At 45.5% G+C, this 57,671-nt stretch carries 48 protein-coding genes (2 of these 48 cut by a window edge); 27 read left to right on the top strand and 21 right to left on the bottom strand.

Annotated features, from left to right (window positions below):
• The 3 genes from SCB77_RS22005 to SCB77_RS22015 all read left to right on the top strand — a co-directional run.
• Positions 1-771: the 3' portion of a FecR domain-containing protein gene (locus SCB77_RS22005; protein ID WP_320184160.1), read on the top strand. The gene continues 138 nt to the left of window position 1, outside the view; 771 of the gene's 909 nt are visible here — the last part of the coding sequence; its start codon lies off the left edge, out of view; it ends in the stop codon at positions 769-771.
• A gap of 1 nt (position 772) precedes the next feature.
• Positions 773-3,268 carry a TonB-dependent receptor gene (locus SCB77_RS22010; RefSeq protein WP_320184161.1) on the top strand — a complete coding sequence of 832 codons (2,496 nt, stop codon included), beginning with the start codon at positions 773-775 and terminating at the stop codon, positions 3,266-3,268.
• A gap of 71 nt (positions 3,269-3,339) precedes the next feature.
• Complete coding sequence (locus SCB77_RS22015; RefSeq protein WP_320184162.1) at positions 3,340-3,567, top strand: hypothetical protein; 228 nt, start codon at positions 3,340-3,342, stop codon at positions 3,565-3,567.
• An 87-nt stretch (positions 3,568-3,654) separates the two neighbouring features.
• Here the strand turns inward: SCB77_RS22015 and SCB77_RS22020 are convergent, their stop codons facing one another.
• The 10 genes from SCB77_RS22020 to SCB77_RS22065 all read right to left on the bottom strand — a co-directional run bounded on the left by SCB77_RS22020 (position 3,655) and on the right by SCB77_RS22065 (position 16,590).
• The gene (locus SCB77_RS22020; RefSeq protein ID WP_320184163.1) at positions 3,655-4,593 is read right to left on the bottom strand and encodes an RraA family protein; all 939 of its coding nucleotides are present in this window, start codon (positions 4,591-4,593) and stop codon (positions 3,655-3,657) included.
• On the bottom strand, positions 4,586-5,056 hold the full coding sequence (locus SCB77_RS22025; protein WP_320184164.1) for a RidA family protein: 471 nt from the start codon (positions 5,054-5,056) through the stop codon (positions 4,586-4,588). Before SCB77_RS22025 ends, SCB77_RS22020 begins: the two co-directional genes overlap by 8 nt.
• A 52-nt stretch (positions 5,057-5,108) precedes the next feature.
• Positions 5,109-6,362, bottom strand: a complete 1,254-nt coding sequence (locus tag SCB77_RS22030; protein WP_320184165.1) for an MFS transporter — start codon at positions 6,360-6,362, stop codon at positions 5,109-5,111.
• Positions 6,363-6,379: 17 nt separating this feature from the next.
• Positions 6,380-6,835: a nuclear transport factor 2 family protein gene (locus SCB77_RS22035; protein ID WP_320184166.1), complete on the bottom strand. Its 456-nt coding sequence runs from the start codon at positions 6,833-6,835 to the stop codon at positions 6,380-6,382.
• 25 nt (positions 6,836-6,860) lie between these two features.
• Complete coding sequence (locus SCB77_RS22040; RefSeq protein ID WP_320184167.1) at positions 6,861-8,162, bottom strand: amidohydrolase/deacetylase family metallohydrolase; 1,302 nt, start codon at positions 8,160-8,162, stop codon at positions 6,861-6,863.
• A gap of 41 nt (positions 8,163-8,203) precedes the next feature.
• Positions 8,204-9,427, bottom strand: coding sequence for an aminotransferase class V-fold PLP-dependent enzyme (locus SCB77_RS22045; RefSeq protein WP_320184168.1), 1,224 nt, complete (start codon positions 9,425-9,427; stop codon positions 8,204-8,206).
• Positions 9,428-9,536: 109 nt separating this feature from the next.
• The gene (locus SCB77_RS22050) at positions 9,537-11,132 is read right to left on the bottom strand and encodes a SusD/RagB family nutrient-binding outer membrane lipoprotein (protein ID WP_320184169.1); all 1,596 of its coding nucleotides are present in this window, start codon (positions 11,130-11,132) and stop codon (positions 9,537-9,539) included.
• An 11-nt stretch (positions 11,133-11,143) separates the two neighbouring features.
• Complete coding sequence (locus tag SCB77_RS22055) at positions 11,144-14,521, bottom strand: SusC/RagA family TonB-linked outer membrane protein (protein WP_320184170.1); 3,378 nt, start codon at positions 14,519-14,521, stop codon at positions 11,144-11,146.
• 188 nt (positions 14,522-14,709) lie between these two features.
• The gene (locus tag SCB77_RS22060; RefSeq protein ID WP_320184171.1) at positions 14,710-15,888 is read right to left on the bottom strand and encodes a FecR family protein; all 1,179 of its coding nucleotides are present in this window, start codon (positions 15,886-15,888) and stop codon (positions 14,710-14,712) included.
• A gap of 105 nt (positions 15,889-15,993) precedes the next feature.
• The gene (locus SCB77_RS22065; protein WP_320184172.1) at positions 15,994-16,590 is read right to left on the bottom strand and encodes an RNA polymerase sigma factor; all 597 of its coding nucleotides are present in this window, start codon (positions 16,588-16,590) and stop codon (positions 15,994-15,996) included.
• A gap of 328 nt (positions 16,591-16,918) precedes the next feature.
• Here SCB77_RS22065 and SCB77_RS22070 point away from each other — a divergent pair, with 328 nt between their 5' ends.
• From SCB77_RS22070 to SCB77_RS22085, 4 genes are all read left to right on the top strand, one after another.
• Positions 16,919-20,677, top strand: coding sequence for an ATP-binding protein (locus SCB77_RS22070; RefSeq protein WP_320184173.1), 3,759 nt, complete (start codon positions 16,919-16,921; stop codon positions 20,675-20,677).
• A 193-nt stretch (positions 20,678-20,870) separates the two neighbouring features.
• Positions 20,871-21,809, top strand: a complete 939-nt coding sequence (locus tag SCB77_RS22075) for an SRPBCC family protein (protein ID WP_320184174.1) — start codon at positions 20,871-20,873, stop codon at positions 21,807-21,809.
• Positions 21,810-21,842: 33 nt separating this feature from the next.
• Positions 21,843-22,235: a luciferase domain-containing protein gene (locus SCB77_RS22080; protein ID WP_320184175.1), complete on the top strand. Its 393-nt coding sequence runs from the start codon at positions 21,843-21,845 to the stop codon at positions 22,233-22,235.
• A gap of 134 nt (positions 22,236-22,369) precedes the next feature.
• Complete coding sequence (locus tag SCB77_RS22085; RefSeq protein WP_320184176.1) at positions 22,370-24,724, top strand: glycosyl hydrolase 115 family protein; 2,355 nt, start codon at positions 22,370-22,372, stop codon at positions 24,722-24,724.
• A 58-nt stretch (positions 24,725-24,782) separates the two neighbouring features.
• On the opposite strand, the gene SCB77_RS22090 is transcribed toward SCB77_RS22085, so the two are convergent.
• The 3 genes from SCB77_RS22090 to SCB77_RS22100 all read right to left on the bottom strand — a co-directional run bounded on the left by SCB77_RS22090 (position 24,783) and on the right by SCB77_RS22100 (position 27,235).
• Positions 24,783-24,992, bottom strand: a complete 210-nt coding sequence (locus tag SCB77_RS22090; RefSeq protein ID WP_320184177.1) for a hypothetical protein — start codon at positions 24,990-24,992, stop codon at positions 24,783-24,785.
• Between the two features lie 461 nt (positions 24,993-25,453).
• Positions 25,454-25,864 (bottom strand): hypothetical protein, encoded by a 411-nt coding sequence (locus SCB77_RS22095; protein ID WP_320184178.1) that lies wholly within the window; start codon positions 25,862-25,864, stop codon positions 25,454-25,456.
• A 309-nt stretch (positions 25,865-26,173) separates the two neighbouring features.
• Positions 26,174-27,235 carry a fatty acid desaturase family protein gene (locus tag SCB77_RS22100; RefSeq protein WP_320184179.1) on the bottom strand — a complete coding sequence of 354 codons (1,062 nt, stop codon included), beginning with the start codon at positions 27,233-27,235 and terminating at the stop codon, positions 26,174-26,176.
• Positions 27,236-27,450: 215 nt separating this feature from the next.
• Between SCB77_RS22100 and SCB77_RS22105 the strand changes: the two genes are divergently transcribed.
• The 4 genes from SCB77_RS22105 to budA all read left to right on the top strand — a co-directional run bounded on the left by SCB77_RS22105 (position 27,451) and on the right by budA (position 32,078).
• Positions 27,451-28,347: a helix-turn-helix domain-containing protein gene (locus tag SCB77_RS22105; protein ID WP_320184180.1), complete on the top strand. Its 897-nt coding sequence runs from the start codon at positions 27,451-27,453 to the stop codon at positions 28,345-28,347.
• 78 nt (positions 28,348-28,425) lie between these two features.
• Entirely contained in the window at positions 28,426-29,433 is a 1,008-nt protein-coding gene (locus SCB77_RS22110; protein ID WP_320184181.1) for a zinc-dependent alcohol dehydrogenase family protein, read from the top strand.
• 12 nt (positions 29,434-29,445) lie between these two features.
• Complete coding sequence (locus tag SCB77_RS22115; RefSeq protein ID WP_320184182.1) at positions 29,446-30,447, top strand: aldo/keto reductase; 1,002 nt, start codon at positions 29,446-29,448, stop codon at positions 30,445-30,447.
• A gap of 23 nt (positions 30,448-30,470) precedes the next feature.
• Positions 30,471-32,078, top strand: coding sequence for an acetolactate decarboxylase (gene budA, locus SCB77_RS22120; protein ID WP_320184183.1), 1,608 nt, complete (start codon positions 30,471-30,473; stop codon positions 32,076-32,078).
• Between the two features lie 101 nt (positions 32,079-32,179).
• Here budA and SCB77_RS22125 read toward each other — a convergent pair whose 3' ends face one another.
• The 5 genes from SCB77_RS22125 to fabG form a co-directional block, all read right to left on the bottom strand.
• The gene (locus SCB77_RS22125; protein ID WP_320184184.1) at positions 32,180-33,262 is read right to left on the bottom strand and encodes an NAD(P)-binding domain-containing protein; all 1,083 of its coding nucleotides are present in this window, start codon (positions 33,260-33,262) and stop codon (positions 32,180-32,182) included.
• Between the two features lie 14 nt (positions 33,263-33,276).
• Entirely contained in the window at positions 33,277-34,299 is a 1,023-nt protein-coding gene (locus tag SCB77_RS22130; protein ID WP_320184185.1) for an LLM class flavin-dependent oxidoreductase, read from the bottom strand.
• A 148-nt stretch (positions 34,300-34,447) separates the two neighbouring features.
• Positions 34,448-34,990, bottom strand: coding sequence for a C40 family peptidase (locus SCB77_RS22135; RefSeq protein ID WP_320184186.1), 543 nt, complete (start codon positions 34,988-34,990; stop codon positions 34,448-34,450).
• Positions 34,991-35,117: 127 nt separating this feature from the next.
• Entirely contained in the window at positions 35,118-36,092 is a 975-nt protein-coding gene (locus tag SCB77_RS22140) for a LuxE/PaaK family acyltransferase (protein WP_320184187.1), read from the bottom strand.
• Between the two features lie 191 nt (positions 36,093-36,283).
• Positions 36,284-37,027 (bottom strand): 3-oxoacyl-[acyl-carrier-protein] reductase, encoded by a 744-nt coding sequence (gene fabG, locus SCB77_RS22145; RefSeq protein WP_320184188.1) that lies wholly within the window; start codon positions 37,025-37,027, stop codon positions 36,284-36,286.
• 235 nt (positions 37,028-37,262) lie between these two features.
• Between fabG and SCB77_RS22150 the strand changes: the two genes are divergently transcribed.
• Positions 37,263-38,756: a malate:quinone oxidoreductase gene (locus tag SCB77_RS22150; RefSeq protein ID WP_320184189.1), complete on the top strand. Its 1,494-nt coding sequence runs from the start codon at positions 37,263-37,265 to the stop codon at positions 38,754-38,756.
• A gap of 105 nt (positions 38,757-38,861) precedes the next feature.
• Here the strand turns inward: SCB77_RS22150 and SCB77_RS22155 are convergent, their stop codons facing one another.
• Both SCB77_RS22155 and SCB77_RS22160 read right to left on the bottom strand, forming a co-directional pair.
• Positions 38,862-39,599 carry a DUF6796 family protein gene (locus tag SCB77_RS22155; protein WP_320184190.1) on the bottom strand — a complete coding sequence of 246 codons (738 nt, stop codon included), beginning with the start codon at positions 39,597-39,599 and terminating at the stop codon, positions 38,862-38,864.
• A gap of 228 nt (positions 39,600-39,827) precedes the next feature.
• On the bottom strand, positions 39,828-40,139 hold the full coding sequence (locus SCB77_RS22160; protein ID WP_320184191.1) for a hypothetical protein: 312 nt from the start codon (positions 40,137-40,139) through the stop codon (positions 39,828-39,830).
• Positions 40,140-40,573: 434 nt separating this feature from the next.
• Between SCB77_RS22160 and SCB77_RS22165 the strand changes: the two genes are divergently transcribed.
• From SCB77_RS22165 to SCB77_RS22210, 10 genes are all read left to right on the top strand, one after another.
• Complete coding sequence (locus SCB77_RS22165) at positions 40,574-43,627, top strand: SusC/RagA family TonB-linked outer membrane protein (protein ID WP_320184192.1); 3,054 nt, start codon at positions 40,574-40,576, stop codon at positions 43,625-43,627.
• A gap of 33 nt (positions 43,628-43,660) precedes the next feature.
• Positions 43,661-45,031, top strand: a complete 1,371-nt coding sequence (locus SCB77_RS22170; protein ID WP_320184193.1) for a RagB/SusD family nutrient uptake outer membrane protein — start codon at positions 43,661-43,663, stop codon at positions 45,029-45,031.
• Positions 45,032-45,076: 45 nt separating this feature from the next.
• The gene (locus tag SCB77_RS22175) at positions 45,077-46,420 is read left to right on the top strand and encodes a beta-carotene 15,15'-monooxygenase (RefSeq protein ID WP_320184194.1); all 1,344 of its coding nucleotides are present in this window, start codon (positions 45,077-45,079) and stop codon (positions 46,418-46,420) included.
• A 22-nt stretch (positions 46,421-46,442) separates the two neighbouring features.
• A complete protein-coding gene (locus SCB77_RS22180; protein ID WP_320184195.1) occupies positions 46,443-47,948 on the top strand; it encodes a hypothetical protein in 1,506 nt (501 codons plus the stop codon).
• Positions 47,941-49,410: an MBL fold metallo-hydrolase gene (locus tag SCB77_RS22185; RefSeq protein ID WP_320184196.1), complete on the top strand. Its 1,470-nt coding sequence runs from the start codon at positions 47,941-47,943 to the stop codon at positions 49,408-49,410. Before SCB77_RS22180 ends, SCB77_RS22185 begins: the two co-directional genes overlap by 8 nt.
• 11 nt (positions 49,411-49,421) lie before the next feature.
• The gene (locus SCB77_RS22190; protein WP_320184197.1) at positions 49,422-50,075 is read left to right on the top strand and encodes a hypothetical protein; all 654 of its coding nucleotides are present in this window, start codon (positions 49,422-49,424) and stop codon (positions 50,073-50,075) included.
• A 55-nt stretch (positions 50,076-50,130) separates the two neighbouring features.
• Positions 50,131-50,289 carry a hypothetical protein gene (locus SCB77_RS22195; RefSeq protein WP_320184198.1) on the top strand — a complete coding sequence of 53 codons (159 nt, stop codon included), beginning with the start codon at positions 50,131-50,133 and terminating at the stop codon, positions 50,287-50,289.
• Positions 50,290-50,335: 46 nt separating this feature from the next.
• On the top strand, positions 50,336-51,766 hold the full coding sequence (locus SCB77_RS22200) for a phytoene desaturase family protein (protein ID WP_320184199.1): 1,431 nt from the start codon (positions 50,336-50,338) through the stop codon (positions 51,764-51,766).
• A gap of 68 nt (positions 51,767-51,834) precedes the next feature.
• The gene (locus SCB77_RS22205; RefSeq protein ID WP_320184200.1) at positions 51,835-52,005 is read left to right on the top strand and encodes a hypothetical protein; all 171 of its coding nucleotides are present in this window, start codon (positions 51,835-51,837) and stop codon (positions 52,003-52,005) included.
• A gap of 24 nt (positions 52,006-52,029) precedes the next feature.
• Positions 52,030-52,707: a hypothetical protein gene (locus SCB77_RS22210; RefSeq protein ID WP_320184201.1), complete on the top strand. Its 678-nt coding sequence runs from the start codon at positions 52,030-52,032 to the stop codon at positions 52,705-52,707.
• Between the two features lie 357 nt (positions 52,708-53,064).
• On the opposite strand, the gene SCB77_RS22215 is transcribed toward SCB77_RS22210, so the two are convergent.
• Positions 53,065-53,340 carry a hypothetical protein gene (locus tag SCB77_RS22215; protein WP_320184202.1) on the bottom strand — a complete coding sequence of 92 codons (276 nt, stop codon included), beginning with the start codon at positions 53,338-53,340 and terminating at the stop codon, positions 53,065-53,067.
• A 226-nt stretch (positions 53,341-53,566) separates the two neighbouring features.
• On the opposite strand from SCB77_RS22215, the gene pxpB reads away from it, so the two are divergent.
• The 5 genes from pxpB to SCB77_RS22240 all read left to right on the top strand — a co-directional run.
• Positions 53,567-54,265, top strand: coding sequence for a 5-oxoprolinase subunit PxpB (pxpB, locus tag SCB77_RS22220; RefSeq protein WP_320184203.1), 699 nt, complete (start codon positions 53,567-53,569; stop codon positions 54,263-54,265).
• Entirely contained in the window at positions 54,255-55,214 is a 960-nt protein-coding gene (locus SCB77_RS22225; RefSeq protein WP_320184204.1) for a 5-oxoprolinase subunit C family protein, read from the top strand. Before pxpB ends, SCB77_RS22225 begins: the two co-directional genes overlap by 11 nt.
• Positions 55,204-55,962 (top strand): LamB/YcsF family protein, encoded by a 759-nt coding sequence (locus tag SCB77_RS22230; RefSeq protein WP_320184205.1) that lies wholly within the window; start codon positions 55,204-55,206, stop codon positions 55,960-55,962. Before SCB77_RS22225 ends, SCB77_RS22230 begins: the two co-directional genes overlap by 11 nt.
• Positions 55,959-57,131 carry an NRAMP family divalent metal transporter gene (locus SCB77_RS22235; protein WP_320184206.1) on the top strand — a complete coding sequence of 391 codons (1,173 nt, stop codon included), beginning with the start codon at positions 55,959-55,961 and terminating at the stop codon, positions 57,129-57,131. The genes SCB77_RS22230 and SCB77_RS22235 overlap by 4 nt, the downstream gene beginning before the upstream one ends.
• Positions 57,132-57,238: 107 nt before the next feature.
• Positions 57,239-57,671, top strand: the 5' portion of a protein-coding gene (locus SCB77_RS22240; RefSeq protein ID WP_320184207.1) for a hypothetical protein. 263 nt of this gene lie beyond the right edge of the window; the window shows 433 of its 696 coding nt (coding positions 1-433); its start codon is at positions 57,239-57,241; its stop codon lies off the right edge, out of view.

The raw sequence follows: 57,671 nt of genomic DNA on the forward strand, positions 1-57,671 counted from the left end.
AATACAGCGGATGAGCACTTGTTGGAAGCTATAATGAACAGCAAGGCCAAAACGGTAAAAAAAATGTCCCCCTTCCGCAGCAGCCGTTGGCTGGCTGTAGCCGCCGTGCTACTCTGCGTGTTTCTAGGAGGATGGTTGATGTGGTCATCAGAAGCTGTTTTTCAGGCACCAGCACACGCAGCCTTGCAGGTAGAGTTGCCGGACGGTTCGGAAGTGTTGCTGGACAAAGGATCGAAAGCAAGTTACAAACGTTTCACATGGTTGCTACAGCGGGATGTGAAGCTCGAAGGTGACGCCTACTTCGCCGTAGAAAGAGGACAGACCTTTACCGTAGAAACCACGATGGGCACGGTGCGGGTGCTGGGTACGCGTTTTGATGTGCTGACAAAGGACGGTAATCTAAGCGTACATTGTTACCACGGAAAAGTGGAGGTGCAGCAAGCTCAGGAGAAAATGCTGTTGACCGCGGGGCAATCCCTCCGTTTAGACGACGGAACATGGGAACGGGATAGTCTTTTTCTGCAGGAACCCGCTTGGAAAGCTGACCAATTGCTGTTTCAATCGGCCAGCTTAGATCAGGTCGTAAGGGAGATGGAGCGTTCATTTGCCGTAACGTTTAAAAGCAGCACACAGCAAGTGGCGGGTGCACAGCAGTTTACAGGCAAACTGCCTACCTCAGATCTAGAGGCCGCTATACATATCATCGAAAAAGCATTTTCAATTAGTTGCCGTAAATTGGCAGATAACCGCTACGTTATTGAAGCAAAGTAGGATGCGCTATAAATTATTTGGCTGTGTTTGGATGTTGCTGTTCCTGTACTGTGCATGCGCGTTGGCACAAGAGAAAAGCATGCCTCTACGTCAGTATTTAGCGCTATTGGAGCAGCAACATCAGCTATCTTTCAGTTTTTTGGAAGGGGATATTGCGACTAAACGTATCGTTCCACCGAACGGCCTTCTTGCAGCGGATGAAGCATTGGTTGATCTGCAGTCGAAAACCGGATTGATTTTTACGAAGGTTAATAAGCGCTATGTGGTCGTCCATCGTCCGGAAGCCGAAAGAATGCTTGTAAAGGGCGTTATAAAAGATGCAACTACAGAGCTGCCGATGGCAAATGCAAGTATCCGAAGCGTCAACGGACAACACACCTTGACGGACGACAACGGTCTTTTTTCGTTGGCCATGCCAAGCCATGGCACACTGATGATCACGCACATTGGGTATAAACCGCTTCGTTTTAAAATACCGGAAGGTAATCTTGGTAAGGAAATAGCGTTAGTAATGGAGCGGCAGGTGAACCAACTGGAAGAAATATCTGTGAAACATTTTCTGACCAAAGGACTGCAAATTCGCGCCGATAGAAGCTACCAAATGAAACCACGGGTGACAGGGTTGCTACCCGGGCTGACAGAGCCCGATGTTTTACAGACACTGCAACAACTCCCGGGAATTGTGAGCATCGACCAGTCGATTTCAAATATCAGCGTCCGATCTGGGTCGCACGACCAAAACTTATTTCTATGGAATGGTATTCGTCTTTTCCAAACGGGGCATTTCTTTGGATTGATATCGGCATTTAACCCTAACTTACCGCACACCGTTACCATTTATAAAAATGGTACGCCAGCCTTGCTGGGCGAGTCCGTATCGGGAACCATATTGATCGACAGTCCGCCTGACCAAGGAGAGCGAAGCACGTCGATAGGCGCTAACTTGATCAATGCAGATTTTAACAGTTCCTTCAAGAGCTCGCCGAATACCTATTGGCAATTTAGCGGACGGCGCTCACTGATGGATTATGTGAACTCGCCGGTCTATAATCGCTACCGTGATCGCGTGTTCCAGAATACGAAAGTTACCAACTTCTTCGCCGATCAGAGCCTGAGTTACCGCAGTGAAGAGGATTTTAGATTTCACGACCTCAGCGGGCAGGTGAAGCATCGGTTTTCAGACCGAGAGGCGATCAGCGTCAATGCGCTATGGATAGCCAACAATCTGGCTGTAACCCAACAGAACAGTTTGGATTCCATTTCAGAAACCAGTGAACTGGCACAAATGTCTTTTGCTAGCAACCTGATGTATGAACAAAAATGGGCCAATGGGCAGGAAAGCGAACTACGCATGTCCTTCTCGCGATACAAATTGTTTGCTGAAGATTTTTATGAGGATCGTGATCAAGTGGGCGTGCAACGAAATCAGGTTTTTGATAAGACCTTTTCGCTTCGACATGCGCTTGCCCTATCCGATTCGTGGAAGCTTTCGGCAGGCTATGAGCTGGGCGATATAACCATCAAAAACGACGAACAGGATTCGCAATCTCTGCAGAGCCAGTCGCTCGCGGCACAGCTCGTGGCGCGTTACCCGCATTTGTATATCACGACAGGTCTGCGAGCCACGCATTTTATGTCCTATGGCCGTTTTCGTGCCGAACCACGTGTATCGGTTTCCTACTTCTTTAAGAAGTATTGGACAATGACAATAGCCGCTGAAGCCAAAAGCCAGGCTGCCTATCAGGAAATACAGCAACAGCAGGATTTCTTTGGTATCGAAACGCGGCGCTGGGAACTGGCCGATGGTGCGGAAACACCGATTTTACGGAGTAACCAAGCATCGTTCGATATACAGTTTCAAAAAGGAGAATGGCTGCTTAGGGCGGAATCTTTTGTTAAGAAGGTAAATGATCTTAACAGCCGTAGCCAAGGATTCCAAAACCAATTTGCCCAAGCGGATGCCTTAGGGAGCTATACCGTGAAAGGAGCGGAGCTTCAGCTACAAAAGCAACATGGACCGTTTACGGCGTGGACAAATTTTCATATCAACGACAGCCGTTATCACTTTCCGACATTATACACAGCGCGCTTTGCGAATAACTTTGAAACCCCCTATGCCATACGCTGGGGCCTACTGTATGCCGCACGAAAATGGGAGGCAGCCGTGGGCGGTACTTGGTATGCCGGTAGATATTATACGCAACCCAACAGCCGGATACCCTCCATCGCCAATGATGGTAGTCTTTACATCGACTATATGGCACCCAATAGTAGTCAATTGCAGGATAACTTTCAGTTGAACGCATCCCTCAGTTTGACCATGGCTGTACGCAAGAACCTTCGCTTTAAAACGGGTTTGGCTATGCAGAATATGGCGAATAGTGCTACGGTGATTAACAGAAGCTACCGTATCAACCGGAACAGTGAAACGATCGAAGAGATCGATAACTACAACCTCGCGCGTACCAGTAATGTTTTTATCCGCGTCTATTTTTAGATCAATCTTTGATTGCCCATGCAACCCATTCCATCGCCGACTCGTCTTCTACATAAAAGAAGCGACGAATTATGGACAAGCTAAATAAAAAGATCAATATTACACTAGGCTGCCTTTTGCTCACCAATCTCCTGTTGTTGTATATTATGACTAGTGGGCATGGCGCCGCTGTGCCCGTGAAAAAGGATGCTGCACAGCAGCAACAAGATTTGTCGTTTATGGAAGCTGATTTCGCCGATAAACCTGCGGCGGAGCATGGAGGGCTGTCGATTAAGATCGTGCTCTTTGAGTTCAAGTAGCCTATAAACAAATAGCCCCATCCAGCATGGTTGATGGAATGGGGCGTGTTGCAGGAAGGAGATCGCTGCGTACGGTCTAATAAAGGCTTACCACGTACGATCTTCCATCAGTTTTTCTAGTTGTTGTGCCGTCATTTTCAAAGCTGAAGGGTCTTTTTCCAGCCATTTTAGAAAGGCCGCTTTAATTTCGGCTGTCCACTGGTTGTCGATCTGTCCACTACTGTATTTTCCCGATTTGATAACCTCAAAGCCAAAGCGGTCGCGAAGCAGAATAAACTCCCCTCGGATAACCACATGCTCCACCAAATGTGCGGGAATAAAGAGTACACCTTCGCGTTGCGCCATAACGAGATCGCCGGGCAACACGATGGCACGACCAATGCGCGTAGGGCTATTTAAGCCTATGAGCATGGACTCTTCTAAAAAGGACGGGTGAAAATCGCGCACGAATGCATTGAAACCATCGATCGCTAGGAGACCTTCTAAATCGCGTACAGATGCGTCGAAGACGACACCATTGCCTGATTTGTTGTAGATGGCGCTACCGAGTGTTTGCCCAATTAGTGTGCCGCCGGCGATTTTTCCAAAACCATCGGCCACATATACATCGCCTTTGACCAGCTTTTCTATTGGCCAGGTGTTGCTGTTGCCTTGTCTGCCGGCAGCATGCCCACGGTCGAGTATATGCTGCTCTACATCAGGACGTCGCGGTATATAAGTAGCGGTTACGGCACGTCCTACGATGGGGACATCATCACGTAGCAATTTCCATTCGCCCACAAATTGATTCAGATAGCCCGCATTTTTCAGGATGGTCCAAGCATCGGCGAGTCCAATAGATTTTGCGCGTTCCACCCATTGGTCTTCAACCTTTGGTCGTCCATCCTCAAAGCGTTCTCCTTTCCAACTTGATGTTAGAAACAGCAACTCCTCTTTGGGGAGCTGCTGCGCGTGTGCTGGCGCGAGCCAGGCCGTTGCCGCCACAAGCATTGCCGCTTTGGCCGCGGATAGGTATCGACTAAACATAGGCGATACAATCCATTTCAACGAGGGAGTCGCCGGGAACACCACCATAAGTGGCTACGGTGGTACGCACGGGCGGTTTGTTACCAAAACGACCTCGGTAGGCCGCGTTCATTTTATCATAGTCAGCTAGATCCGCCAAGTATACATTTACTTTGAGTACTTTTTCTAAGGACGATCCAGCACTTTTAAGCTCCTTTTCCAATTCATCCAACACATGCTTGGTATGTGCAGCCACATCGCCATCAAAATGCGCACCTTTGCCCGCTACAAACACGAGGTTACCATGCTTGGTGTGTCCAGAGAACAAAGGAATCTCTTGATCTTTAGTGACGTTGCCCACTTGTTTTTCTGGCGTGGACAAGCCTTCGCCAGCTTTAGCCAAAAATCCCAACCCAAATACACCGGTTGCTGATGCAGCAAGCTTTTTCAATAAGGAGCGACGTCCATTGTTTGTTGTTTTCATCTTCGTTGATTTTTAATTATGATTTATTTTTCGTTTTATGCGTTTTCTTAATTTATTTCTTTTCTGTCCGGATGGTTAATGTGATTACGGTGGCTAGAAAAAGGCAACTCGCCATGAACAGATAGGCGGCAGAGAAGCTTTTTGTATGGGCATTCAGCACGCCCACAAGATAGGCGCCGCCAAAGGAACCCAATGCACCCATACTGTTGATAAGGCCGATGGCACCGCCAGACACATTGCGTGGAAGCACCTCGGTAACCAAAGCGAAAAATGGGCCGTAAGGGATGTACATCGCCGCACCTGCGACGATCAGTAGCCCGTAGGACAGCCAAAAATGGGTGGAGCCTAGGTAATAGGAGAATGAAAAGGCCAATGTGCCCAATAGCAGAAATGGCCAGATAAAGTTCTTACGCTTGCTGCCTCTATCGGCGTAATAGGAGGTGGCCAACATACCTATAATGGCAAAGAGATAAGGCACCGCAGCGAGCCAGCCCGTGGTTACAATGCTTACATCCGGCGCCGACTTGATAATGGTGGGCAGCCACATGACGAAGCCATAAACACCAACGTTCCAAAGCAGGTATTGGATGCAGAGCAGAATAACGGTTTTTGAGCGGAATGCCTCGGCATAGTTTTGTACAGGTTTTATGGCATGCTGCTCTTCCTCAAAATGATGCGCGAGCTCCTTTTTCTCTTCGGCACTTAACCATTTGGCATCTGCAGGCTTCTCTTCAACCAAGCGCCACCAAAAGAAAGCCCATATTACGCCCGGCAGACCTTGGATAATGAACATCCAGCGCCAACCGAGGGCATCAATGAGGTAGCCCGAGGCAACAGACATCCAGAGCACAGTGGCCGGATTGCCCAAGATCAACAGGGTGTTGGCACGCGAACGTTCCTGCTTGGTAAACCAATTACTCAGCAGGATGAGCATGGCGGGCATTACTGCGCTTTCAACAACGCCTAGTAGGAAGCGAATAGCAATCAAGCTGTACACGTCGTGCACCATACCGGTGGCGGCCGCTAAGCCACCCCACAAGATAAGTGACCAGAAGATCAGCTTTTTTGCGCTATTTTGCGAAGCGTAGCGCGCTCCCGGAATTTGGAAGAAAAAGTAGCCCAGAAAAAACAGCGAGCTTAGCAGTGAAGATATTGCCGGCGTGATTTGCAGATCCTCAGCCATGCCTCCAGCGGCTGCGAAACCAAAGTTTGCCCGATCAAGGTAGGCCAAGCTGTAGGTGATAAAGGCCACAGGCAGTAGTCTGTACCAACGTTGTGGCGATAGATTGTTCTTTGAATCCTTCATGTCTGTGCTTTTTGGAACTATAATTTGACCGCTTGACGCGCTAATAAGCGCAATCCCTCTTGATCCTTATGCCATACCAAAACAACGTGGAGTTTTACCTGACCTGGAGGCTTTCCTTCGTCGGCACTTTGCCCATGCAGCTGGTGTCGCACGATGGCGGTGCAGCCCGCCAACTCCATGGATACATCCGAAAACTGCAATGCCGTAAATACGAATTTTTTGGAAACCAAGGAATGGATGAAGCTACTGCGATCTTCCACAAAACCCGAGGAATGCCCATAGGTAAGCTTGGCATCTGTTAGCTCTAAGAGTTGCTCTTCTGTTGGATGCAGAAGAGCCAAACGAAAGGATTCCAAGGCGTCCAAGACATCTGTTTTACGCAATTCGCAGCTGGGAGGTTGTGCTGTTTGGCCAACATTGCTGCAGCTGCTCTGTACAAGTGCAAAGAGAAGCAGGATATATGTATTTTTCATAATCAAGCGGTTTATGGGTGCCATACTAGTGTTCCCTTAAAGTTCTACGTTGTATATTTTGATCGCGCAGGTATTTTTTGAAGTCGACATTCAATGGATTTGCTCGACCGTTATAGTCGTACACGATAGTTCCATCTCTGACGGTAAGCTCACATTCTAGACGCTGTTGGCTAGCAATGCGATGCCCGATATAATCGAATAGACCAAAGTCTCCCTGCCGTATGCCAAGCACGGCGATGTCGGCGGGTGCTCCTTCGGAAAGATTACCCAATTCTGTGCGCTTGATGATTTGTGCTGGTTTCCATGTCGATGCTTCAATCACCTTGGAAAGCGGCATGCCCATGGCGATAAATTTGTCCATCACGGTCAGCATGTCTTTCATGGATCCATTCATGCTACCGATGTGGATGTCGGTGCTTATTGCGTCGGGATAAAAACCTTCTTTTATGGCAGGGATGGCCTGCGAGAAAGCAAAGCTGATACCGCCATACCCCACATCGAAGTTGATGCCCCTCTTGCGTGCTTCATAGACAAAAGGTTTGATCTTTTCGGTTTTCATATCCACGAGGTATTCGCGCGCACCCAGCTGCGCAAAGGCATGGGTGAAAATATCGCCGGGCTGTAGTTTTTCCATAAATAGCTCCCGAATAGGAAGGGGTGGGGTGCTTCCGCCAAAGTCGATCATGGTCGGAAGGCCACCGGCCAGCTTGCCCGCTTGCACGGCGCGCTCCACCGGTGTCCAGTCGTAGCCTTCGTAATGGGCTACTTTAAAGCCTACAATATGTTCAGGATTTTGCTTTGCTGTAAGCGCGCTCATTTTGGCATCCATATCCTCAGTATTTTGCTCGTAAGCGCCACCGCGCATGCCCTGTCCGACGATATTGAGAAAAGCAAGAACACGCGTTTTAGAAAGATCGATGGTCTGCTTTTTAAACGCTGAGAAAGAAGTCCATCCCGAGCTTCCCGCATCCACCACTGTAGTGATGCCATTGCGAAAGGTAAAGCCGTCAGGGGGAAATGCGCTGGGGCCATTCATATAATTTTGATCTAGCTGGGTTCCCCAGAAATGGTGGGTGTGTATATCGATAAGACCGGGTACAACGTATAGGCCTTTGGCATGTACGACCTGTATTGCCGAAGCGGTATCGATATGTTTGGACACTTTTGCAATAAGGCCATCGGAGATAGCAATGTCCATGGGCTCGTCGATATTATTTTTGGGATCGATGATATGCCCATCTTTAATGACTAAGTCGTATGCTTGGCTATATAAGCTATGGTTCAAGCCCAGCAGAAATAGCAGGGCGAATAGCATTTTTATCTTCATTTTTGGATTTTTTGTTCTGATCATCCTCTCATTCAATCTTTCTACACCTTGGCTTTGTTGAGCTCTTCGACCAATTTCGTTGCGACGATATCTTCCTCGCCGACTTTCATCATCCAGACAGTTAAGGATACCATGTGCTCCTTGGCTTCTCCCAGCTCAATGGAAGGGCTACCTTTTCGGAGGCGCTCGGCTAGGGCGTCACCGGTGATGTTGATGGTTTTTGGATCCCAAGAAATTTCCAAATTGGGCGTAATATTCCCAAGCTTGGGAACAAATAGACGGGTTTTTATTCCCGCGACGGCTTCCACCTTTTTCTTTACTTTATCCGTTCGTGCCTCCCATGATTTCCATTCGGCAGCGTGATCTTGCTTGACGAATTTTTCCAATGCCACATACATACCTAATACTTCCTCTTTGTTGACTTTCATACCTCTACCGATGGTAAAGCCGCGTGGAGGCATACTGAGTCTGGCGGCTTGAATAATATTTTTGCGCCCCATCAAAATACCGGCGCTCTGTGGGCCACGCATGGCCTTGCCACCGGAGATACAGACGAGGTCAAAGCCCATATCATTAAACTTCCAAAGGTTGGAGACTGGAGGAACATCGGCCGCGATATCAATCATGGTTGGGATACCATATTGCTTGCCTACTTCCACCCACTGCTCATGGCTGATCTGCCCTTTGTCAGCTTCGATGTTCAGAAAGAACATCAAGGCTGTTTTGTCGCTGATAGCATTTTTGAGCTCGTCCATAGTCTCGATCATAATCATTTTGCAACCCGTGTTGGTGAGTGCTTTGTTGTACACAATCTCATGTGATTTTTGACAGATTACTTCGGTTTTCATGCCGGTACCCGCCAAGTGAGGCAGTTGGCCCACTTTCTTCTCGTCCATGCCGGTCAATACACCCGCAAGGCCTAAAGTGAGGGCTGCAAAAGCACCCGATGTGACTACGGCAGACTCGGCATGTACCAATTTGGCAATGCGCTCGCCCACCTTATCTTGTACTTCATCCAACATGCAGAATGCTTGGGCGCCATGCTGTATGGCATCCAGCACCTCTTGATGCATTAAGGAACCGGACATGGCCGTGATGGTGCCACGTGCATTGATAAATGTACGGATACCCAATTCTTGGAAAAGGTTTCGTGCTGCGGCGCTCGTCGGCGCAGTATCTATAGCGTGGGCAAGTTGTTTAGGACCAAATACACCACCGATAATGGATGCTGCGGAAACTAACTTTAATACCTCTCTTCTTTGCATGATTCTAGCTTTTTTAATTTTTTAAGCACAACAAAGGGAGCCCACCTGTAATCAGGTGGTTCCGTTTGTTGCATGATAGTTGGTTGATTGACTCTCTTTCTTTGTTATTTTATTGGCGATCCCACCATACCCTGGTGGTTAGGTTATCCGCTGTAAACTCAGAAAATCCTTGCCTTTGTAAAGCCTCTAAATAGTTGGCTCTGTTGGTTAAATTTTCGTTGAGTGGGATGTAAAACCGACGGAACATCTGCCCGCCTGTTACGTTGCCGGGGTAATTTACGGATATGAGCTGCGGGTAGTTTGTGCGCCGCCAGTTGGCGAATACCTCATAATCATCTCCAAAGAGGCTTACCCATTTTTGGGTATTGATCTGTGCAAACTGCTGCTCGAACGATCCGGCAGCTAGGAATGGGTTGGCCAGCAGGTAGCTGCTGATTTGTTGATCGCTGATGCGGCCGCTATGTGGAGCCACATCGGGCCACAGTGCCCACTGCTTCATGGCCATGGTTACGCCCTGATTGTAGGCCTGCGTTGCCGTCGATCCAGTATACCAGCCTCGGATGGCCGCCTCGGCAAGCAGTAGATAAGCTTCTGCAGGGCCTAAGATGATGATGGGCGAGGAGGTGTTGAGGTAAAGACGTGATGGCTCGGAATAGCTATCGAAATCGGATGGAAAAGTATTTAGGCTACCGCTCACCATGCCGCGTTGTGCTTCAATGCTGTTGTCTGCGCGATAAGAACCATCTGCATTTCGCACCCAAACTACCGATAATACCGGTAAGCGCGGATCCGCTGTTGTTTTGAGGTGGTTGATGAAGGTAGCAGCATACTTTCCACCTTCAACATTGTCTCCGCCTGCAGAATTGTAATCGCCATTCACATAGCTGTTTATTTTGTAGTTTAGACTGCCCGGGCTCGAAGCATAGCCGATGTAAGCGATGTCGGCCTCTTGGCTCATTACGCCACCAGCGATGGCCTTTTGTACCCAAGTGCGCGCTAATGTTTCGTCGGCTTTGGTCAAACGCATGCCTAAACGTAGCATAAGCGTATATGCAAATTTTTTCCACTTGCTGATATCGCCAGCGAAGAATAGATCGGCGCTACCGAAGCCTGGACTGCCTTCGTCTAGGGACGCCGCTGCCTCGTCAAGTTCTTTGAATAGATCTTCGTAAATAGCTTGTTGTGTGTCGTACTTAGGGCTTAAGGTACCTTCTTCCCCTAGACGTGCCTCGAAGTAGGGGATGTCGCCAGCAACATCGGTTAGTTGGTGATAGAAATAAACCTTCAAAATACGGATAAGTGCCAATTTGTTGACGTTGTTCACACCGTCTTCCGTTTGGTTTTCCAAGGCCTTTTCTATTTGGTAAAGGCGATTTAGCTTACCGATCCAGAGATTGTTTTCTGTGGTGCCCGTATAGAAGTAGAACGGCGCTTCCGTTCCATTGAAGCTGTAGTATTTATCGCCCACGCCAGCTACCTCCTTGTAGGTAGAGAAATATTGCATGCCTTGCGCCAACACCGTGTAGCTGTGTTGTGGCATATCCAATAGCGCACCGGTAAACATGTACTCGGGAATCACGCGGTCGATGCGATTGACATCGCGGTTCATCTCTGTTAGCGACTCCGGATTACAGCCCGTGTACAGCAATACTGCCGTGAGACAACAGATGAGGTGCGTGAAGGATGTGATATAGGTTGATTTCATTTGCTTGTCCATTAGAATTTAACACTTAAATTGAATCCGAAATTTCTTGTGCGCGGTTCACCCGTTCCTGCGGTACCGGTTGCATTACCCACCGTTTGTTGCATTTCGGGATCGAGTCCAGCATCGCGTACTGCCTTGTCGCGGTATAGAATAGCAAGGTTACGGCCTACAATACCTATACTGGCGGATTCAATTCCTTTCAGGCCGAGTTTACGCGCAGGAATGCGGTAGCTGAAAACCAGCTCCCGAAGCTTCACAAAGTCGGTGCTGAATGTTTGTAGTTCGGAGTACATCACCCCGCGATTGTTGTAGTAGGTATCCAATTGTGCTTGCGGCCAAGTTTTGGTAAAAGGATTGCCTTCGCGATCCACACCTTCAACCGTCAATCCATCCGGATTGTCCCGTCCCGGAAGGGTATTCTTTGTTAATCCGAAACGCATGGCGTATGTCCACATATTGTTGAAAGCCACTGCCCCGAATTTGGCATCGACCAAGAAACTTAATCCGAAGTTTTTGTATTGGAACTGGTTGTTTAGTCCCATAGTGTGCGGAGGGTTGGCGATACCAAGGTCTGCTTCTACGCGTTCTTCGTAACCACTTGTCGCGTTGTACACCTGTCTGCCTTGCTCATCTTTCAGCAAACTCCATCCGCGTACCGTTCCGTAAGGCATACCTACAGCATTGAGGATACGCACGGCGCTGGAAATACTGGTGCCAACCTCCACAAAGTCTAGGCCGGGAGCCAACTCAACGATTTTACTCTGGTTGTACGCATAGTTATAGGTCACATTCCAGCTGAAGTCGCCTTTTCTGATGGGGGTACCGGTAATCATTAACTCTACACCCTTGTTAGCTATCTTACCGGCATTGATGAAGCCCGACAGGAAACCGCTGGTTTGCGAGATGTTAGGTTTTAAGATGTCGTTGGTCGTGATTCGGCTGTAATAGGTCGCATCGATGCCTAATCGGTTGTTAAAGAAATTCATTTCAAAACCTCCTTCTGTGGTGGTTACTGTAAGCGGCTTCAGGTTAACGTCGATCAGCTCGCTGCTACCGTCTTGCACAGTAGTGCCACGGAAACCGCCAGTACGGATTTCGTACATACGGATGACATCACCCGGGCCTACGTTGCTACTGCCCACTTGTGCCCAGTTGGCACGTACTTTTAAGAAGTTCATCTTCCACGGCATTTTAACAAGCTCCGAAACGATAAAACTACCACCTAAGGAAGGATAGAATATCGAGTTGTTCTGCCGGTTTAAAGTGGAGAACCAGTCTTGCCTTCCCGTAACGGTTAAGTTTAGGTAGGACTGGTAGTTGAAGTCTACTTGGCCGAATACCGAATTTGTTCCCCAGCGCGTGTCTATACGATTGGGGTTGTCTAAGATCGATAGATTTGTGTAACTGATAAAGTCGGGAACGATGAATTCACGCCCATTGATCTCACTGAAGGTATAGGCATTTCGGTCAGCTTGACCACCGACCATGGCGGTAAAGCCCCAATCCTCCGAAAAGTCGGATGTATAGTTGATCATCCCGAGGTAATTGGTCTTTACGTTTTGCTCCTGATTGGAATTGTATAGACCGCGTGGCGTAAATGCAGTACCTATTGGGCTGTAATCCATATAATCTATAGATTCCCAGTCACGGGCTATCGTTCCTCGCGCATACAGGTTGTCCATGAAGTTTACCTGTGCCGAAAATTGGCCGATAAAGCGGTCGCGATCATCGCTGTTGCCGGTGTTGTTAACCAAAAACCAAGGGTTGGGTGCCGCAGGAACTGGATTCCACTGGATCTCATTGCCATTTTCGTCAGCACCCGGTTTCAAAGAGTTGATATCCACCGTATTTCCGATCAAGTAGACTGCCCAAGAGGGATTTCTTTCGGCATAACCGACACCAGCAATATTGTTTCGGTCTTCCCGATTGTATTGGATGGTCGACTCCAGTTTCAGGAAGTCGTTTTTTCCCAATTTAGACTGCAGACTAAGATTTCCTGTTTTGCGTTTAAAGGTGGAATTAGGTGTTTGCGCCTGCGACCGTAGATCGGATAATGACACACGATAGTTGATTGCGTCCGAACCTCCGCTGAAGGCGATGGAATTGGTAAGGTCCATACTGGGGCGATAAAAACTATTGATATTGTCTTTCACGTTGACCGCCGAGTAGGGGCGTTCTACGCCGTCAAACTGCACCACCGGTGAACCATCGATAGGTGCTCCATAGGAAAGGCGGCCAGCACTAAGTGCTTGTGCCCTCGTTAGAGGTTTAATACCATCGTTTCCTGATCCATATTCATACTGGAAATTGGGGTAGGCACTGGGTGTTCCGATCATGGCGTTGGAGCGGAACTCAACGCCGATCCCTTGTCTTGCCGCCCCTTTTTTGGTGGTGATCAAGATAACACCGTTCGCCGCTTGGCTACCGTACAACGCTGCTGCCGCTCCACTTTTCAAGACGGTCATGGACTCGATATCGTCTGGATTGATGCTTGAAATTCCGTCACCACGGTCGATGTTAAGCCCCGTAGTATTTGTGCCACCACCCTTATTGTTATTGTTCATCGGTATACCATTGATCACATAGAGCGGCTGCTGGTTGCTGTTCAGCGACCCATTACCACGGATCACAACGCGGCTGGATCCGCCTGGCCCTGATGCCACCTGCGTAGCATCTACGCCAGCAATCTTTCCGGTAAGCGCATTGGCAACGTTAGTTTCACGCGCTTCGCTGAGGGAGGAGCCACTAATTTCGGCGCTAGAATAGGCTAGTGTTTTACGTTTCCGTTGTATACCCATCGCTGCGACGACAACTTCTTCCAGCATGCTGGAAGAATCGGCAAGGACCACTTCATACCACGTTTGTTCACCGATGCTGACGGGAGTAGACTTGAAGCCTACATAAGACACCGATAGCACTGCGTTCACCGGAGCATGAATAACGAAGTTTCCCGAAGCGTCCGTATAGGTGCCTTCGGTTTTGGCACCTTGCACGCTGACCGATGCGCCGACAAGCGCCGCGCCTTGAGGGCTCTTAACTACACCCGATATTTTGCGTTGTGTAGTGTCCTGTAGAGCCTGTTTTTGTTTTAATGAAGCCTGTTTTCGCTGCACAAGCACCATTTCTTTTTTAATGGAATACGTTAGGGGTTGATTTTCGAAGATCGCATTCAGTATCGTCGTGATAGGGGAATCGCGGTAACTAATAGTCACCGGTTTTGTTCCCTTCAAATCTGCAGAAACATAGAGGAAATCGTATCCCGTTTGTTTACGTAGACTTTCGAACACTTTTTCGAGCGGTTCGTTTTTCACTTGGATCGTTGCCTTCTGTGCGAAGACCGCTGCGTTAACCTGTACAATCGAGAAGATCAGTGCTATGCATAGTTTCACGGTTATGATCAGCTTAGTTAGATAAAAAGATCGCTGGCTGTTCTTTTTATGGACAGCAAAATAGTTATATATTTGCATTAAATAGGTTAGTTAGAATTGTTACTGCAATTGTTTGACCTAAGGGCAGCACTTTGCTGCCTACTGAACCGGACGTGTTGGAGCATTTCCGGTTTAGTCTTTTTATGGGGCTATGGCATAATGCTCACCCTCCTTCCTTCTCGTATGATGTGGTAGCCACCGAGATCCCTTAAATAGTCCAGCAATTCGTCAAGACTACGTTTTTTGGAAAAAGTTCCACCAAATTCTTTATTTTTTATTTCACCGACATAATTTACATCGATGGCATACCAACGTGCTACTTCGCTCATGATATGTTTGAGATCATTGTTCTGGAACACAAAGTATCCATCCCTATTACCTAGGACACAGGATACATCGACAGGCTTTATGCTTCCTTCCTGACCTGCCTTCATCTGCCACTGCTGATTGGGACTTAGTTTTTTTAGGGAGCGATCACTCCGGATATCTACTTTACCCTCTACCAAGGTTGTACTCTGTACATCTTCGTCGGCGTAGGCACGTACATTAAATTGCGTTCCTGTGGCACGTACGGCAAAATCCCGACTCTCGACGATAAAGGGATGTTCTTTATCCGAGGCAACCTCGAAAAAGGCTTCTCCGCTGAGGTAAAGTTGTCGTTTTTCAGTAGTCACGGTCGGAAAATGTAACGTAGATTCGGTGTTGATCCATACTTTGGAGCCATCGGGTAGATAGAGATGCAGGTCCTTTCCTGATGGCACAGACACACTGTGGTAGCTATTGTTTGTTTGATCTTTTAGTTGTTTTAACGGTTTGTAAGATAGTATATTGCTTGATTTTTTTTGCAGTATAGCTCCAGCTATTTCTATCTCTTCGTTTATTGGCAAGCTGTCGATATTGTAGGATTTTCCTTGTACGTTAATTTGATAACCTAAGGGGCGTTCGTGGACGGCTCTGTTGGCAAAGGAACCTTCAACAAGTGCGGTACGCTGCGTATCATGCCATTCGTTAAGATAGAAAATTCCGGCACTAAAAATAGCCAAAATTACAGCGGCAGCAGCAATTGCACGCACGAATTTCCTTCGCTTGATGGCGGGTATGCCTTTTTGTGAACCAGCACCAGGCCTTTCGAAACTGTTGTCAGCATGAATAAGTTGTTGCAGCTGTGCAAAAACGAGGGCTTTAACTTGTTCTTCTCGCGCTGTATCAATGGAAGTGCCGCGATCGTGGCCGCGTTTGATCAACCATAGATCAACAAGTTGTTGCTCCTCTTCTGTACAGGAGCCGTTGAGGTACTTCGTCAGTAACGTATCTAGGTGATCGGGCATCGGCAAATATTTTGTGTTAGTATGCCCTTAAGTGTGTAGGAAATCGAAAAAGTAGTAGGTGAAAAAGTAAAAAATATGTAAAGTACTGTAATTCAATTGGAAAAATTACAGTTGGTCAATAAGCGCAAGCGCCTTGCAAATACTTACGGCACCCACAGATTTGGTGACATAGGCATTATCTATGCGTTGCTTTAGCTGTTTCAACGAGAGGCTAACCTGTTTTTTGACGGTATTTTCGGAGATAGCTAACTGCTGCGCGATCTCTCTGTAAGAAAGCTGTTCGTTTCTGCTCAACAAAAATATCTCCCGCATGCGCGGGGGAAGTTTTTGAATTTCTTCCTGAATCAATGTCGCTAGCTCGCGCGCATTCACTTCGTGGATCAATCTGTCATCGTGCTGTGGGAAGTAGGCGTAGAGCTCATCCTTTAGATTTCGCAATTTGATGTTGTTTTTGATGCTAGCAACTGCTTTGTGATGGATTATTGTGTATACATATCCCTTTAATGACTGTACGTGAGCAAGCTTTTCGCGGTTTTCCCATAGAGTTGCAAAAGTGTCTTGTAAAATATCGATACTTTCGTCATCATCGTTTACAATTCTTTGTACATAGCTGTAGAAATCCTTCCAGTAGGAATGGAAAAAGGTTGAAAAGGCCAGTTGTCGACTTGAAATTATTCCTTCTAATAGCTGTTTGTCATCCATATCGAACAAATTGTATTAAATCATCCGTATCATTTTTTAGGTTAATCACTTTCGAGGTGATAAATGTAAATCTACAAAAGTTCTATTAAGAATTGTGTGCTGCGTAGATTATTTTGATGTTTATCTATTTGTTTACGCCTTGTTATTGTCGGAAATACGCTTTAATTTTTACTTCCTTGCAGTATTTTTGCAACTATCTATTTTTTTGAAAAAAGAGATTTATAACAGTAAGTGCCGATAATTTACGTATGTGAGGGTGGAAAAAACTTGTATCTTTAGCCTGTCCGAAAGGAGATTTTCCAATTTTGACGCATATAGCTGATTATTAATGACTACACATACAACAGAAAGTACCGAACAATTTCTTTTAGGCGGTGGTGAAATGGGCAAACTTATCCGCGGCATGGATTGGTCTAAGACTCCTTTGGGCGCGATAGAAACATGGCCGCAGAGCTTGCGTACATCGGTGAGCCTTTGCTTGTCCTCCTCATTTCCCATTTTAATAGCTTGGGGACCTGAAAAAATACAGATCTATAATGATAGCTATAGGCCTATTTGCGGTGCCAAACATCCAGCATCTATGGGGATGAATTTCCGTATCTGCTGGGAAACGGCATTGGAGGTCGTTGGCGATGCCTTTACACGTACGGAGCAACAAGGTGAAGGTACTTATATTAACGATCAACGTATGTTTTTGGATCGCTACGGCTATCTAGAAGAAGCTTTTATGACTTTTTCTTTTGCGCCAATACGTGACGAGTCGGGTGGTGTGGGTGGTATTTTTCACCCTATTACGGAGACAACTGTTAAGATATTAAGTGGTCGTCGCACACATGCGTTGCGCGAATTAGGAGCGGCGCTGGGTAACACGAAGAGTGTGCAAGAGATTAGTCTGGTAGCTGCAGATAAATATGCTGAATATGAGTTAGATATACCATTCTTATTATGTTATCAATTTAATCATGAAGACGGAGTTGCCCAGTTGATTTCTACTTCTGGATTAGCTGTTGATGCGAGCCTATCGCCCGGATCCATAAATCTTTCAGATAACGATATTTGGTCTTTTTTGGAAGTAATAGAAACTGGAAACTATCTTCAGCTAAACGGTCTTGAAGAACGATTTGGCGAATTTTCCAGCGGACCATATCCTGAATCTCCGCGATCGGCATTGGTGCTTCCATTGCGGATTACGGGAAAGGAAGAGCTGTTCGGTGTTTTGGTCGCAGGCGTCAGCTCTAGAAGATCACTCGATGACGAATACTTAAATTTTTACGATCAACTTACCAACACGTACAATACAGCGTTGTCGAGTGTCTATTCTTATGAGCAGGAGCAGAAGCGGGCGGAAGCGCTTGCCGAAATTGATCGCTCTAAAACGGCATTTTTTAGCAATGTAAGTCATGAATTTCGAACGCCGCTTACGCTAATGTTAGGCCCGTTGGAGGATATCCTAGCGGGCTCGGAAGCGACGGAATCACTTAGGCAATCGCTTACCTCAGTACATCGAAATGCGGAGCGGTTATTGAAACTGGTGAACAACTTATTGGATTACAGCAGGGTGGAGGCTGGTCGTATGCAAGCTGTATACCAAAAGGTGGCGCTAGCGGAATTTACAGCAGATTTGTCAAGTAGCTTTCGCTCCATTATCGAGAAAGCGGGGATGCATCTGATAGTGTCTTGTGCAACGCTGACAAAGCCAGTTTACGTTGATAAACAAATGTGGGAGAAAATCGTGTTGAATTTGCTATCCAATGCATTTAAATATACCATGCAAGGACATATATCTGTGGAGCTGCTCGAAGAAGATGATCGGGTTGTGCTCCATGTCAGCGATACCGGTATCGGGATTCCAGAGAGAGAGCTTCCGCATATGTTTGAACGCTTTCATAGGGTGGAGAACGCTGCAGGACGAACCCACGAAGGAAGCGGGATAGGTCTGTCGTTAGTGCAGGAACTGCTACATCTCCATCAAGGAACTATCAGTGTAGCAAGCGAAGAGGGCGTGGGCTCTGTTTTCACAGTTAGCATGCCATTTGGAAAGGAGCATTTACCGGCTGATAAGGTGCTAGATGAGCATAAGAACCTAGAGCCTTTGTCTGTAAAAGGAGCATTTTTGCAGGAAGCCATTAGTTTGTTGCCGCAAGATAGGGAGACTTCCTTGGCGAAAGACTCTTGGCACAGGGATCTGGATCTTGCGCATGATGTGTTGAGCGAAGATAAAGATGCGAAAATACTGATTGTGGATGATAATGCAGATATGCGGACTTACCTGCGACGCCTGATCGATCCTTATTTTTCGACGCTTATTGCCATAAATGGCGTCGATGCGCTAGAAAAAATTGCAATTTATAAACCTGATTTGGTGTTGAGCGATATGATGATGCCGATAATGGACGGAAAGGCACTCTTGGAGAACATCCGCAACGATATTGAAACCATAAATTTACCGGTAATATTTCTTTCCGCGCGGGCGGGTGAGGAGGCTCGTATAGATGGCTTGGAAGCTGGAGCAGATGATTACCTTGTAAAACCTTTCTCCGCGGCAGAATTGTTGACCAAAATTAGAGCGCAAATTAAGATAACAAGGGCTAGAGATCATGCCGAGAAGCAGTTAAGAAGATTGCTCCTCAATGCTCCCGTGGCGATAGCCGTATATCGGGGAGCTCGCCACATTATCGAAATTGCCAACCATCGGATGTTGAGCTATTGGGCAAGATCGTTGACAGATGTCGTGGGGCAGCCTTTGTTTGATGTGCTACCAGGGCTTGTGCCACAAGGCTTGGAGCATATCATGGATAGTGTGTATGCTACAGGTGATCCGTTTGCCCATCAAAAGATGCCTGTCGTTTTGGATAGACATGGTAGCGAAGTTACCACTTATATAAATTTGACGGTAGAAGCCTTGATAGAACCTGACGGGCGCATTAGCGGCGTTATTGCTGTTGCGGCAGATGTGACCGACCTAGCTCTTGCAAACCTCGAGGTAAAAAAAGCTTCCGATACCTTGACCTTGGCCTTGGATGCCGCTAATCTAGGAATTTGGAAAACCGATTGGGGTACCGATAATTTGATATTTTCGGATAGGGCGTGTGCTATGCACGGCGTTTCCCAGCATGAAAGCCTATCGTTTTCGAAAACATTGTACGTGATCAAGGCTGTGCATCGTGCGCGCTTTCTTAATGCGGTTTCGGAAGCCGTAGCGGCTAAAGGTACGTTTAGTGAAACCTATGAGATTGAGCCTTTTGACGGAACGAAAGCGAAATGGGTACATTCCACAGGAAAGGTGGAATTGGATAATCACGGCAACGTGGTCAGCGTGATAGGAACCTTAAGGGATGTCACGGAAGAGAAGGAGGATGACCAACGTAAAAGTGATTTTATCAGTATGGTTAGCCACGAAATGAAAACACCGTTGACGTCAATAAGTGCATTCACCCAATTGTTGCAGGTGCATGCGAAGCGACAGGCAGACAATTACGCTTTTGATAAGTTGGAAAGGGTCTATGGGCAAGCGAAAAAAATGAGCGCGCTAATCAACGGTTTTCTCGATGTCTCTCGTTTAAGAGGATCTGGCAAAATACATTTGAACGTATCGCATTACGACTTTAATGATTTGGTTCAGGAAATTTTGCGTGACATTCAGGATGTGTATGCTTCACATACCCTGCTGTTTGTTCCTGAAGGGGCAATGGAGCTATCTGGCGACCGTGATAAAATAGGATCAGTAATCAGTAATTTGGTGAGTAATGCCATCAAGTATTCGCCGGGAAAGACAGAGGTGCGGGTTGCAGCCCACTTCAGCGCAGATAGCGTTGTTTTCTCCTGCTCGGATGACGGTATGGGGATTAAAGAGGAAGAGATTTCGCGTTTGTTCGATCGGTTTTACCGCGCCGATAGTCGGCAAGTAGAACACATAGGAGGTTTTGGAATTGGCTTGTACATCTGCGCGGAAATTGTGAAGAAGCATGGCGGCGAGATTTGGGCGGAAAGCAGTCCGAACAAGGGATCTACTTTTTACGTGCGCTTACCACACGAGATACATCGCGACAGAAGCAAGAATGGTCTAGTTAACTTGGATAAGAATTAGTCGAGCAACAAAAATCCCCGTGTCTCACGACAGGGGGATTTCCTATTATTAACCTAAAATGTATAAAAACCAATTGTATTTTAGATTATAAACGTGGCTGCTGCATAAATGTTTTATTTTTTTTATTTATTTTTCAAGAAGCTTAGATCAAGAGTCCAATCAAGGGGCGTTGCTGTAATAATATATTCATAATATGAACGAAGATAAAATAGAAATTAAGGACAAGAAGCCTGCATTAGCGCTATGGAAAGGCATTGTGTTGTCCAATGTTTTTGCCATGACGGTTATTGGGCTGCAGTCTACCTTTGTCCATGATGCGAGCGAGGGCGTGTTGATTTTTTCAGAATTTATCATCATCCCCTTGCTTATGGGTATTATCAGTACTTGGTGTTGGCGAAATATCGAGCTTAAAGGAAAACAGCTGACAGGCTACGCTCTTGTAAATGGTTTGGTGGGCATGTTGCTAAGCTTTATCTTCCTTGGTGAGGGGGCGATCTGTTTGCTGATTGTTTCACCACTGATCTTAGGATCTGTGATTACGGGGAGTTTCATTGGTCAAGGCATGTTTAAGAAGAAGAACCAAACCCTGAACGTCAGCATTATTAGCATATTGCTTACTGTGTTTGTAGCAGACGCATTATCTGAACACGATCATCAAAACATGGTGTCGGATGAATTGATTATTGATGCGAGGCCGGAGGAAGTATGGCCCCATGTTGTAGCCTTTGAAAAAATAGAGAAGAAAGAAGATTACTGGCTTTTTAAAATCGGAATGCCTAGCCCGATGGCTACCACAGTTAGTGGGCGCGAGCTAGGGGCTAACAGAAAGTGTATCTTTAGTAACGGCTATATCTTTGATGAAACGATCGTCGCTTATGATGTTAACCGAAACCTTACTTTCGATATTATCGACCAACCGAAGGATCCTGAAATCATGGGACACATTGATATCAAACGGGGGCAGTTCTTGCTTAAGGATAACGGCGATGGCACGACCACACTGATTGGTAATAGTTGGTATAAACTACATGTTTTTCCAGTTTGGTATTATGATATGTGGGCAGAAAGTATCACCCGAAATGTGCACTTTCGCGTAATGAAGCATATTAAATCGTTGAGCGAGGCTGGTTAGATGTTTTCTTTTGTAGTCAATAGGTTATCTTTTTTGAAGGTCATTCCTTTGGCCGCTATCTTCTTTGATTGTCTGATCAAGTTGTGGATGCTCGCTACTAATCCGAAGGTACTGGACTGGATCGACGAATTGGAGCGTATGTGGTTACAACAGAACAATAGTTCTACGCGGATACATCGCTATGGCGGTTTACAATTTAACTGCAACAACAAGGAATACGCGCACGTACATAGTAATGGATTATTGGATATGCTACTTAGTAAAAGCTTGAAGAAGCAATTAATGCGGGAAGGTAGGGTTCAAGATCATCAAGTGTTCGAAAATACAGGCTGGATAAGCTTTTATATAAAAAATGAAGACGATTTTCATTATGCGATATCACTTCTTGAACTTAACCTCAAACGGTCCGTATCCTTTAAGAAATAGTATCGTGTGGCGCGATTGACATCACGTTTTGCGTATTTACCGGTTTTTTGAATCAAATTTATGGGGTTGCTCGTTGCGGAGAGTATTAATTTGCCTGCATTTATAAACCTATTGGCAGTCTATTTTGATCGGCTATGCAACGCATTTATACATTTATCTTATTTTTCCTTTTTTCCTACAGTACTTGTCGTGCCGACGTAATATTCCGCGCCGGCAGCCATACAGCTGTGGCTCTGCTGGATCGTCAAATCGACCCGGTTGTAGAAACTGCTTTCCATATCCTTGAACATGATTTTCAAGCTGTTTTTGACGCTTCGCTAAAAAAGAGCGAGGCGGCGAAGATACATATAGGTACGATAGGGCAGTTGCAAGATGCACAACTAAAGCTGCGATCGGATGCTATGGCCTATTTGAAAGCGCATCAAGAAGCTTTTGTTATGCAGGTTATCGAAAATGAGCTGTACATTATTGGTTCCGATAAGCGCGGCACTGCTTATGGCATGATGGAGCTTTCCCGACTAATAGGTGTTTCGCCTTGGGAATGGTGGGCGGACGCAAAGATTGAAAGGCGGAAGTCCGTTCGGTTGGCCTCCGGGTTTTATCGTGCGAAGCACCCTTCGGTTAAGTATCGCGGCATATTCTTAAACGACGAAGATTGGGGACTGACGCCGTGGAGCTACTTGACACATGAACCTAGTCCCGTTAAAGGACAAATAGGTCCCAAAACACATGCCCGTATTTTTGAACTTCTTTTGCGCTTTCGTGCGAACAGCTTTTGGCCCGCTATGCACGATTGTTCGGTTGCTTTCTACCTGACGCCGGGGAATAGGGAGATGGCGGATAAGTATGGAATACTTGTTGGCTCGTCGCATTGTGAACCGATGGTGCGGAATACCAATGCTGAATGGAAGATTGCAGGAAAGGGAACATATGACTATGTCAACAATAGACAACAGGTGCTGCAATTTTGGGAGGAACGCGTGCATGAGCTCGCTAAGTCGGATAATATCTATACGCTTGGCATACGTGGGGTACACGATAGTAAAATGTTAGGAGCACATACATTGCAAGAGCAGAAAGAGGCGTTGACAGATGTGCTTGCTGATCAACGGGAGATGATCAGTCGTTTGGTGAATCCAGATCTTCGTGTGGTGCCACAGGTGTTTATTCCCTATAAAGAGGTGCTCGATGTATACCAAATGGGGTTGCAAGTTCCGGACGACGTAACCTTGTTGTGGTGCGATGATAATTATGGATACATACAGCATTTTCCGGATGAGAAGGAACGTTTAAGAGCTGGAGGAAATGGTATTTATTACCATATTTCCTACTGGGGAAGGCCTCATGATTACCTGTGGTTAGCGAGTAGCCATCCAGCTCAACTTTACACGCAGATGAAAACTGCTTATGATAAGGGCGCCAAGGACATGTGGATTTTAAATGTGGGTGACATTAAGCCGGCGGAGTACCTCACGGAGCTGTTTTTGGATATGGCATGGGACATAGACGAAATCGAAAATAATAGGGCCGGTCTCGATAGACACCTTCGAAACTGGCTGGCACGTGAATTTGGTGAGCGGCATGCAAGGGATCTGCTTATGGTGATGCAGGAATACTACCGCTTGGCCTACATTCGGAAGCCTGAATTTATGGGAAATACGCGTACGGAAGAGCAGGACCCGAAGTACAAGGTTGTACAGGATTTACCCTGGACTTTGACGCAGATTTACGAACGGTTGGCCGACTATGGCCGTATTTCTGATCGGGTGAAGATGATGGGAAAGCATATTCCGATGGAAAAACAGGACGCTTGGTTTCAGTTGATTGCTTACCCCGTTATTTGTGCTGCGGAAATGAACAATAAGCATTTGTATGCGCAATTGGCTCGACATGGATGTGAAGACTACACGCGCAGTGTAGCGGCACATCAACACCTAGTCGATCTTACGGATAGCTACAATGCATTAGGCAATGGTAAATGGCGGCATATCATGCACGCCAAACCACGGAATTTAGCCGTTTTTCAGCCGGTCGATACGCTTCTCGTTGCACAAGAGCTGCCGGCCGCAAAGGGTGCCATAGGTATATGGAATGGTATTGACTACGCAGAGTTTTCTGGTGAAAAACCCCTTGCACATGGCTTGGGCTATGAACGTGGCGCAATTACCCTCCCGAAGGGAACCAAGGTTGACTATGTTTTTCAGGTGAAAAAGCAAGATACCATCTCCGTCGAATTAGCATTGGCTCCTAATCATCCAATAGAAGGGAAGACATTACGTTATGCTATCGCTGTCAATGATGGCGAAGCAGAGATTGTTTCTTTTGAAACGGAAGGTCGTAGTGAGGAGTGGAAGGAGAATGTGCTGAACAACCGCGCTACACGCCGGACAAGGTTTACCTTGAATCGAAAAGGACAGACTAAAATTAGCGTCACGGCTTTGGATGAAGGCGTACTGTTGGATCAGTTGATGGTTTACGAAGTACAGTAGTTTGGAATGAGGGGATTTTTTCCCTAGCGGAATTTGTCAAGGAAATTATTGATTGTTATTACACGATTCGCGTTCTCGGACTATCGGAACGGTACCACAGGTAGCCATTGGCGGAAACTAATGTAAGCACTTTTGGCTCGGATACGGAGCCATCATCATACATTTTGGATGGAATATGCTCCAGTTTGATATGCTTTATCTCTATCCGGGCAACCACAGCACCTGTAGATGAGTATTGTTCGTAATGTTTGCCTGTTAACTCTTGCATAAATTTCCTAAAAAATGTCTTGACTTGTTTACATACTTCGCAAAGAAGGTTTTGACTTATGGCTTTCGTCCATCTCTTTATTTGCATTTAAATATACGATCTGTTTTTAACATAGCATGCTGAATGTCAAAAGATAACATAAGCTTAAACACCGCTTAACTTTTGGATTGAACTCTAAGAAATAGCTGATTCTGCTGGACGTGTTTTCTTTGTGTGCTATGGTAAGGGATGCGGAGGATAGGTATATGCAAATGGTGGACACACGGTAAATTATGTAGTCCACCATTATCACGCCTCCCCAGGGTAGTTCATAAGTAGATGAGTCTCAATAAATGTCGGACTAAGGATCTTAATAAAAGTTGTCATAGGGCAAGAAATTCCATTTCGTGTCGCCAGCTTGGTGGATTGTAGACGCCATCCGACTATTCTATGGTGGGTAATGGAGATTAGTCTTTGCTTGACTATACGGCTTGACGATTCAGCAGATTGCAATCTAATAAGGTTTTAATATGGTTGAAGGCCATATATTGTTCCTCGGCTTGCTCGCGAACATGAAACGATAACAAAACACGGGTTTCATCAAGTGATCCGATAGCCTTCCGATAAGCTTGCGTGCATAGTTCTTCTGTGTGTATACACAAGTTTAGCATGGCGCATAAGTCTAAAGTAGTTTCGTTATCCACATCGCCGATAGGTAGTACGGTCGCACCCTCTACAGATGTTGGACACCAAGCTGCGTTATCTTGCCCCAAATCTTCCGTAAGTTGCCTAATGGCTGCAGCACACTCATCTTTGTAAGATCGAAAAATACCTCTTAAAAACGCTTCGCTATTTATTTTGAGGAATCCTATCGCTGAACTGTATATCTCCATCCGGCATCTGATTGTTGCTATAAGAGTTTTTAAGCATTCATCAGTGTGTGCATTTTTCATAGTGTATTGATGTTATTTACACAATATAACTTAAATTCAGGGGAATGAATCAAACCGGTGGGAAAACAGGTGTTTTATCTTTTAATAGCGTAATTAACACCTTTGCAGCGTGTTTTTCGCAGTGCTCTGAATGCGTTGATTACGCCTTGATTTCGATTAAAATTTACACATGCAAGTTTACTTTCATCTAAAATCTATGAAAAATATCTAGTCTTGGTTTGCAATTAATTGAAAAGGACTAACTCTACACTATCTGGACATGGCATGGATAACTCCAACATGTGATCTAAAAGCACTCCAAAAGCCTTTGAACTCGTTGTACTGAATATTGTACTCTAGGCAGGTTTGCTGTACGATTCTATTGATGGCTGGATAGTGTACATGACTGATTTTGGGAAAGAGATGATGCTCCACCTGAAAGTTTAGCCCCCCTAACAACCAAGTTAAAATTTTACTTCGTGTCGCAAAATTTGCGGTAGATTGTATTTGATGCACCATCCATTCTTCTTCGACTCGAGATTCATCTATAGTTTTGAATGCCGTTCCCGAGACAACGTGAGCCAATTGAAAAACTGTTGCCAAGCTCATACCACAGACTGCACCGGCGATCAAAAGACCAATTAGTGTAGGCAACCAACCGACACAAAGTACCGGCACAACGATAAACAAACAGAAATGCAATAATTTGCTGGTCCAGAATATTACTTTTTCTTTCAAAGGGAACTGAAATCGATCTGCATCAGCGCCCATGCGTTGATTAAAGTATTTTTCATAATCTTGATAAAATATCCAAGCTAGGTAGGACACACCATAGAGTATGGGAAAATAAAAACGTTGGTAGGAATGGTGTTTTTTTAGTTTTTGGTCATGGTGTATACGCATGAATTTCACTTCGATATCGTGGTCTTCGCCATCGATATTCGTGTAGGTATGGTGCGCGATATTATGTTTAATCTTCCAAAAATAAATGTTTCCTCCCAGTAGGTTTAGGCTGTAAGAAAGCACGGTATTTAGATTTTTATTGTCCGAAAAGGAGTTGTGTCCGGCGTCATGCATGATATTGAAACCGATTGCTGCCAGATTAGCACCAAAAAGTAAACATAGTAGCACGCTGATCGCCCAATGGGGTTGGACAAATACCAGCAAGCTGTATATCGCTGTGAAACTGACCAGCAAAATGGTTGCTTTAATGAATATCCGGCGATTCCCTGTTTTCTTTTGTGAGGTAACCTTGAAGTAGTCGTTAGTTTTTTGTTTTAACGTTTTCGAGAACAATGAATTGGCATTGTTAAATTTTATGGACTGACTCATTTGATAAGGATCGGGGTATATGCTTTATTTCGCTGCGTGCAAGAGTAAATTTAAGTCAACAAGACTAGATGCTGTAAATTTAAGCTTTATATTTGGTCATTTACTTTATTTTTTCGTTAAATAGTTGTTAAAGTCAATTGCATGTTCTGAAATGTTGCTTCACTAACGATGTTCTTTACGTAGTTTTTTCTGTTTGAATTTCATAATTTTGAATAATGGCATCAAAAGAGACACTGAGAGATTTCTATACCGGTCATGGACAAGATTTTTCTAAAGCCGGGCAATTTAATGTATTCGAAAGAGGCGGTTTTGCCTGTAGCGCCACCTCCATGTTGCCCAACCGGAGAGACTTCTACAAGATCTCCCTGATCCAAAAGGGGAGTGGAATAATCGGAGTGGCGGACAAGGTCATGGATATCCGGGATAATGCGCTCTTGTTTATGAACCCGCTTGTGCCCTTTTCCTGGGAGCCTACCGAGGAAGAGCAGACGGGTTACTTCTGCTTGTTTACCGAAGAGTTTGTGACCCAAAATCTGAAAAGCGAAAGCCTAACACATTCGTCCCTGTTCAAAGCGGGAGGTAATCATATTTTTTTTCCTGAGGCCGGGAGTATGGCGCTGCTGAGTACTTTGTTTCAGCATATGTTGCGGGAAATGCAATCAGACTATGCGAATAAATATGAGTTGCTGCGCAGCTACATACAGATTATCATGCACGAAGCGATGAAGATACAACCGGCGGCTGCATTTTACAAACCGGTAAACGCGGCAGAACGTATTGCCGGCCTGTTCCTTGAATTGCTGGAGCGACAATTCCCTATTGATGCCCCCGACCAGGTGGTGGCCTTACGAAATGCAAATGAGTATGCCGCTCAGCTTAATGTCCATACCAATACCTTAAATCGGGCACTGAAAGAAACAACGGGCAAGACCACAACGAGCTGGATCGCCGCCCGATATATAAAAGAAGCCAAGGCGCTGTTGCAACACAGCAACTGGGACATAGCCGAGATCGCCTATTGCCTCGGCTTTGAGTATGCGGCTAACTTTAATATCTTTTTTAAAAAACATACCGCGACTTCGCCTTTACAATATCGTAAGGATCTGGTTTGAGATTAATAACTATCTGTTTGAATGTCATAATTTTTTAAGGAAAGCCCTCGCTAATTTTGCTTTATAATTAGTTCAACTATGAAAGCAATACAATTAGCAACATATGGAATAGCCGCACTTCAGCTTAAGGAAGTGCCCTTGCCGTCAATGGGTGAGCAAGAAGTTTTGGTCAGAACCACCGCTCCTTCTCTGCAGTACCTGGACCTTATCTTGGTCGAAAACAGCTCCGAATTTCACATTCCACTACCGTTCATCCCCGTATCGGAGGGGGTTGGTGTTGTTGAAAATGTGGGTAGCCGAGTGAGCCGTTGGAAAAAAGGAGATCGCGTGCTTATCCCGTTTATTCCCCGTTGGGAAGCCGGGCAGACGAGTCCCTATCACAATGCCTTAAGAACCGGTATGCAAACACCGGGCACGCTGGCAGCGTTTACGGTGCAACCGGAGCATACTCTTGTACGCGCACCGGAAAATCTCAGCGATGAAGAAGCTGCAGGGTTGCCGGTAGCTGGGCTTACCGCCTGGACCAGTCTGGTCAATCAGGCAAATATCAAAGCCGGACAAACAATTTTGGTGCAGGGCAGTGGCGGAGTGTCCCTCTTTGCCCTGCAGATTGCTAAGGCACTTGGCCTAAAGGTGCTAGCGACTACGGGCAGCAAGGAGAAAGAGCAGCAGCTGATCGCGCTGGGTGCCGATGCCGTTATCAATTACCGGGAATACCCGGAGTGGAGTCATGAAGTAAAACGACTTAACAAGGGCGTGGGCGTAGAGGTGACACTGGATGTTGCCGGCCGTGACACGATCCGTCAAAGTATCCTGTCGGTGAAAGAACATGGCTTTGTTGGCCTGATCGGGATGCTGTCCGGTGCTGAGCTGTCCATCAACGTACTCCCGTTAATCATGAATTACATTCGCCTGCAGGGCTATTCGGTAGGTAATGCCCATGACCTGGCTGCGCTGGTGCAGGCCATTGATAAAAATAATATCCGACCGGTCGTGGATAGCATCTATCCAGTGGAGCAAACACAAGAAGCCTTTAACCGGCTAAAATCAGGAAAGGCTTTTGGAAAAATCGTCATTACATTTTAAATCATACAACATATGAAATACAGGACGTTAGGAACTACCGGGGAACAAGTCTCCGCGCTTGGCCTGGGCTGTATGGGCATGAGTTTTGCCTATGGCCCGACGGATGATAAAGAGAGCATCGCTACCTTGCACCAAGCTTTGGATTTGGGGATCAACTTTTGGGATACCGCCGACATGTATGGCGATGGCGCAAATGAATCGCTGATCGCAAAGGTGCTCGTGCCTAACAGGGATAAACTGTTTATTGCCACTAAATTCGGTTTTCGATTCAAGGAGGGAACCGCAGGGGTAAGTGGTAGCCCCGGTACCTATTTTGACGGCTCGCCCAAATATGTAAAACAAGCGGTGGAGAAAAGTTTGAAAAGATTAAATATTGAGGTCATCGACCTATATTATGCTCATCGTATTGATCCGGAGATTCCGGTGGAGGATATGGTAGGGGCGATGGCTGATCTGGTGCAAGCCGGTAAAGTACGCTATCTCGGCCTGAGCGAGGCTTCGGCGGCATCCATCCGAAAAGCACATGCCGTGCATCCTATAGCAGCGCTGCAAAGTGAGTATTCGCTGCTTACCCGCGACGTGGAGGGCGAAATATTACAAACGATACGTGAGCTGGGCATCAGCCTGGTGCCTTATTCGCCGCTGGCAAGAGGACTGGTGACCAATACCCAGCAGGTGGCCGACTTTTCTGAAGGCGATTTCCGGAAGAATCTGCCCCGTTACCAGGCCGCTTTTGCGGAGAACAACCGAAATCTTGTGACAGAATTTGCTGCGATCGCTGCAGAAAAGGCCTGCACGCCTGCGCAGCTGGCTTTGGCCTGGGTATTGGCGCAGGGACAGGACCTGATCCCTATCCCGGGCACGAAGAAAAGAAAGTACCTGTTGGAAAATGCGCAGGCGGTTGCGCTCAAATTATCTGCCGAGGAGCTGGCTGCTATTGAAGTGGTCGTCGCTAAATATCCGCATGTTGGTGCCCGCTACAGTGAGGGTGCACTGAAGCTGGTGAATCGTTAATCCGTAATTAAAAGAGGTTAGAGATGGTCAATCATAGAAAAAAATGGGATTTGGTACATTATGGCTTTCTGTTTTTACTGTTGGCCGGAAATACTGCTTATCTGCAACAAATCATTCACGGATTCTCTATGCCTGAATCGGTTACTTCGGATGGGAATCGCTTTTTTGTATCCAACCAGGGGCAGGACGTCTTTGCTAAGGATGGGGATGGTTTCATCAGTTTATTGTCAGAAGACGGAAAGGTGATGGAACGGCAATTTCTTCCCAAAGAGGGTGTGCTGAACGCGCCCAAGGGTATGCATATCGCTGGTAACATACTCTATGTGGCCGACCTCGATCGTATCGTAGGCTTTGATATCGCTAGCCGCGAAACCGTTTTTGAACTGCGCATTCCCGAAGCCAGCATGCTAAATGATATCTGTGGTCTGGAAACCGGATTTATAGCGGTTACGGAGACTGCTTCGGGCAATATTTATAAGATCAATACTGAATCGAAGCAATTGGAGCTGATGGGGAATATACCTACAGCAAATGGTATTGCCTATAACCGGTCTACCGGACAATTGGTGGTGAGCAGCAACGGTATCCCATATGGCGCGGGTAGTATCTATGTCAAATCGGCGGGGTCCCGCTTTAAGGAGTTGCCTAACATCGCCCACGGTTTTTTTGACGGCATTGCTTTTACTGATGATACGCATTTGCTGATTTCTGATTGGGTAAGCTTTCCGCTGAAAGGATTTGGGAAACTATGGACCTACGACCTAGAAACTCAACGAGCAGCATTCCAGTTTGTGGAGGAAAGTGTAGCTGATATTTATTACGATCAGGCTACGAAAAAATTATGGATGCCGCATATGTTCCAAAACAAAGTGCTTATCCACTCGGTAACAGAAGTATTTAAACCGGTGCATGAGCGCGCCAATATACTGTACAACTACGGAGTAATTGATGCCTTTATTGGTGGACTTTACCGGGGTACCTTACCGGTGCATGAGCTGCTGCTAAAAGGCGATTTTGGCCTCGGTGCGCCTGATATGCTGGATGGTGAGCTGACGATGCTGGATGGAAAGGCCTACCAAACCATTGCCAGTGGGGCAACAAGTGTACTGGATCGAGAACATAAGACTTCTTTCGCTGCTGCCACTTTTTTCCACGCAGACACCGTATTCCATATCGATGGCAGGATGGAACAAAAGGACTTATTGGCGTATATAGCGGAGCGGCTACCTCATAAAAAAAGTGCCCTCTATGTCATCAAGGTCAGCGGAAAGTTTGAATGGGTAAAAACCCGGGCATTCCCTCCGGTAACTGCGGCCCCTTTTCCTGCGCTGACGACGATCATGGATCGGCAGCGTTTTTTCGAGCATCAGTACACTACGGGAGCCTGCGTCGGCTACTATTTGCCGGAATACCTCAGCGGCATAAATGTGGGTGGTTTTCACCTACATTATCTGTCTGCTGATAAAACACAGGGCGGACATATCCTTGATCTCTCGGGGGAAAACCTTTACATCGAAATAGCCTATTTAAAACGTATGGAGCTGGACCTGCCGATTGACGCGGATTTCGAAAACTTCCAGTTCAAGGAGCGGGTTCATGAAGACTTGAAGCGCGTGGAACAGGGAAGATAATTTTGCTAGCTAGTATGTTGGATACTTGTAGTTATGTAGGATTGGCAGGTGAATGCCTGAATAATTGTCTTGCTATTTGTTAACGTATATGGGGATTTTTTTCAAAGCCCTAAGGTACGACGCAGTTCTGAAGCTGCTGCCGCACCCGCACGGTTGGCGCCGATTGTTGAAGCGGATGGCCCGTAACCCACAAGATGAATGCGCGGCTCTTTTTCCACCATAGTAGCTAATCTTCCAGCCATACGAATACCACCTGTTGTCTCCTTGGGTAGCACCGCATCAAGGTGCTGTAGGGAGCTTTTAAAGCCTGTATTCCAAAGTAGACAGTCCGCTTCTAGTTCTTTTCCATCGGGCCATTTTATCCCATTTTTAGTGATCTCCGAAAACATAGGTAATCTTTTTAAGACACCGCGCTGCTCCATATCTTGCACTTCGGGAGAGTAGGGTAGCCCCGTGACGGAGACCACTGACAAAGGAGGTAAGCCGTTGCGTACGCGATCTTCAACCAAGGCCACGGCATTATGGCCGGCAGCGTCATCAAATGGCCCTTCATTAAAGACCGGTGGACGTCTAGTTACCCAAGTGGTGCGTGTAACCTGCGAGATCTGATCCAATAATTGTATAGCGGAGATGCCGCCACCGATAATAACAACATGTTTACCGCGAAAATCTGCCGCCTGTTTAAAATCTTTCGTATGCAGTTGTTCGCCCTGAAAGAGATCGGCACCCGGATAGATGGGAATATAAGGATTCTGCCAAGTACCAGTTCCATTGATGATGCCCATCGCAGAAAAGCGGCTCGTGTTTGTATTGACATGAAATCGATTAAGATGGAGGCTTACCTGCTCCACTCGCTGTGGACGAAAGACATCAAGGCCAAACTTCTTTTCGTAGCGATCAAAATAGTGCGGAACGGCAATGTTAGCCTGCACGGTGTCTTCATTGGACGCTAGGGTCTCTTGAAAAGACATGCCGGGCAGATTATGTATCTTGTTGACTGTGCTTAGGGTTAACGAGGGCCATCGAAATTGCCACGCTCCCCCTGCTGATGGCGCATCATCAAGGATAATGAAGTCAGGTCCGATTTTCATGCCAGCTCGTTTCAAGTGGTAGGCAGCAGAAAGACCGGCTTGGCCGGCTCCAATCACGATGATCTTAGTTTTAAAGCGAATGTTGTTGATCATGGTATCTGTCTACATCAACGCCAGCCTAAAGCAGGAGCCACGTGTTTCAAAATACTAGACAACACATGTACATTGTAATCTACGCCCAAGGTGTTTGGAATGGTCAGCAAAAGTGTGTCAGCTTCTTGAATAGCTTCATCTTGTGCTAGCTCTTTGATCAACTTATCCGGTTCTGCGGCATAGCTCTTGCCAAAAATAGCACGTTTGTCGGCTTCAATCATGCCTATTTTGTCTGTGCTTTCCATCTGTTGGCCAAAGTAATAGCGGTCTTGATCATTCACTAATGCAAATATCGACCGGCTTACGGATACACGTGGCTCTCGGGTATGTCCGGCAGCTTTCCAAGCTTCTCTGTAATGTCTAATCTGCTCTGCCTGTTGTATATGGAAGGGTTTACCACTTTCGTCATACTTTAGGGTAGAACTTTGTAGATACATGCCCTGCTGGGCGGCCCATACCGCGGTAGCATCTGAGGCTGCGCCCCACCAGATACGCTCCCTTAGACCTTCAGCATGAGGCTCCAAGCGCAGCAGACCGGGCGGATTAGGAAACATAGGATAAGGATTTGGTTCGGCAAATCCTACACCATCGAGTCTTTTTAAAAAGTCCAACGCTTTTCTTCGGCCCATGTCTGCGTCTGTTTCGCCTGCCTGCAGATCATAATCAAAGTAACGCCATCCGTCGATCACTTGCTCGGGCGATCCTCTGCTGATACCCAATTGCAAGCGCCCGCCGGAAATAAGATCTGCGGCCCCCGCGTCTTCGACCATGTACATCGGATTTTCGTAGCGCATGTCAATAACGCCCGTGCCGATTTCGATAGATGATGTCTTCGCACCGATAGCAGATAACAGCGGAAAAGGAGAAGCCAGTTGCTTTGCAAAATGATGCACGCGGAAATAAGCACCGTCAAGGCCAATTTCTTCAGCGGCGACAGCAAGATCAATGGATTGAAGCAAGGTGTCTGCAGCAGAACGCGCTTGGTATGCGGGATGATCAGACCAATGTCCGAAGGATAAAAAACCAATTTTTTTCATGATTCCGTTAGGGATGAACGTTTAGCAAATATACGCAATCTACGGTTCAAGAACATATACCTATTGTCCGTTTGCTGTCAATATCAGGCAGGCGGGGTGGGCAGGCTGCAAACAAGCTAGTCCAAGGGAGTAGGGGTTGGAAATTTTGTTAAAGTACACGAATCACTTTCATGAACCTTCTTTTGTAGCTACCTTCCAATGGGGTTTCGGTAACGGCTTGTGCTTTCCCAGAGCTGGCGTGTATAAAACGTAACCCTGTATTGCTATCGTTAGACAGCACGATGCCGACATGTCCAATTGTCCTTTTTGAAGGATTGGTGCCAGTAAAGAGGATGATGTCGCCAGCTTTTGCTGCGCTCAAGGCTATCTGCTCACCAGCTTGGCCGATCGCGGATGAACTGCGCGGCAGATTGATGTTAAATTTTTTAAAAACATAGTAAACGTAGCCAGAGCAATCAAATCCTTTGGTAGGGCTGCTGGCTCCATATCGGTATTGTACGCCAATAAATTTTTTGGCAAAGGAGATAATTTCCGCTGCAGGCGAATTATCGGAGGTCGTAGCGATACCGAGCTTGACGTTAGCCTCGATATTGTTGTAAACAACAATGTTCGATACCGCAGTAATGGCAGGCATACAGATGAAAAGTAGGGATGCGAGCCCAGCAGTTCTTATGCATTTCTTTACTAGCATAAAAGCAAAGGTAACAAAAAAACAAGCTTCCTGAAAGTTTAGCTTTCTGCAAGTTATTAATTTTCAACTAATCAGCAGTTCATGTGGGGCTGCGGGCATGAGATTTCTGATCATGTGAACGCTGGTACTACTGGACCAGTAAGTTACATCCACGGATATCGCTATTGTCAAATCGGCCCAAAATTTCGAAATATCCGTTGTCCTGAATCTTGCCTAAATCCTGCGTGGCAATAAATGAACAAGAATAGTAATTCGCTAGATCAATCACATTAATCGCTCCGGTACGACCTTCTTGAATCAAGCTTAATGGGTCGTTGGTATCTCGGATTAAAATTTTCATCCAAGCTGGAGTGCCAAATAGACCATCACCTTTGGAATAGCCTTGAGAGAGTAGTTCGGTCATACCATATTCCGAATGTATGTGTGCTACGCCAAATGCTTCCGAGAGAATCGTATGCAGCTCCCCACGAACCATCTCCTTGCGTTTTCCTTTCATGCCACCAGTTTCCATTACGGTGAGTTCCGGAAAATGCATCCGGTATTTCTCACAGAAATCCAGCAAGGCATAGGTGACACCGATGAGTAAGGTTTTTGTGCCGGAAGCCTGCAGTGTTTTTAACGTTGTGAATAGCTCGTCGTGGTTGTACAAAAAGTAGCCCGAGGCAGGATGGTTACTTTGCTGAATAAGATCATCAACCATATAAATCAAGGAGGAGCCATCACGTTCGAGATAGGAAGGTAAGAGCGCCAAAATTGCCATATCCTCGGCCGGTCCATAAAACTGTTGAAAGCATTGACGGAAGCTTTGCGTGTACCAAGATAGATCAGCAACAGGATGCTTACTTGTCACCATGCCCGTTGTTCCCGAGCTACTGAACTCGATCGCTGGATTACTTGAAGAAGCATAAATGTACTGGCTCTTAAAGAGTTCTATGGGAAGAAAGGGGATCTCAGCATAATGATTGATTAAAGCAGGCTTGCTGCCTAAATGATCAACATACCGCTTGTAAATACGGTTGTTTGCATATTGAAATTTGAATACCGATAAGGCCGCTTCGTTAAATTCCTGTTCGTTGTTAATGGCAAAAATCGTCTTCTTCATGATCTTGATTACGGAACAAAGATAAGGCAATTTTACGTTTTCCTTTTGTCAAAATTGGATCCGCTTAAGAAGCGGAAGATCGATGAATGTCGCTTACCATGCTGAGAAGTAGGGGTAAAAAAAAGCATGCTTCCGAGGAACTATCGGAAGCATGCTTTTTGTGTGTTTATATAAAGTCCTTTTGCGATTGCTTACAGCATACCGCCATCAACAGGAATAACTTGACCAGTAACATAAGCGGATAAATCGGAAGCTAGAAATAGACAGGCATTGGCCACATCTTCTGCTTCTCCGGCACGCTTCAACGGTATATTTGCTTCCCAACCGGCAACAACTTTAGGGTCAAGAACCTCTGTCATCTCTGTACGGATAAATCCAGGTGCAACGACGTTACTGCGGATATTGCGCGAGCCAAGCTCTTTTGCTACCGACTTCGTAAAACCAATGATACCAGCCTTGGACGCAGCATAATTTGCCTGTCCGGCATTACCTTGAACACCCACAACAGAACTCATGTTGATGAATGAGCCCTTACGGTTTTTCATCATCACTTTTGATGCTGCTTTCGTAACATTGAAGACGGATTTCAAATTTACATTGATGACATCGTCCCAGTTCTCCTCGGTCATGCGCATCAATAAACCATCTTTGGTGATACCCGCATTATTGACAACCACGTCGATCGTACCAAATTCAGCAACAATGTCTTCGATAAGTTTTTCTGCTTCGACAAATTGTGAAGCATCGGAACGGAAGCCTTTCACTTTAGTGCCAAATGCTTGAAGCTCGGCCTCTAAAGCTTGCCCTTTCTCTACAGAAGATAGGTAGGTAAAAGCAACGTTTGCTCCATGCTGCGCAAAAACTTCTGCGATTTTTCTACCGATGCCTTTGGACGCTCCAGTAACCAGAGCTGTTTTGCCTTCTAATAATTTCATTTTATTACGAGTTTCCTTTTAAACTAATCCACAAAAATGTTAAATATTTAGAAATTATCACAATTTATTTTCAGCAAAGCCCTTAAAACCTGTTTTCTAGTGAATTAATAAGGATTGACTCAGCTTTCAACCGGTTGCAGATGTTGAAAAAATGATAGTAATAATGAGAGAATTTTGACATTTTCATTGCGTTAAAACCGATTCGAATGTTAATTTTGTACGGAATTTTAAAATCATGGGTAAAAAGACTAAAAAATCTGAAGTCGATGTCGTACTGATTGGTGCGGGAATTATGAGCGCAACATTAGGTACGTTAATCAACGAATTGAGTCCGGACATCAATATCGAGATTATTGAACGCTTGGATCTTGTTGCCGCGGAAAGCTCAGATGCTTGGAATAATGCCGGTACGGGTCATTCTGCGTTATGCGAATTGAACTACACACCGGAACAACCTGATGGCAGTGTGAAGATTGCGAAGGCAATCGATATTGCTGAACAATTCGAAATTTCTAAACAGTTTTGGACCTACTTGGTCGAAAAAGACATTTTAAAAAACCCAACAGCCTTTATTCGTCAAGTGCCACATATGAGTGCCGTATTTGGCGAGAAAGATGTGAAATTCTTGCGTACCCGTTATGAGGCGATGGCTAAAGAAACCCTTTTCAAGGGAATGGTCTACACCGAAGACAAGCGAGAACTGGAAGAGTGGATACCATTGATGATGGAAGAAAGGGACGAGCAGGAGCAGATTGCTGCAACCCGGATGGATATCGGTACCGATGTTAATTTTGGAACGCTGACCCGAGATTTAATTCAACATTTACAAACTAAAGAAAATATTCGACTTTCCTTGAATCAGGAAGTTCGCGATATAGAACGCGAAGATGATGGTAAATGGGAAGTAGAGATTAAAGATCTACAAAACGGTGAGAAACGCAAGATTAAGGCTAAATTTGTCTTTATCGGTGCTGGCGGCCGCTCATTGCTCTTGTTGGAAAAATCTGGAATTCCCGAAGCAAAAGGTTACGGCGGATTCCCGGTTGGTGGACAGTGGCTACGCTGTAAGAATCCAGCTATCATTAAACAACACCATGCGAAGGTTTATGGTAAAGCATCTGTCGGCGCTCCGCCGATGTCGGTTCCGCACTTGGATACACGATACATCGATGGGGAGCAAGCTCTTCTATTTGGACCTTATGCTGGATTCTCGACAAAGTTTTTGAAGAAAGGATCCTATTTTGATTTGCCGGCATCGATCAAGTTGTCCAATATTCGCCCGATGATTTCTGCAGGCTTGGATAACCTAGATTTGACAAAATACTTGATCACGGAGGTGATGAAGAGCCCATCTGACAAACTAGACTCTTTGAAACAGTTTATGCCTACGGCAAAGTTGGAAGATTGGGGGATTGAAGTAGCAGGACAACGCGTACAGGTTATCAAGAAAGATCCCAAACACGGCGGCATCCTTGAATTTGGAACCGAAGTGGTATCAGCAGCTGATGGATCTATCGCAGCTTTGTTGGGTGCATCTCCTGGCGCATCGACATCAGTCGCTATCATGATCAATTTGTTAAAGAGATGTTTCCCAGAGCGTGCAAAATCCGACGCATATCGCAAAAAATTGAGAGAAATGATTCCGTCATGGGGCAAAAAACTAAATGATGACCCTGCGCTTTGTGAAGAGGTCCGTGAACGATCTCAGGCAGCTTTGAAGTTGGGCTAAACGCTATGAAATAGATAAAACAAAAAAAAACCTATCGACGAAATCGATAGGTTTTTTTTTTTGGAGAACAATTAAAAGGCCTTTGTGTGTTTATTGTTGTCGCCTTTAGTTAGCGTAGGCTGTTTTTTCTTGTGGTAAACGTTTTATAAATAAAAACTGTATAACTACGAAAAACAACAAATAGGAAATATTGAAACCTGCAGATCCGATATAGCCTTTCAGATCAGACGATGGGAGAATGTAGCGCAGCGGCAATTGGTATAAGGTCAAGAAGAAGGGCGTTAGTAGGCCAGCCCATTTTGGCAAAAATGTTTTTCCAGCAAAAATAAGAATAGAAAAAGCAAGCCAACTAGCGAACATGACGATAATGGCTACTCCCCACGAGATGTACAGCGATTTGGTGAATGCGGAAGCTACCTCCAACAAGTAGGGGTGTGCACTCGCATCGGTATGGTAAATCGCCTTATGGATTTCGCCAACGTAAAAGTACACCGCGTGCCCCAGTGGGGATAATACTACGCTAAGGATCAAGGAGAAGTAGATAAATAGCGCATACCAACTCGACCTATTTCTGAAAAATTGATAGGAGAGCCAGATACCCGGCAAAAATAAAGTGGCCGTCATAGCTCCGATCAAGGCTCCGAACAGCAGCCGTTGCGAAGAGCCTTCTAGCATCAACACCGCTAGATCTACATCTACAAGGTCTGCATAGGTTTTCGAAAACAACGGATAATCAGCTGGATTTACTTCAAAGCCAGCGACGAAAATATCGCCAATAATCCAACAAATGGCGGCAGTGATGCCAGAAAGCAATGCCCATCTAATTTTTGTTTTGTAATTCATCGTTTTATTTTTTGTGTTTAAGCACGTGCCGACCTCATTTCTTCCTTTACTTAGCATTACATTCCAAGCAATGGGAATAAATAAGATAGCACAACACAAAAATACAGCGATGCAGTACTAGAGGGGCTCGCTAAAAGGGATTAAAAAGTCCGCGAAACGGAGTATGGATTTATTTTTGTAGCGATATTATTGGACGCCATACCTCAAATTACATATTGTTCGAAACAGCTATTCATCAACCTGTTTATTGCCAATCACGATGTCGCCGAGAATAGATCTTAGGTAACCTTCATAGGCGATATTAAGACCTTTTATAATAATTGGATCGTGTGCATCGACATTGCCCATTAGTTTTCTGTGGTCTTCACTATCTCCGACAATGGCCAATACACAGGTCGAGCCTCCTTTTGGGAAGAGTCCGACGCCCACCATTTCTTCGCCAAATTTTACAAACCAAGTTTCCTCCTTGTGATCGTCAGTTGTATTGGGAATTTGTATGGCCTGCTGCAGGTCCTCACATTGTATAAGTTCAAAGTTCATATGTTGTTTGCGATGTTGTTTAAGTAAGACCTTATTTCGCTGATATTGTTTTTTAACCGGCCCATTTTCAACAAATCTACCATTTTGAAATTAAATCTACTTGATTAGTAGACTTTATTGTTTTAATTGCTATATTTGTATTATCAACTTAACAATCAACCAGGAGCGAAGGCTGTCGCTATATGATATCGACTTAAAAGCTCCATCTGAATCATTATTTATTAAACATGATTACGACAATGAACACTAGCACTTCTATTCATTTATGCTTTTCCGCAAAGCATGTTATCGGTATCATCTTACAACACCGTCTTCATCGAATGCGAATGTGTAGCTAATCGCATTTACAGAAGCATTAGCTTCAATTTAAGATATAGAAACAAGTATTAATTGGCGTTGGCACTTGTAGTTATTTACTTTTAAGCTCCTTTTAGATGAAAAATAGAGTATGGATATACTCCGTGGCAATAGTCTTGTCACATTGCTTTATATTGCCCTTATTTTCCCAACAGTCAACTCCGCTTATCAATGCTACACTTCGTGGTATTGTCGTAGATTCCTTGTCTGGGGAACCCATAGAAGGTGTTTCCATTCAGTTAGCAGGCGTTACGCATAGCGTAAGGACAGATGGAACTGGGCACTTCCAATTTGTTACTGGTCAAAAATTACCGTTCACGTTGTTGTTGTCTTCAATAGGTTATCGATCCAAAAAGATTATCGCGAGCCAAGCTGAAATAACAATATCCTTGCAACCGACCTTGGAAAATTTGGAGGAGGTCGTTGTGGTTGGTTACGGGACGCAAAAAAGACGCGACCTGACCGGTTCAGTAGCAAAAATTGATGCCGCGGAAGTCAACAAGATTCCGGTAGCTAGTTTTGATGCACAGTTGCAAGGTAAATTGCCGGGCGTGCAGGTAACCACAAATTCGGGCGTGCCGGGCGAGAGTATATTTTTACGGGTCAGGGGAACAACCTCTATTAATTCCAGCAGTGATCCGTTGTACATCGTGGATGGTGTTTTTCTTAACAATACTTCGTTGCAAACGATCGGATTGGGTGGTAGGACGAGTTCGCCGCTTACCGACATCAACCCGGCGGATATAGAATCTATTGAGGTCTTAAAGGATGCTTCCGCAACGGCGATCTATGGATCTCGGGGTGCAAACGGCGTGATTATCATTACCACGAAAAAGGGGAGCTATGGCAGTAAAACGAAGATTGACGTTAATGTGCAAGGAGGATGGGCAGAGGCCAATCTATCATTGTTGCCACAACTGGCTTCCGGCTCGGAAACTGCAGCATTAGCAAATGAATGGTGGATCAACTCCGGACTTGATAACCCTTCGTTAAATCAAACATTCGCCAATAGGCCTTTTCGTCCAGTATCGGAAGGAGGAAAGGGAAACCCCGAAGATCAAGAGACCTACGATCGCTTAGGTTTCCTGCTAAGAAAAGGAAAACTTCAAGATTACAGCGTAGGTATTCAAGGTGGTGGCGAAAAATCAAGATATTACATCGGTGCCGGCTATACCGGACAAGAGGCTTTTATAAAGGTTATTGACTTTTCTCGTGCTAATGTTAAGTTTAACTTTGACCAACAACTGAGCAACCGCGTTAAGATAGGCTTGACCAACAATTTTTCGAGAACATATAGAAATCAAGCCCGTACGGGCGATGGTCCGCAAGTGAGTTTATTTAATTCTGCAGTATCTTCGGCGACGAATATTCCCATATTTACCGAAGATGGAGCAGTGAATGGAACCGATAACACCTACACGCTAGTAGATAATTACGATGTGAACACCACAAGCCTCCGTTATGTCGGTAGTGTATTTGCGGAAGTGGATATTTTGGATGGGCTTAAGTTTAGGTCTAATTTTAGTGCGGACTACAACCTGTATGATGAGTCGCAGTACTGGAATAGCAAGACCAGCATTGGCATTGCCAACGGTAATCAAGCGACCTCGGGCATCACCCGTAATAGCACCTGGATCAACGAACAGACTTTAACCTACCAAAAGAGGTTCGCTGAACATCAACTAACTGCCCTAATCGGCAATACCTTACAGAGCAATGTCTTGGACTATAGCTACCTCGAGGGGAATGGGTTTGCCAATGATTCCTACAAGCTAATCTCCTCCGCTGCGAATATCAAAGGAACAGAAAACTGGACAAAATATACCATTTCGTCTTTTTTTGGCCGGCTGGGCTACAGCTATGCTGACCGCTATTTCGCTGAGGCTACCGTTCGCGCAGATGGATCTTCGAAATTTGGGGCGAATAACCGATGGGGATATTTTCCCGCATTTTCACTGGGATGGAGATTGAGACAAGAACGCTTTTTAGCAGGGGCAAGCTGGCTGAATGACCTAAAGATTCGCGCATCCTACGGACTAACGGGAAACCAAGCAGGGATCAGTAACTTCGCGGCGCGAGGCTTATGGTCTGGCGATGTGAGTTATGCCGATATCCATGGCAGTTCTTTACCTGGAATAGGCCCCTACCAATTGGGCAATGATAACCTACGTTGGGAGAAAACTGCGCAAGCCGATTTAGGGCTTGATGCCTCGCTATTCAACAATCGTGTATCTCTTACGGTTGATTTGTATCATAAATACACCTCCGATTTGCTCTTGGAGCAACCCATTAAAGGATCATCAGGCTTCTCAAATTATTGGGCTAATGTCGGCGAGATCAGTAACCGGGGCTATGAAATCTTGTTACAAACTGCGAATATTAAGAATAAAAACTTCAGTTGGAATACCAGTATTAACGTTTCTGGAAATACCAACAGAATCGAGCACCTGCCTACGCAGATCACACAGTACACGCGCGACTGGGTGATTTTGAAAGAAGGCTACTCGCTAAATTCCTTTTGGCTATATGAACAGCTGTATGTGGATCCTGCAAACGGAAATGCGGTATTCGAAGGACAGCTGGATGACGGTTCGTTACCTACTTCAGCAAGAAAAATTTTCAGAAATGCCTACCCGAAATTCTATGGTGGCATTGGTAACACGTTTTCTTACCGACAATTCGACTTAGCGGTAGATTTTAGTTTTCAGTATGGGAACTATTCCCTTAACCTATATCGGTATTTCCGTGAGCGCAACCCAAGTAGCGGAGGTGTTTTTACTAACGTGTTGAATCGGTGGCAGGAAGTAGGGGATGAAACCGATGTGCCGAGACTCACCTCGGTTGGACTAAATTACACGATTGATGCCAATAGCCGGTACCTCGAAGATGCATCCTTCTTGAAATTAAGACAACTATCTTTTGGTTATCGCTTGCCGAAGGAACTAGTGCAAAAGGCTAGACTGACAAACGCGCGTATCTACTTTGTGGGCTCCAATCTATTTTTATGGAGTAAGTACACTGGTGATCCGGAGTCCAATGTCACCAGTAATCCAAATGCGCAGGGGATTGGCTCTTTTGGTACCCCGCCCCAACCAAAAACGTTTCAATTGGGGTTAAATGTAACCTTGTAGAACAACAGAACGATAAATCTAATTGCATAGCAAATGAAAAATATTTCTTTTCTTTTATTCACGCTACTGATCCTATTTCTTGCTGGTTGCTCTTCCTTTTTGGAAGTAGAGCCTCAGGATTCCGTTTCTGATAAAGTAACCATTGTAGACGAAAACTCGGCCGAAACCGCGGTACGCGGTATATACAGCGCACTGCGCTCCAATGATTATTATGGATATAGTTTTCAGCTACTGGGTTTCTTCTCTGCCGATAATATTGTGTATCGCGGCAGTCAAACGGTACATCAGACGCTGACCAACCATACGGTAAAATCGGATCTAGCGGTGTTAGCGACAGCTTGGAACCAAATTTACAATACCATTAACCGTGCAAACCATGTTATCGCCAAAGTACCGAGCTTATCGTTAACCACTTCCTTCACCGAAGCCTACCGAAACCAATTGATAGGCGAAGCGCATTTTGTACGTGCCTTGGCTTACTTTGATTTAGCTAGAACCTGGGGTGGCGTACAGCTGATCTTAGAGCCTACCAACTCGGCAAGCACGCTAGCGGATGTAAAACGAAGTTCGCTACAAGAAACCTATGATCAGGTACTGCAGGATCTGCTGAAGGCGGAGGAACTCCTTCCAGAAACAACAAATAGGATACGCGCAACGCGCGCTACCGCAAGGGCGCTATTGGCACGTTACTACCTCTATCAAAAAAACTGGGACGAAGCCGCAAAATACGCGTCCTACATTATCAGCGATCAAGCAAATTACGAACTGGTTAAGCCTTACCGTTCATTTTACGCAAATAATGCGTCTAATACCAAGGAGTCAGTATTTGAATTGTTTTATGATGTGAACAATCCTAGCGGGCAAGCCGGACAGTGGCTCGCAAGTGTCAACGGAGGAACCGCATGGATTCGTCCTTCTTCCGCTATCTACACCTTGTTGACAGATCCGCTGATCGGTGGCGATCGGTCAGTCCTGGTTTACCAAACATCGACCGCTACCGAGCCCAATGTGCTCATTGGCAACCTCTACTATAGAATCGATCGGACGGATCCAACTTTTTTAATCCGCACGGCGGAATTGTATCTGATACGGGCGGAAGCGCTGGCACAGCGAAATAATGGGAATGATCTTGCAAATGCCTTGGTCGATTTGAATGCTGTACGCAGTAGATCTAATGTGCCCTTAATTGTAGCCACACCTACGCAAAGCGAACTGATAACGGCTATTGAGCAAGAAAATAGAGTCGAATTCGCGTTAGAGAATCATCGGTGGTATGATCTGCTGCGGACACAGCGGGCACAAGCTGTACTTGCTATCAACTCTACTGACCGCCTGCTGCTGCCCATTCCTTTTTCACAGCTCGCTATTGATCCCAATCTTGAACAAAATCCAGGATTAGATTAACAGCATTAAATTTTTACTAATCACATCGTTATTATTCAACCTGCAATGAGTCAATTACACAATTCCAAAATATCAAAAAATGCCCTACTTATACAGTTTGGCCTATTGTTCTTTTTGATTTTAACTATTCCTTACGATACACAACTATTTCAATCCTTATCCAATGGTCCATTTTTCGCATTTGAAAACTGGTTCCAACTCGCTACCTACAGAACTTCCTTTATTCCAGAAAGTAGCCATGTCGGATCCGATGTTCGCGGCTACTATAACTGGCTTATTGCTTTCTTGGCGGCTACCTTGATTTTAACCGGACTTCGTAAGTTCTTTGCCACACGTTGGCATACGAATACCGATGAACTCTATTATTGGCTACGGGTACTCTTGCGCTATCGCTTGGCCTTGGCTGTTATATTTATCGGCATTGTAAAAGTGCTGCCTCTACAGATCCCTGAACCAACGATAGGCGACTTGCATACAGAGTATGGTGACTTCCTGCTTTGGAAACTCTATTACCTGACCAACGGAATTGCTACGGCAGGTTATCTACCTGTCATTGGCTCGCTGGAGATCTTGGGTGGATTGTTGCTGCTCAATCGTCGTACCGCGGTAATTGGCGCTGGACTTTTGCTTGCTGTGCTCTTGAATGTTGTATTGGTGAATTACGTGTATGATATCGGTGAACAGGTTTATAGTTCATTACTGTTTCTGATGGCTTTGGTTATTTTTGCCTACGATTGGCCCCGATTTTATGGCTTGCTCATCAGGAAAACACAAGTTTATCCAGATGGATATTGGCCTAGATTTACGCGACCTGTAGCCTTTATTCGCCCTTATCTGCAGGCACTCGTTCTACTTATCGCTGCTGTATTTAGTGTGCAGGCTTACTTGGAATGGAAAGATTCAAATTACCCGTTTCCAAAGGAAAACGGCATCGCTGGAATTAGTGGGGTTTATAATGTCAAGGACTTTGTTTGGAAAGGAGATACACTCGCTTATTCCTTAGTTGACACCATACGCTGGAGAGATGTGGTATTTGAGAAGTGGAATACCGTTAGCATCCGCGACAATCGACCTGCGGCGATAGATAGTACGAAAGCACGCATCACTTTCTCAACAGGTAGAAATTATGAATACATCGGCAATGCTGGACGACACTTTTTTACATACAAGCATTCGAAAAACAAAAAGGATTCCACTATTAGCTTGCGGTTGGTGGGAAAGATAGACAGTGCCAAGACGTTCCGACTTTCCTTGAACAAACTTGGATCCGACACCTTGCTGTTGCGTGGCGCCACACAAGCTGGCGATTCCCTTTTCGTCCGGCTGGAGCGGATAGATAAAAAATATCTTCTAAAAGAAGGTCGGAGAAAACCAATTCGTATTTATTAATGACTAAATATCCTCATTCGCTATGAAAACTACATATACAATAGCCACAACAACTGTTGAGGATGATAACAACATCACTTGGAAATATTGGGAAAAAGTAGGATTTAGATTTGTCTTTATTTTCTTTACCCTGATGGTCGTCCCCTTGGACGGCGAATGGTACGCGAAGTTTTTTGCGCCGGAGTCTCTTTATGATTTTTTGGCCACGGTGGCTGGTGGTGCGCGGGCTGGCGGATGGATTAGTATCGATTCGGAAAGTGGACGATGGGGATTTGCATCCTACGCCTCTTGGTGGCTTACGGGCTTACTGGCTCTATTGGGCGCTGCCATATGGACCATATTGGCAAGAAATAGCAAGCACGCAAACTATGAGCAACTCTATTATTGGCTGCGCGTGCTCGTTCGCTACCGCATTGCCTTCGGGCTCATTGCCTTTGGCTTTATCAAGTTCTTTCCCATGCAGATGCCTTTTCCCTCTTTGGCTAATTTAAATACGGACTTCGGGGAATATGCGCCCTTTAAGCTCTATTGGCAAATTGTTGGCGTATCATACAAGTATGAAATATTTTTGGGCTTTTTGGAGATTGCCGCAGGAGCGCTTTTATTCTTCCGCCCGACCACAGCTATTGGTGCAATAATCAATGCGGGTGTTCTGTTTAATATTGGTCATGCCAATATTGCCTACGATGGTGCGGTACATGTGTACAGTTCTTACTTTGTACTCCTGTCTCTTTTCCTGTTGTTACAGTACCTGCCAGCTATTTGGACGTTGTTCATCAAACGTGAAGCGGTAACTGCCACATATTATGTTCCGCAGTTTAAATACCCGTGGTTGCGCGCAGGTTACTTCGGGTTGAAAGCTGTTATTATCGTGCTCTTCGTATTTGTATATGGCTATTTTAGGTATGACCGATTTTATAATGAAGGACGTCTGAAGGAGCCCGTAATTCCAGGATTAGCAAATGCAGCGGGCCGCTATCAGGTGTCGAGCTTTGTACGCAATGGCGAAACACTTCCATATTCGCCGAACGATTCGTCCAGATGGCACGAAGCTTATTTCGAAAGGTATTCCACCTTGGCCTACAAAGTAAATAAGCCACATGCCATCAATTTGGGCAATGGCACACCAGCACTAAACGACGTGTTGAAAACCTATGAATTTACTGGAAGAGCCGGAGGAAAGAGCTACCTCTACTATGAAATAGATTCTACGACAAACAGCCTTTACCTGCTAGACAAGAATCAAGAGTTCAGTAAAGAAGAGCGAAAACTGTTAGACAAAAAATTGGATGTGGGATTAAAAGCACTTTACGGAACAGCCGTTGGCGATGGATTAAAGATATTGAAGTGGATCTATGAGCGTCCGCATGCGGAACGTATCGTGCTTAGCGGATTGGACGCACAAAATAATACGTTGCTGATCACATTAGATCGGACGGCAGACAAGTACCTGACGGGTGAGGAATGGTACATGAAGAATAATATCTATGACTATCAAACGATATCTGAAAAATCAAGCAATGAATAGAAGAATATTTATACATCGTTCCTTTTTTGCACTAGCACTTACGACGGGTGTAAAGGGGATTTCCTGCTCCGGAGGGCGAGAAAAAAAAGGATCGGAATACCTGATCAAACAATTCGAAGACACTGGACTGGCACAGTTTTCCTACGCTGTAGAGGCAGAAAATAAAATTGTTTTGATTGATCCGGCACGTGATCCGCAACCTTACTACGCCTACGCTTCAGCACGCGGTGCTCGCATTATAGGTGTAGTAGAAACCCATCCGCACGCCGATTTTGTGAGTGGTCACCTACAGATACATCGAGAAAAGAATGTACCTATATACGTAAGTGCGTTGGCAAAGGTTAGCTACCCAAGTGAGCGTTTTGACGATGGAGATACTATCAAGATCAGTAACGATGTTGTTCTCCGCGCATTAAATACACCGGGACACTCTCCGGATAGCATCTCTATTGTGTTGCAGGTAGCGGGCAAAGACATCGCGGTATTTTCTGGTGATGCACTGTTGCTTGGCGGCGTAGGCCGACCGGACTTACGGGAGTATTCAGGTGAGGCCATTGCGCAGCGTTATCACCTCGCGCGACAGATGTACCATAGTCTGTTTACGAAATATAGCTTGCTGGATGACGACGTAATCGTTTATCCAGCACACGGTGCGGGTACGTTGTGCGCAACAGCCCTAAGCGACGCGAAGCAGAGCACGATTGGTCACGAGAAGCAACATAACACGGCTTTTCAAAAACGTGCTGAGGATGATTTCGTTAGGCTGCTCTTGGCCGAACAGCCTATTGTGCCGGCCTACTTTCCCTTCGATGTGGAGATCAATAAAAAAGGAGCCACGGATTTATCGCCTGCACTCGACTCAATTCCAACAGTTACAACGAGGGAAATTGATCTGGCCAAAAGCCTCGTTATTGATACTCGTCCATCTAAACAGTATCATGGCAGTCATTTAAAAGGATCTATAAACATACCGGAACGGGCTAAATCAGAAACTTGGGTTGGTACGCTGGTCGAGCCCGAGCGTGGCTTTTTTGTAGTAGTCGATAAGGAATCCGAGGCAAGAGATCGCTTGGCTAAGTTGGCAAAGATTGGTTATGAGGGATTTGTGCAGGGCGTAATGATTTACCAAGAAGGCGATGGTCTGGCTTCGACAGCATTTAACAAAGAGAATTTTGACAGAAACCAGCAAGACTATCACATCTTAGACGTACGTAACGCCAGCGAAGTAGAATCTAATCCCGTTTTCAAGCAAGCAAAACATATTGCACTTGCCGATTTAACGCAGGCATTGGATCGCATTCCTACGGATAAACCAATCGCCGTACACTGTGCATCGGGTTATCGTTCGGCCATCGCATCCAGTATCATCAAGAAATATAGACCTGAGGTAGAGGTAATTGACATAGGCGAGGAAATTAAAGGCTACAGTGCTTCAAATAAGAAAGCGAACGATATAAATTAAGTAATAATCATATGAAAATTGGATTTTTATGCAGCATGGCTGCTATGATAGTGTGGAGCCTGTCCGCATGCCAACCGACATCGTCAGCAAAAGATGCGGTTAGAAATAGGGATGTACAGATATCGATAGATGATAGCAAACGCTTTAAACAAGAGTTGGAACGTTTGAACGACAGCAGCAAGGTGCAAGTACACATTTCGGACAGTGCGCGTATCATCTATGCCACAGCAGATGACGTGTTAAGCGTAAAAAATGGAATTGTTCTTTTCGGATGGCCGCGTTGCCCTTGGTTTAGAAATGCCATTGAACCTTTGTTATCCTTTGCCGAAGAGGAGCAGGCGGCCATCTATTACGTCAATATCTACGCAATTCGTGATACGAAAGAGTTGCAAGATGGCCATGTTGTCACGACGAAAGAAGGCAGCGCCGGCTATCAGGCACTGTTAAGTAAGTTTCATGCGAGCTTAAATCCTTACACCGCATTGGGTGTCGATTCCATTAAACGCATATCTTCTCCAACGGTACTGTTCATCGAAAATGGCGAAGCGGTATACAAGGTAGTGTCGACGGTGCGCTCACAAACAGATCCATCCCAAAAATTGGATAGTGCACAACGGGACGAGCTCAAGCAACGGTATAGAAAATATTTTTTAAACGATAAGTAACACAAGTAATTCCCCGAGAGGTAGATCAATTTCACTTTATTAAATGGTATACAACATGAAAAAACTATGTAAATTAGCTTTCTTAGCATTAGCACTGACAACAACTTTCGCTGCTTGCGGTCCTAACGGTAAAGATAAAAAGCAGACTGACAAGACGGTCAGCGATAGCACAGCTACGGATGATGACGCGCAGCCAAACACAGGTTGTGATTAACTTTGCTTAAGGACACAATTATATCTTAAGCAGCAAACGAACAAAGATGGATAAATATGACGCTATTATCATAGGGGCTGGACCAAATGGCCTAGCGGCTGCGATAACGTTACAAAAACAAGGTTTATCAACACTATTGCTAGAGGGCAGTTACAGTGTTGGTGGAGGCATGCGCACCAAAGAGCTTACCTTGCCGGGCTTTAAACACGACATCTGTTCGGCTATACATCCCATGGCCATTGCTTCGCCTTTCTTTCGGACACTGCCGCTTGCAGAACACGGCTTGCACTTTGTAAAGCCGCATTATGCTGCTGCACACCCGCTTGACCATGGTTCCGCCGCAATGCTTTACAACAGTGTTGCCGAAACCGCCGATGGGCTGGGGCACGACGCTAAGGCATACCGTGATTTAGTTGCGCAAGTTGCGGATGGATGGGAGAGCTTATCTTCGACAATTATGGGGCCTTTGCGGTATCCCGCAAATCCTCTTCAATTGGCTTCGTTCGGTATTAAGGCCTTACAGCCCGCTAGCTGGACTGCTGGACGATTTCGTACGGAACAAGGAAAAGCGCTATGGGCAGGATTGGCCGCGCATGGCATACAGCCCTTGAGCAACTGGACAACCTCAGCCATAGCCTTGGTACTCGCGGCAGTAGGTAATAAACACGGTTGGCCTGTTCCCGTTGGCGGATCACAATCTATAGCCGACGCGCTAGCAAGCTATTACCAATCGTTGGGCGGAAAGATTCAATTGAACCACTGGCTGCGCGACCGAGGCGAACTGCCTGATCATAAAGTGCTGATACTCGACATGACACCGGCACAGCTGTTAAAGATTGAAGGGCTTGGGTTTGCCGATCGTTACAGCAAACAATTGCAGAAGTACCGCTATGGGATGGGCGTATTTAAACTGGATTGGGCTTTGTCGGCAAAGACGCCCTTTACAGACAAGCGATGCCAAGAAGCGGCAACCGTACACCTAGGAAATACTTTTGCGGAAATTGCGGCAGCCGAACGCGCCGCCCATGGAGGACAGCGGGTAGAAAAGCCTTTCGTGCTCTTCACGCAGCCAAGCGCTTTTGACGATACGCGGGCACCAGCGGGTCAACATACCGCTTGGGCATATTGTCACGTGCCTAATGGTTCAACTGAAGATTACACCGAAGCGATAGAGCAACAGGTAGAGCGTTTTGCGCCAGGTTTTCGTGACACGATCCTCGCTAGGCACAAGTTTTCGGCTGTAGAAATGGAGGGTTACAACCCCAATTATGTCGGAGGTGACATCAACGGTGGTATTATGGATATTTTTCAACTTTATACACGACCTACGCTGTCCCTTACGCCATATCGTACATCGAACAGGGAGGTCTATATTTGCTCCTCGTCGACACCACCTGGAGGTGGCGTGCACGGCATGTCGGGATATCATGCTGCAAAGACGGCATTGCTAGATCATTTTAATACGCGTATTGCATAAATTGCTGATTACTTTTCCGCGATATTGGTGGATCGTTAGTTTTGAACTGATAAATTAAAAAGTGATGGATGAAATCATCAGACTTTGCTGCTCGTATAGCGTTGATTGTTGTTGAAGTAACTAATTTAAAAGTTCGTTTAAAGCTCCTTTTGGGCTATTTAACAAAAATTAACAACAAGTTTGTTACAATTCGTGAACTAAAATTTGATCTCGGACGTTTTATAAGTGTTAATAATTAATGGTTTTATTAAATATAAAATGTCATGAAAAAATTAATCGCCTTCAACCTCGTACTTGCAGTAGGTGCAGGATTGCTAGCCACTGCTGGTAACGTAAATCAGTTTGGTTCAAATTATGCTGAATTAAAGGATTCGGCTTCTGTTGCAAACAATGCTGACTCAGCATTATTTGTAAATAAGGTAGATTCTATGTTAGCAGATAGTGTAGACTCGGCGGCTTATGCCTTTACTACTGACTCTGTATTTGCAGATCGTGTAGACTCGGCAGCGTATGCCTTTACTACTGACTCTGTTTTTGCAGATAGTGCAGACTCGGCGGCTTACGCCTTTACTACCGACTCTTTGTTAGCAGATAGTGTAGACTCGGCAGCGTATGCCTTTACTACCGACTCTGTATTCGCAGATAGTGTAGACTCGGCGGCTTACGCCTTTTCTACAGACTCTGTATTCGCAGATAGTGTAGACTCGGCGGCTTATGCCTTTACGACCGACTCTGTGTTTGCAGATAGTATAGACTCAACGGCCTATGCCTTTACAACAGACTCCACTTTAGTAGGTAGTGCAGACTCTGCAGTTGTTGCATATATCCCAGCAGAGGAATCTTATGTGAACGAAGTAGCGCCTATTCCGTCAACATCTTTTGTAACTAGACAGCTAGTTAGCTACAGAAGTGTTGGGATTAAAGACACGGAAATCGCCTAGGTTTAGCAAATGAAGATCAATAGCTTGATCAAAATGTATACAGGGAGAGCCGATCGCATTGAACGATCGGCTCTCTCTTTTTTGCTTTTTTTGCTGTTTAAAGCTAGGCGATAGCGGCAGGTAGATGAGTGTTGAAGAAATTGTTTGAAGACAAAAAACAGTTGTTAATTACAACCTCAGGTTGTAGGATGTGAAAGGTAGAATGCAGACCTTTGTAACGTCTCGTAAGCAGTGTTTTGGTTGACTAAACTTTACGATGATCGCGGTTCTGTTTCGTGGGGCAGAGCCGCTTTTTTATTATTTCAATCGCCAACACCGGCGAGCTGGATGGTATCTTTTGCAAGCCGCCAAGTCTTTCTATTTCCCAAAGGCCCAGTCGTAGATTTTGTTTAGTTCGAAAAACTCTTGATCCGGTACAGGATAGCCTTCTGCAAAATGACCCAACATGAGCTTCTCGCCTTTTTTATTTTCAATGAGCGCCAACGTGCAATCTTCATTTCCGTTGTGAAAAAGGCCGACACCAACGATCTTATCCTGATGCTTGACCAAGTAGTAAGAAGCACTATATAGGCCTTGTATTGTTTTTGTTGTCAATATCGGCTCACCGGTTTTCCTTAAATCTTTCCGCTCCATCAAACTCTTTATTATTGTTTTTACAACAATTATACCCATTCTGTATCGTTTGGTAATTTTATTGGATTTCGCCATCTGCTGTGCTCTAGAGGAGGCATGTTATCTCCTTGGAGTAACAGTTTCGCCAGAAATGGTTAGCAGATAAATTTTCACGTTAATAGTGAAACTAAGGTGGTATTTAAGTAGCTTTAAAACGGAACGCACTATCAATTTTTATCGGTAAAGGATGACTTTTTACGAGAAGCCGCTAATTTATCCATTAGGAGATGCTGCCTTGGTGGTTTCTTTCGGAACAACAGTGGACGAACGGCATAACATGTTGGTTCGCAGCTTAGATTTAGTATTGACGCAATCTGATATGTTTGGTATCAGGGAGTGCGTTCCCGCATACAGTACATTGACTGTTTACTACGATCCGCTATCCTTGTCTTATGATACGGTTTATCAATTTCTGTATCAGCTTGTCGGCAAGCTAGAGATAGAAGAAAGGAAGGTCAAGGAAGAGAAAGTAATACCCGTTTGGTACAACGGCCCAGATCTGACGGACGTCTCGCAGCATACCGGACTTACTATCGAGGAAATTATCGCGATACATACGGCGAAATGCTACCGTGTTTACATGTTGGGCTTTGTGCCTGGATTTCCCTATTTGGGTGGAATGGACAAACGATTGGCGACGCCTAGAAAAGCTATACCACGTGTGAAGATACCCGCTGGATCGGTGGGCATCGCAGGCGAACAAACGGGAATCTATCCATTGGACACGCCGGGTGGTTGGCAAATTATTGGCCAGACACCAATGGTAATGTTTGATATGCGCTTACAAGATCACCCGGCACGTGTTGCTGCGGGTGATTTACTGCGCTTTGTGTCTATTGAGGAAGGTGAATTTTGGGATCTTAAAAGAGGCGAAGATGGGCATTAAAGTAATACAGGCAGGCCTTTTGACGACTGTACAAGATTTGGGTAGGTTTGGCCTTCAGCGGTATGGCATGGTGGTTAGTGGGGCAATGGACGGTTTGGCCTTACGTTTGGGAAACATGCTGCTGGGTAATGATGAAAACGAAGCCGCTTTGGAATGTACCATGGTTGGTCCGCGCCTGTTGTTTGAAGAACGACGACGGATAGTCTTGACTGGGGGAGACCTCTCTGCCGCACTGGACGGCGTGGCCGTTCCGATGTGGAAACCAATATCTGTGCATGCGGGAAGCATACTTTCCTTTGGCAAGGCCGTGCATGGCTGCCGCTGTTATATTTGCTTTGACAGGGGGCTTGCCATAGAGACTTTGATGGGAAGTAAGTCCACCTATCTGCGCGCCAAGATTGGCGGATGGAAGGGTAGGGCATTGCAGAAAGGTGACCGTATTCCTTTTCAGTATGTAGATGAAAAAGAGTCGACAGACCTTCGATGGCGATTAGGGCATATTGGCTACCCCGATCTTTCCCAGCGTAGCATCCGTGTGATAGAAGGTCCCCATTATGCACAATTCGATCAGAGGAGTCGGGAAGATTTCCTGAACATATCATTTTTGATTAGCAACGAATCGGATCGTATGGGGTATCGCTTGGCATCAGCAGCTCTGCGATTAACACTACCCATCGAATTGTTATCTTCAGCGGTAACGTTTGGGACAATACAGGTTCCGCCTCAAGGTCAGCCAATCGTGTTGATGGCAGACCATCCGACGACGGGAGGGTATCCGATTATCGGTCAAGTAATCGAAGCCGACTTGCCGTTGCTTGCACAATTACAACCGCAAGATAGTATTCGTTTTGAACGGGTTACGGTGGCAGATGCTCAACAAATTGTAAAGGATCGTCATCAGCAGATACAAGAATTAAAAATATCTATAGCCTTAAAATATGAAAAATAAACGCCGCATTGATTTAAACTGTGATATTGGTGAAAGCTTCGGACCGTGGGTGATGGGTAATGATGAAGCTATTCTTCCTTATGTTTCTTCTGTAAACATAGCTTGTGGATTTCATGCGGGTGATCCGACCACCATTATGCAGACATTGGCACTAGTAGCTTCCTATGATTTACGTATTGGGGCACATCCCGGATTTTATGATCGACAGGGATTCGGGAGACGGGAGATACAGATGAGCCCCAAAGAGGTGTATGATTTAATGGTCTATCAAATTGGGGCATTGATGGGCTGTGTAACCGCACGCGGACTTTCCTTGCATCATGTGAAACCGCATGGAGCACTTTATAATATGGCGGCCAAGGATGCTTTATTGGCCGATGCAATAGCAACGGCTGTTTACGATGTGAATCCTTCCTTAGCGCTGTATGGGTTATCGGGAAGCGAACTTACGCGGGCAGGTCTCGGAAAAGGGCTACATGTGTATCATGAAGTTTTTGCCGATCGTACCTATAAGCAGGACGGCACCCTGATGCCGCGTAGTGATAGCAGTGCATTGATTAGCGATGACCAACAGGCTATTGAACAAGTGCTGCGCATAGTGGAAAGGGGACACGTGCTGAGCGTCGATGGGAGTAGTGTGGCTATCGAGGCGGATACCATTTGTCTTCACGGCGATAACAGCAAGGCCGTGGTTTTTGCTAAGCGTATTGTCGACGTATTGCATGATCATAATATTGAAATAGGATGAAGAATAAGCGGACCTCTGTATTAATAGGCGCGGCTTTGTTGATGGCTACCTCAGCCGTAGGCCCCGGTTTTCTAACACAAACAACGGTCTTTACAAAGTCGTTGGGCGCGAGCTTTGGTTTCGTAATCTTGATATCAATTTTAATTGACATCGGGGTTCAATTGAATATTTGGCGCGTCATCGCCGTCTCTAAAAAAAGGGCACAGGATATTGCCAATATGTTATTGCCCGGATTGGGAGGTTTTATTTCATTGCTGATCGTGCTCGGTGGTTTGGCCTTTAATATAGGCAACGTAGGCGGAGCTGGTCTAGGCCTAGAAGCACTGTTTGGTATGGATGTTACCTATGGAGCAGTTTTAGCGTCGATTATGGCTATCGCGGTGTTTGCCAACAGACAGGCCGGTAAAGCCATGGATTTGTTTACACAAATCATGGGATTCATCATGATTCTCGTTATCATTTATGTGGGGATTGTTGCTCATCCTCCGGTAGGTGAGGCAGCTTTGCGTACGGTAATGCCGCTGCAGATTGATTTTGTAGCAATCATTACGTTGGTAGGCGGTACAGTAGGAGGTTACATTACGTTTGCTGGCGGACACCGACTGATTGATGCTGGCATCACTGGCAGAACGGCGCTACCCCAAGTAGACCGAAGTGCAGTGATGGGGGTATCGGTAGCTTCATTTATACGCATTTTACTTTTTCTTGCATCCTTGGGAGTTATCAGTCAGGGCTTATTGATCGATGATGGAAATCCCACGGCGTCGGTATTTAAATTAGCTGCTGGCAACATGGGCTATCGCTTATTTGGCTTGGTGATGTTTGCGGCTGCGGTTACCTCGGTGATTGGATCTGCTTATACGTCCATTTCATTTATTAAGTCGTTTAGCCCTAAGATTGAAAAAAATGAAAACTTGCTAATTATACTGTTTATCGCTATTTCTACGATGATATTCGTGACGATTGGCAAACCGGTAGACTTGTTAATTATTGCAGGAGCTGTAAACGGTGTAATCCTGCCTATAGCGCTTAGCACCATGCTTATTGCTGCATACAAACCAACTATTGTGGGTGATTATAAGCAGCCCATGCTCTTTACCATCATCGGCGCTATTATTGTTATTGTGATGACTTGTATGAGTGTACAGGTATTTCTTAGATTATGGTAATGGATGAACTTGGTCAACGTATTAGATATTTGCTAAATCATCTTTTTCAGGGATTTTTTTGTCTGTCCTTTGTCTTAACTTGCATACTGAAAACAAACCATCGTTCTATGAAAGCAATCATATCTTTCGTCGCCTTTGTCATGCTACTTAGCAATGCAATAGCACAGACGACCGCAGTTAATACGACGTATTTCTTTCCAAAAGACTCGTTATTGTTTACTCGCCAAACAGGTTTCGAGTTTCAAGACGAAGAAGCCTTTTCCCGCAGCCAATTTGGTAATACAACCATGATCATCCGTGCGGATAGTAAGCAGGGTATCTTTTATTTTGTTTTTAAAAAGAAACTGAAGCCAGATGGCACCGCAAAAATTGTGCAGGGAGATTCTGATGTCTTGACGGATCATAATCTATACGCCTTCGTGCTTTTGGAAGATCATGGCGGCTTACTGTTGAAAGCTCGTTTCCAAGACTTTGGAAACCCGGTTTATTGGCCGCAATTTGATTATACAAATTGTTTTGTAGCCGATGTAGATGACGATG

The sequence above is a fragment of the Sphingobacterium bambusae genome (assembly GCF_033955345.1).
Classification (GTDB): Bacteria; Bacteroidota; Bacteroidia; order Sphingobacteriales; family Sphingobacteriaceae; genus Sphingobacterium; species Sphingobacterium bambusae.

Bases quoted from the DNA above. Each gene is read 5' to 3' on its own strand.
- SCB77_RS22010 (WP_320184161.1), top strand. From the start codon at position 773: ATGCGCTATAAATTATTTGGCTGTGTTTGGATGTTGCTGTTCCTGTAC.
- SCB77_RS22015 (WP_320184162.1), top strand. From the start codon at position 3,340: ATGGACAAGCTAAATAAAAAGATCAATATTACACTAGGCTGCCTTTTG.
- SCB77_RS22020 (WP_320184163.1), bottom strand. From the start codon at position 4,593: ATGTTTAGTCGATACCTATCCGCGGCCAAAGCGGCAATGCTTGTGGCG.
- SCB77_RS22025 (WP_320184164.1), bottom strand. From the start codon at position 5,056: ATGAAAACAACAAACAATGGACGTCGCTCCTTATTGAAAAAGCTTGCT.
- SCB77_RS22030 (WP_320184165.1), bottom strand. From the start codon at position 6,362: ATGAAGGATTCAAAGAACAATCTATCGCCACAACGTTGGTACAGACTA.
- SCB77_RS22035 (WP_320184166.1), bottom strand. From the start codon at position 6,835: ATGAAAAATACATATATCCTGCTTCTCTTTGCACTTGTACAGAGCAGC.
- SCB77_RS22040 (WP_320184167.1), bottom strand. From the start codon at position 8,162: ATGAAGATAAAAATGCTATTCGCCCTGCTATTTCTGCTGGGCTTGAAC.
- SCB77_RS22045 (WP_320184168.1), bottom strand. From the start codon at position 9,427: ATGCAAAGAAGAGAGGTATTAAAGTTAGTTTCCGCAGCATCCATTATC.
- SCB77_RS22050 (WP_320184169.1), bottom strand. From the start codon at position 11,132: ATGAAATCAACCTATATCACATCCTTCACGCACCTCATCTGTTGTCTC.
- SCB77_RS22060 (WP_320184171.1), bottom strand. From the start codon at position 15,888: ATGCCCGATCACCTAGATACGTTACTGACGAAGTACCTCAACGGCTCC.
- SCB77_RS22065 (WP_320184172.1), bottom strand. From the start codon at position 16,590: ATGGATGACAAACAGCTATTAGAAGGAATAATTTCAAGTCGACAACTG.
- SCB77_RS22070 (WP_320184173.1), top strand. From the start codon at position 16,919: ATGACTACACATACAACAGAAAGTACCGAACAATTTCTTTTAGGCGGT.
- SCB77_RS22075 (WP_320184174.1), top strand. From the start codon at position 20,871: ATGAACGAAGATAAAATAGAAATTAAGGACAAGAAGCCTGCATTAGCG.
- SCB77_RS22085 (WP_320184176.1), top strand. From the start codon at position 22,370: ATGCAACGCATTTATACATTTATCTTATTTTTCCTTTTTTCCTACAGT.
- SCB77_RS22090 (WP_320184177.1), bottom strand. From the start codon at position 24,992: ATGCAAGAGTTAACAGGCAAACATTACGAACAATACTCATCTACAGGT.
- SCB77_RS22095 (WP_320184178.1), bottom strand. From the start codon at position 25,864: ATGGAGATATACAGTTCAGCGATAGGATTCCTCAAAATAAATAGCGAA.
- SCB77_RS22100 (WP_320184179.1), bottom strand. From the start codon at position 27,235: ATGAGTCAGTCCATAAAATTTAACAATGCCAATTCATTGTTCTCGAAA.
- SCB77_RS22105 (WP_320184180.1), top strand. From the start codon at position 27,451: ATGGCATCAAAAGAGACACTGAGAGATTTCTATACCGGTCATGGACAA.
- SCB77_RS22110 (WP_320184181.1), top strand. From the start codon at position 28,426: ATGAAAGCAATACAATTAGCAACATATGGAATAGCCGCACTTCAGCTT.
- SCB77_RS22115 (WP_320184182.1), top strand. From the start codon at position 29,446: ATGAAATACAGGACGTTAGGAACTACCGGGGAACAAGTCTCCGCGCTT.
- budA (WP_320184183.1), top strand. From the start codon at position 30,471: ATGGTCAATCATAGAAAAAAATGGGATTTGGTACATTATGGCTTTCTG.
- SCB77_RS22125 (WP_320184184.1), bottom strand. From the start codon at position 33,262: ATGATCAACAACATTCGCTTTAAAACTAAGATCATCGTGATTGGAGCC.
- SCB77_RS22130 (WP_320184185.1), bottom strand. From the start codon at position 34,299: ATGAAAAAAATTGGTTTTTTATCCTTCGGACATTGGTCTGATCATCCC.
- SCB77_RS22135 (WP_320184186.1), bottom strand. From the start codon at position 34,990: ATGCTAGTAAAGAAATGCATAAGAACTGCTGGGCTCGCATCCCTACTT.
- SCB77_RS22140 (WP_320184187.1), bottom strand. From the start codon at position 36,092: ATGAAGAAGACGATTTTTGCCATTAACAACGAACAGGAATTTAACGAA.
- fabG (WP_320184188.1), bottom strand. From the start codon at position 37,027: ATGAAATTATTAGAAGGCAAAACAGCTCTGGTTACTGGAGCGTCCAAA.
- SCB77_RS22150 (WP_320184189.1), top strand. From the start codon at position 37,263: ATGGGTAAAAAGACTAAAAAATCTGAAGTCGATGTCGTACTGATTGGT.
- SCB77_RS22155 (WP_320184190.1), bottom strand. From the start codon at position 39,599: ATGAATTACAAAACAAAAATTAGATGGGCATTGCTTTCTGGCATCACT.
- SCB77_RS22160 (WP_320184191.1), bottom strand. From the start codon at position 40,139: ATGAACTTTGAACTTATACAATGTGAGGACCTGCAGCAGGCCATACAA.
- SCB77_RS22165 (WP_320184192.1), top strand. From the start codon at position 40,574: ATGAAAAATAGAGTATGGATATACTCCGTGGCAATAGTCTTGTCACAT.
- SCB77_RS22170 (WP_320184193.1), top strand. From the start codon at position 43,661: ATGAAAAATATTTCTTTTCTTTTATTCACGCTACTGATCCTATTTCTT.
- SCB77_RS22175 (WP_320184194.1), top strand. From the start codon at position 45,077: ATGAGTCAATTACACAATTCCAAAATATCAAAAAATGCCCTACTTATA.
- SCB77_RS22180 (WP_320184195.1), top strand. From the start codon at position 46,443: ATGAAAACTACATATACAATAGCCACAACAACTGTTGAGGATGATAAC.
- SCB77_RS22185 (WP_320184196.1), top strand. From the start codon at position 47,941: ATGAATAGAAGAATATTTATACATCGTTCCTTTTTTGCACTAGCACTT.
- SCB77_RS22190 (WP_320184197.1), top strand. From the start codon at position 49,422: ATGAAAATTGGATTTTTATGCAGCATGGCTGCTATGATAGTGTGGAGC.
- SCB77_RS22195 (WP_320184198.1), top strand. From the start codon at position 50,131: ATGAAAAAACTATGTAAATTAGCTTTCTTAGCATTAGCACTGACAACA.
- SCB77_RS22200 (WP_320184199.1), top strand. From the start codon at position 50,336: ATGGATAAATATGACGCTATTATCATAGGGGCTGGACCAAATGGCCTA.
- SCB77_RS22205 (WP_320184200.1), top strand. From the start codon at position 51,835: ATGAAATCATCAGACTTTGCTGCTCGTATAGCGTTGATTGTTGTTGAA.
- SCB77_RS22210 (WP_320184201.1), top strand. From the start codon at position 52,030: ATGAAAAAATTAATCGCCTTCAACCTCGTACTTGCAGTAGGTGCAGGA.
- SCB77_RS22215 (WP_320184202.1), bottom strand. From the start codon at position 53,340: ATGGAGCGGAAAGATTTAAGGAAAACCGGTGAGCCGATATTGACAACA.
- pxpB (WP_320184203.1), top strand. From the start codon at position 53,567: ATGACTTTTTACGAGAAGCCGCTAATTTATCCATTAGGAGATGCTGCC.
- SCB77_RS22225 (WP_320184204.1), top strand. From the start codon at position 54,255: ATGGGCATTAAAGTAATACAGGCAGGCCTTTTGACGACTGTACAAGAT.
- SCB77_RS22230 (WP_320184205.1), top strand. From the start codon at position 55,204: ATGAAAAATAAACGCCGCATTGATTTAAACTGTGATATTGGTGAAAGC.
- SCB77_RS22235 (WP_320184206.1), top strand. From the start codon at position 55,959: ATGAAGAATAAGCGGACCTCTGTATTAATAGGCGCGGCTTTGTTGATG.